Annotated in this window: 60 protein-coding genes and 4 pseudogenes; 35 read left to right on the forward strand and 29 right to left on the reverse strand. The window is 62.4% G+C overall.

The annotated features are described in order from the left end of the window. Positions 1-576 precede the first annotated feature (576 nt). From AC5RWA_RS11080 to AC5RWA_RS11120, 9 genes and pseudogenes are all read right to left on the reverse strand, one after another. Positions 577-780 carry a hypothetical protein gene (locus AC5RWA_RS11080; protein ID WP_494057638.1) on the reverse strand — a complete coding sequence of 68 codons (204 nt, stop codon included), beginning with the start codon at positions 778-780 and terminating at the stop codon, positions 577-579. Between the two features lie 130 nt (positions 781-910). Continuing rightward, a complete protein-coding gene (locus tag AC5RWA_RS11085) occupies positions 911-2,185 on the reverse strand; it encodes an MFS transporter (protein ID WP_494057639.1) in 1,275 nt (424 codons plus the stop codon). A gap of 111 nt (positions 2,186-2,296) precedes the next feature. Next, positions 2,297-3,709 carry an MBL fold metallo-hydrolase gene (locus AC5RWA_RS11090; protein WP_494057640.1) on the reverse strand — a complete coding sequence of 471 codons (1,413 nt, stop codon included), beginning with the start codon at positions 3,707-3,709 and terminating at the stop codon, positions 2,297-2,299. A 90-nt stretch (positions 3,710-3,799) separates the two neighbouring features. After that, entirely contained in the window at positions 3,800-4,210 is a 411-nt protein-coding gene (locus AC5RWA_RS11095) for a rhodanese-like domain-containing protein (protein WP_494057641.1), read from the reverse strand. A 4-nt stretch (positions 4,211-4,214) separates the two neighbouring features. After that, positions 4,215-4,577 carry a thioredoxin gene (trxA, locus tag AC5RWA_RS11100; RefSeq protein ID WP_494057642.1) on the reverse strand — a complete coding sequence of 121 codons (363 nt, stop codon included), beginning with the start codon at positions 4,575-4,577 and terminating at the stop codon, positions 4,215-4,217. 59 nt (positions 4,578-4,636) lie between these two features. After that, positions 4,637-4,933 carry a rhodanese-like domain-containing protein gene (locus tag AC5RWA_RS11105; protein WP_494057643.1) on the reverse strand — a complete coding sequence of 99 codons (297 nt, stop codon included), beginning with the start codon at positions 4,931-4,933 and terminating at the stop codon, positions 4,637-4,639. A 49-nt stretch (positions 4,934-4,982) separates the two neighbouring features. After that, the gene (locus AC5RWA_RS11110; RefSeq protein WP_494057644.1) at positions 4,983-5,324 is read right to left on the reverse strand and encodes a rhodanese-like domain-containing protein; all 342 of its coding nucleotides are present in this window, start codon (positions 5,322-5,324) and stop codon (positions 4,983-4,985) included. 26 nt (positions 5,325-5,350) lie between these two features. After that, positions 5,351-6,254, reverse strand: a pseudogene (locus tag AC5RWA_RS11115) (sulfite exporter TauE/SafE family protein). Then, the gene (locus tag AC5RWA_RS11120) at positions 6,251-6,874 is read right to left on the reverse strand and encodes a rhodanese-like domain-containing protein (protein WP_494057645.1); all 624 of its coding nucleotides are present in this window, start codon (positions 6,872-6,874) and stop codon (positions 6,251-6,253) included. The pseudogene AC5RWA_RS11115 and the gene AC5RWA_RS11120 overlap by 4 nt, the downstream one beginning before the upstream one ends. Before the next feature lie 121 nt (positions 6,875-6,995). On the opposite strand from AC5RWA_RS11120, the gene AC5RWA_RS11125 reads away from it, so the two are divergent. From AC5RWA_RS11125 to AC5RWA_RS11135, 3 genes are read left to right on the forward strand one after another with little or no spacing between them, the layout of a single operon-like run. Continuing rightward, positions 6,996-7,253: a metal-sensitive transcriptional regulator gene (locus AC5RWA_RS11125; protein WP_014920545.1), complete on the forward strand. Its 258-nt coding sequence runs from the start codon at positions 6,996-6,998 to the stop codon at positions 7,251-7,253. A 33-nt stretch (positions 7,254-7,286) separates the two neighbouring features. Continuing rightward, entirely contained in the window at positions 7,287-7,703 is a 417-nt protein-coding gene (locus tag AC5RWA_RS11130) for a DUF302 domain-containing protein (RefSeq protein ID WP_494057646.1), read from the forward strand. 2 nt (positions 7,704-7,705) lie between these two features. After that, complete coding sequence (locus AC5RWA_RS11135) at positions 7,706-8,095, forward strand: hypothetical protein (RefSeq protein WP_494057647.1); 390 nt, start codon at positions 7,706-7,708, stop codon at positions 8,093-8,095. Between the two features lie 494 nt (positions 8,096-8,589). On the opposite strand, the gene AC5RWA_RS11140 is transcribed toward AC5RWA_RS11135, so the two are convergent. Then, positions 8,590-9,879 (reverse strand): ISL3 family transposase, encoded by a 1,290-nt coding sequence (locus tag AC5RWA_RS11140; RefSeq protein WP_494057648.1) that lies wholly within the window; start codon positions 9,877-9,879, stop codon positions 8,590-8,592. A 191-nt stretch (positions 9,880-10,070) separates the two neighbouring features. Between AC5RWA_RS11140 and AC5RWA_RS11145 the strand changes: the two genes are divergently transcribed. The 6 genes and pseudogenes from AC5RWA_RS11145 (at position 10,071) to AC5RWA_RS11170 (ending at position 14,757) form a co-directional block, all read left to right on the forward strand. After that, positions 10,071-10,379 carry a hypothetical protein gene (locus AC5RWA_RS11145; protein ID WP_494057649.1) on the forward strand — a complete coding sequence of 103 codons (309 nt, stop codon included), beginning with the start codon at positions 10,071-10,073 and terminating at the stop codon, positions 10,377-10,379. 2 nt (positions 10,380-10,381) lie between these two features. Then, the gene (locus AC5RWA_RS11150; protein ID WP_494057650.1) at positions 10,382-10,690 is read left to right on the forward strand and encodes a hypothetical protein; all 309 of its coding nucleotides are present in this window, start codon (positions 10,382-10,384) and stop codon (positions 10,688-10,690) included. A 943-nt stretch (positions 10,691-11,633) separates the two neighbouring features. Further along, the gene (locus tag AC5RWA_RS11155; protein WP_494057651.1) at positions 11,634-12,668 is read left to right on the forward strand and encodes a serine hydrolase domain-containing protein; all 1,035 of its coding nucleotides are present in this window, start codon (positions 11,634-11,636) and stop codon (positions 12,666-12,668) included. A gap of 1,067 nt (positions 12,669-13,735) precedes the next feature. Beyond that, entirely contained in the window at positions 13,736-13,984 is a 249-nt protein-coding gene (locus AC5RWA_RS11160) for a hypothetical protein (protein WP_494057652.1), read from the forward strand. 275 nt (positions 13,985-14,259) lie between these two features. After that, a pseudogene (locus tag AC5RWA_RS11165) lies at positions 14,260-14,346 on the forward strand (helix-turn-helix domain-containing protein); the annotation flags it as partial. Beyond that, a complete protein-coding gene (locus AC5RWA_RS11170; protein ID WP_494057653.1) occupies positions 14,347-14,757 on the forward strand; it encodes a TetR/AcrR family transcriptional regulator in 411 nt (136 codons plus the stop codon). A 186-nt stretch (positions 14,758-14,943) separates the two neighbouring features. On the opposite strand, the gene AC5RWA_RS11175 is transcribed toward AC5RWA_RS11170, so the two are convergent. Further along, positions 14,944-15,171 (reverse strand): hypothetical protein, encoded by a 228-nt coding sequence (locus AC5RWA_RS11175; RefSeq protein ID WP_494057654.1) that lies wholly within the window; start codon positions 15,169-15,171, stop codon positions 14,944-14,946. Positions 15,172-15,655: 484 nt separating this feature from the next. Here AC5RWA_RS11175 and AC5RWA_RS11180 point away from each other — a divergent pair, with 484 nt between their 5' ends. After that, the gene (locus tag AC5RWA_RS11180) at positions 15,656-16,228 is read left to right on the forward strand and encodes a LysE/ArgO family amino acid transporter (RefSeq protein WP_494057655.1); all 573 of its coding nucleotides are present in this window, start codon (positions 15,656-15,658) and stop codon (positions 16,226-16,228) included. Positions 16,229-16,351: 123 nt separating this feature from the next. On the opposite strand, the gene AC5RWA_RS11185 is transcribed toward AC5RWA_RS11180, so the two are convergent. Beyond that, positions 16,352-16,543: a YegP family protein gene (locus tag AC5RWA_RS11185; RefSeq protein WP_115524523.1), complete on the reverse strand. Its 192-nt coding sequence runs from the start codon at positions 16,541-16,543 to the stop codon at positions 16,352-16,354. 598 nt (positions 16,544-17,141) lie between these two features. Between AC5RWA_RS11185 and AC5RWA_RS11190 the strand changes: the two genes are divergently transcribed. Further along, complete coding sequence (locus tag AC5RWA_RS11190) at positions 17,142-17,534, forward strand: hypothetical protein (protein ID WP_494057656.1); 393 nt, start codon at positions 17,142-17,144, stop codon at positions 17,532-17,534. 820 nt (positions 17,535-18,354) lie between these two features. Here the strand turns inward: AC5RWA_RS11190 and AC5RWA_RS11195 are convergent. Together AC5RWA_RS11195 and AC5RWA_RS11200 are read right to left on the reverse strand one after the other, a co-directional pair. After that, positions 18,355-18,693: a DUF7793 family protein gene (locus tag AC5RWA_RS11195; RefSeq protein WP_494057657.1), complete on the reverse strand. Its 339-nt coding sequence runs from the start codon at positions 18,691-18,693 to the stop codon at positions 18,355-18,357. A 491-nt stretch (positions 18,694-19,184) separates the two neighbouring features. Continuing rightward, the gene (locus AC5RWA_RS11200) at positions 19,185-20,798 is read right to left on the reverse strand and encodes a multicopper oxidase family protein (RefSeq protein WP_494057658.1); all 1,614 of its coding nucleotides are present in this window, start codon (positions 20,796-20,798) and stop codon (positions 19,185-19,187) included. 1,416 nt (positions 20,799-22,214) lie between these two features. Here AC5RWA_RS11200 and AC5RWA_RS11205 point away from each other — a divergent pair. Continuing rightward, entirely contained in the window at positions 22,215-22,460 is a 246-nt protein-coding gene (locus AC5RWA_RS11205; protein WP_494057659.1) for a hypothetical protein, read from the forward strand. A 394-nt stretch (positions 22,461-22,854) separates the two neighbouring features. Here the strand turns inward: AC5RWA_RS11205 and AC5RWA_RS11210 are convergent, their stop codons facing one another. Further along, positions 22,855-23,100: a putative antibiotic biosynthesis monooxygenase gene (locus AC5RWA_RS11210; RefSeq protein ID WP_494057660.1), complete on the reverse strand. Its 246-nt coding sequence runs from the start codon at positions 23,098-23,100 to the stop codon at positions 22,855-22,857. Between the two features lie 58 nt (positions 23,101-23,158). Continuing rightward, positions 23,159-23,551 (reverse strand): FAD-dependent oxidoreductase, encoded by a 393-nt coding sequence (locus AC5RWA_RS11215; RefSeq protein ID WP_494057874.1) that lies wholly within the window; start codon positions 23,549-23,551, stop codon positions 23,159-23,161. Between AC5RWA_RS11215 and AC5RWA_RS11220 the strand changes: the two genes are divergently transcribed. Beyond that, positions 23,471-23,638 carry a hypothetical protein gene (locus AC5RWA_RS11220; RefSeq protein ID WP_494057661.1) on the forward strand — a complete coding sequence of 56 codons (168 nt, stop codon included), beginning with the start codon at positions 23,471-23,473 and terminating at the stop codon, positions 23,636-23,638. The genes AC5RWA_RS11215 and AC5RWA_RS11220 overlap by 81 nt on opposite strands. Positions 23,639-23,686: 48 nt before the next feature. On the opposite strand, the gene AC5RWA_RS11225 is transcribed toward AC5RWA_RS11220, so the two are convergent. Beyond that, positions 23,687-24,088 carry an FAD-dependent oxidoreductase gene (locus AC5RWA_RS11225; protein WP_494057662.1) on the reverse strand — a complete coding sequence of 134 codons (402 nt, stop codon included), beginning with the start codon at positions 24,086-24,088 and terminating at the stop codon, positions 23,687-23,689. Between the two features lie 125 nt (positions 24,089-24,213). Between AC5RWA_RS11225 and AC5RWA_RS11230 the strand changes: the two genes are divergently transcribed. Next, a complete protein-coding gene (locus tag AC5RWA_RS11230; RefSeq protein ID WP_494057875.1) occupies positions 24,214-24,780 on the forward strand; it encodes a helix-turn-helix domain-containing protein in 567 nt (188 codons plus the stop codon). Positions 24,781-24,819: 39 nt separating this feature from the next. On the opposite strand, the gene AC5RWA_RS11235 is transcribed toward AC5RWA_RS11230, so the two are convergent. Continuing rightward, a complete protein-coding gene (locus AC5RWA_RS11235; RefSeq protein ID WP_494057663.1) occupies positions 24,820-25,536 on the reverse strand; it encodes a DUF4386 domain-containing protein in 717 nt (238 codons plus the stop codon). A 140-nt stretch (positions 25,537-25,676) separates the two neighbouring features. On the opposite strand from AC5RWA_RS11235, the gene AC5RWA_RS11240 reads away from it, so the two are divergent. After that, positions 25,677-26,318 carry a TetR/AcrR family transcriptional regulator gene (locus AC5RWA_RS11240; protein WP_494057664.1) on the forward strand — a complete coding sequence of 214 codons (642 nt, stop codon included), beginning with the start codon at positions 25,677-25,679 and terminating at the stop codon, positions 26,316-26,318. 238 nt (positions 26,319-26,556) lie between these two features. On the opposite strand, the pseudogene AC5RWA_RS11245 reads toward AC5RWA_RS11240, so the two are convergent. Together AC5RWA_RS11245 and AC5RWA_RS11250 are read right to left on the reverse strand one after the other, a co-directional pair. Further along, positions 26,557-27,600 (reverse strand): annotated as a pseudogene (locus AC5RWA_RS11245) (NAD(P)-dependent alcohol dehydrogenase). A gap of 136 nt (positions 27,601-27,736) precedes the next feature. Then, complete coding sequence (locus AC5RWA_RS11250) at positions 27,737-28,483, reverse strand: DUF4386 domain-containing protein (protein WP_494057665.1); 747 nt, start codon at positions 28,481-28,483, stop codon at positions 27,737-27,739. Positions 28,484-28,661: 178 nt separating this feature from the next. Here AC5RWA_RS11250 and AC5RWA_RS11255 point away from each other — a divergent pair, with 178 nt between their 5' ends. Continuing rightward, positions 28,662-28,988 (forward strand): hypothetical protein, encoded by a 327-nt coding sequence (locus AC5RWA_RS11255; protein WP_494057666.1) that lies wholly within the window; start codon positions 28,662-28,664, stop codon positions 28,986-28,988. Here AC5RWA_RS11255 and AC5RWA_RS11260 read toward each other — a convergent pair. From AC5RWA_RS11260 to AC5RWA_RS11270, 3 genes and pseudogenes are all read right to left on the reverse strand, one after another. Then, positions 28,944-31,001 (reverse strand): LuxR C-terminal-related transcriptional regulator, encoded by a 2,058-nt coding sequence (locus tag AC5RWA_RS11260; RefSeq protein WP_494057876.1) that lies wholly within the window; start codon positions 30,999-31,001, stop codon positions 28,944-28,946. The genes AC5RWA_RS11255 and AC5RWA_RS11260 overlap by 45 nt on opposite strands. Positions 31,002-31,268: 267 nt before the next feature. Further along, a pseudogene (locus AC5RWA_RS11265) lies at positions 31,269-32,099 on the reverse strand (serine/threonine-protein kinase); the annotation flags it as partial. Between the two features lie 883 nt (positions 32,100-32,982). Then, positions 32,983-33,648 (reverse strand): hypothetical protein, encoded by a 666-nt coding sequence (locus AC5RWA_RS11270; protein WP_494057667.1) that lies wholly within the window; start codon positions 33,646-33,648, stop codon positions 32,983-32,985. A gap of 281 nt (positions 33,649-33,929) precedes the next feature. Here AC5RWA_RS11270 and AC5RWA_RS11275 point away from each other — a divergent pair, with 281 nt between their 5' ends. Genes AC5RWA_RS11275 through AC5RWA_RS11285 form a run of 3 tightly spaced genes read left to right on the forward strand, consistent with a single transcriptional unit; the run spans position 33,930 to position 34,599 of the window. Continuing rightward, positions 33,930-34,196, forward strand: a complete 267-nt coding sequence (locus AC5RWA_RS11275) for a TetR family transcriptional regulator (RefSeq protein ID WP_494057668.1) — start codon at positions 33,930-33,932, stop codon at positions 34,194-34,196. A 53-nt stretch (positions 34,197-34,249) separates the two neighbouring features. Beyond that, positions 34,250-34,486: a TetR/AcrR family transcriptional regulator C-terminal domain-containing protein gene (locus tag AC5RWA_RS11280; RefSeq protein WP_494057669.1), complete on the forward strand. Its 237-nt coding sequence runs from the start codon at positions 34,250-34,252 to the stop codon at positions 34,484-34,486. Next, on the forward strand, positions 34,438-34,599 hold the full coding sequence (locus AC5RWA_RS11285; protein ID WP_494057885.1) for a hypothetical protein: 162 nt from the start codon (positions 34,438-34,440) through the stop codon (positions 34,597-34,599). The genes AC5RWA_RS11280 and AC5RWA_RS11285 overlap by 49 nt, the downstream gene beginning before the upstream one ends. A 350-nt stretch (positions 34,600-34,949) precedes the next feature. Here the strand turns inward: AC5RWA_RS11285 and AC5RWA_RS11290 are convergent, their stop codons facing one another. Further along, on the reverse strand, positions 34,950-35,456 hold the full coding sequence (locus AC5RWA_RS11290) for a DoxX family protein (RefSeq protein ID WP_494057670.1): 507 nt from the start codon (positions 35,454-35,456) through the stop codon (positions 34,950-34,952). 99 nt (positions 35,457-35,555) lie between these two features. On the opposite strand from AC5RWA_RS11290, the gene AC5RWA_RS11295 reads away from it, so the two are divergent. The 9 genes from AC5RWA_RS11295 to AC5RWA_RS11335 all read left to right on the forward strand — a co-directional run bounded on the left by AC5RWA_RS11295 (position 35,556) and on the right by AC5RWA_RS11335 (position 44,197). Next, positions 35,556-36,131 carry a TetR/AcrR family transcriptional regulator gene (locus tag AC5RWA_RS11295; RefSeq protein ID WP_494057671.1) on the forward strand — a complete coding sequence of 192 codons (576 nt, stop codon included), beginning with the start codon at positions 35,556-35,558 and terminating at the stop codon, positions 36,129-36,131. A gap of 626 nt (positions 36,132-36,757) precedes the next feature. Beyond that, complete coding sequence (locus AC5RWA_RS11300) at positions 36,758-39,295, forward strand: winged helix-turn-helix domain-containing protein (protein ID WP_494057672.1); 2,538 nt, start codon at positions 36,758-36,760, stop codon at positions 39,293-39,295. Between the two features lie 133 nt (positions 39,296-39,428). Then, entirely contained in the window at positions 39,429-40,115 is a 687-nt protein-coding gene (locus AC5RWA_RS11305) for a hypothetical protein (protein ID WP_494057673.1), read from the forward strand. Positions 40,116-40,136: 21 nt separating this feature from the next. Next, complete coding sequence (locus AC5RWA_RS11310; RefSeq protein WP_494057674.1) at positions 40,137-40,853, forward strand: DUF2306 domain-containing protein; 717 nt, start codon at positions 40,137-40,139, stop codon at positions 40,851-40,853. Further along, positions 40,850-41,098 (forward strand): DUF8691 family protein, encoded by a 249-nt coding sequence (locus tag AC5RWA_RS11315; protein ID WP_115524514.1) that lies wholly within the window; start codon positions 40,850-40,852, stop codon positions 41,096-41,098. The genes AC5RWA_RS11310 and AC5RWA_RS11315 overlap by 4 nt, the downstream gene beginning before the upstream one ends. Before the next feature lie 111 nt (positions 41,099-41,209). Next, the gene (locus AC5RWA_RS11320; protein WP_115524513.1) at positions 41,210-41,674 is read left to right on the forward strand and encodes a hypothetical protein; all 465 of its coding nucleotides are present in this window, start codon (positions 41,210-41,212) and stop codon (positions 41,672-41,674) included. Positions 41,675-41,713: 39 nt separating this feature from the next. Then, on the forward strand, positions 41,714-42,454 hold the full coding sequence (locus AC5RWA_RS11325) for a DUF4386 domain-containing protein (RefSeq protein WP_494057675.1): 741 nt from the start codon (positions 41,714-41,716) through the stop codon (positions 42,452-42,454). Next, positions 42,451-43,458: an NAD(P)-dependent alcohol dehydrogenase gene (locus AC5RWA_RS11330; RefSeq protein ID WP_494057676.1), complete on the forward strand. Its 1,008-nt coding sequence runs from the start codon at positions 42,451-42,453 to the stop codon at positions 43,456-43,458. The genes AC5RWA_RS11325 and AC5RWA_RS11330 overlap by 4 nt, the downstream gene beginning before the upstream one ends. Before the next feature lie 142 nt (positions 43,459-43,600). After that, positions 43,601-44,197 carry an LURP-one-related family protein gene (locus AC5RWA_RS11335; protein ID WP_494057677.1) on the forward strand — a complete coding sequence of 199 codons (597 nt, stop codon included), beginning with the start codon at positions 43,601-43,603 and terminating at the stop codon, positions 44,195-44,197. Positions 44,198-44,302: 105 nt separating this feature from the next. Here AC5RWA_RS11335 and AC5RWA_RS11340 read toward each other — a convergent pair whose 3' ends face one another. The 5 genes from AC5RWA_RS11340 to AC5RWA_RS11360 all read right to left on the reverse strand — a co-directional run bounded on the left by AC5RWA_RS11340 (position 44,303) and on the right by AC5RWA_RS11360 (position 47,712). Further along, the gene (locus AC5RWA_RS11340) at positions 44,303-44,764 is read right to left on the reverse strand and encodes a Rossmann-fold NAD(P)-binding domain-containing protein (protein ID WP_494057678.1); all 462 of its coding nucleotides are present in this window, start codon (positions 44,762-44,764) and stop codon (positions 44,303-44,305) included. 68 nt (positions 44,765-44,832) lie between these two features. Then, complete coding sequence (locus tag AC5RWA_RS11345) at positions 44,833-45,369, reverse strand: SDR family NAD(P)-dependent oxidoreductase (RefSeq protein ID WP_494057679.1); 537 nt, start codon at positions 45,367-45,369, stop codon at positions 44,833-44,835. Further along, positions 45,366-46,337 (reverse strand): NAD-dependent epimerase/dehydratase family protein, encoded by a 972-nt coding sequence (locus AC5RWA_RS11350; RefSeq protein WP_494057680.1) that lies wholly within the window; start codon positions 46,335-46,337, stop codon positions 45,366-45,368. Before AC5RWA_RS11350 ends, AC5RWA_RS11345 begins: the two co-directional genes overlap by 4 nt. Beyond that, positions 46,334-46,933, reverse strand: a complete 600-nt coding sequence (locus tag AC5RWA_RS11355; protein ID WP_494057681.1) for a hypothetical protein — start codon at positions 46,931-46,933, stop codon at positions 46,334-46,336. Before AC5RWA_RS11355 ends, AC5RWA_RS11350 begins: the two co-directional genes overlap by 4 nt. After that, positions 46,930-47,712, reverse strand: coding sequence for a DUF4386 domain-containing protein (locus tag AC5RWA_RS11360; protein ID WP_115524507.1), 783 nt, complete (start codon positions 47,710-47,712; stop codon positions 46,930-46,932). The genes AC5RWA_RS11355 and AC5RWA_RS11360 overlap by 4 nt, the downstream gene beginning before the upstream one ends. A gap of 150 nt (positions 47,713-47,862) precedes the next feature. Between AC5RWA_RS11360 and AC5RWA_RS11365 the strand changes: the two genes are divergently transcribed. The 7 genes from AC5RWA_RS11365 (at position 47,863) to AC5RWA_RS11395 (ending at position 54,164) form a co-directional block, all read left to right on the forward strand. Further along, a complete protein-coding gene (locus tag AC5RWA_RS11365; protein WP_494057682.1) occupies positions 47,863-48,480 on the forward strand; it encodes a TetR/AcrR family transcriptional regulator in 618 nt (205 codons plus the stop codon). 342 nt (positions 48,481-48,822) lie between these two features. After that, a complete protein-coding gene (locus AC5RWA_RS11370) occupies positions 48,823-49,461 on the forward strand; it encodes a hypothetical protein (protein ID WP_494057683.1) in 639 nt (212 codons plus the stop codon). Between the two features lie 34 nt (positions 49,462-49,495). Then, positions 49,496-50,527 (forward strand): SDR family oxidoreductase, encoded by a 1,032-nt coding sequence (locus AC5RWA_RS11375; protein ID WP_494057684.1) that lies wholly within the window; start codon positions 49,496-49,498, stop codon positions 50,525-50,527. Between the two features lie 341 nt (positions 50,528-50,868). After that, positions 50,869-51,543, forward strand: a complete 675-nt coding sequence (locus AC5RWA_RS11380) for a DUF4386 domain-containing protein (RefSeq protein ID WP_494057685.1) — start codon at positions 50,869-50,871, stop codon at positions 51,541-51,543. Beyond that, positions 51,540-52,301, forward strand: a complete 762-nt coding sequence (locus AC5RWA_RS11385; RefSeq protein ID WP_494057686.1) for a hypothetical protein — start codon at positions 51,540-51,542, stop codon at positions 52,299-52,301. The genes AC5RWA_RS11380 and AC5RWA_RS11385 overlap by 4 nt, the downstream gene beginning before the upstream one ends. 797 nt (positions 52,302-53,098) lie before the next feature. Continuing rightward, positions 53,099-53,260, forward strand: a complete 162-nt coding sequence (locus AC5RWA_RS11390) for a hypothetical protein (RefSeq protein ID WP_494057886.1) — start codon at positions 53,099-53,101, stop codon at positions 53,258-53,260. Between the two features lie 448 nt (positions 53,261-53,708). Then, positions 53,709-54,164 (forward strand): prevent-host-death protein, encoded by a 456-nt coding sequence (locus AC5RWA_RS11395; RefSeq protein ID WP_494057687.1) that lies wholly within the window; start codon positions 53,709-53,711, stop codon positions 54,162-54,164. Positions 54,165-54,286: the final 122 nt, after the last annotated feature.

The raw sequence follows: 54,286 nt of genomic DNA on the forward strand, positions 1-54,286 counted from the left end.
CCCGGCACGCGCCTTGGCCAATTATCAAAACACGGTCAACCCAGTAGCGGCGTAAGAAGAAAATCAATCAAGCTGTCTCAGAAACTTGACGGGCGCACTGCTCGAGAAGCAGGCGGGCGGGCAAGTGTCCTGGCGCGGGGGCGTCAACAATTACTCCCTGCGAGTTCCCCCGATTGTCTTCGGCTAAAAGCGTCACACGGACATCGATGCCTTCCACCGCCGGTAGACCGTCAGGATGAGATCTTTGCCATTCGCACTGGCGTACCCAGAAATGCGAACGGCGACCCTATTCTGACGCCATTCCCGCGAGTACCTGACGTCAGTTTTGGGTGTGCCTTTACTGGACCGGCAGGCTGGAAAGACCACCACTCGGCGGCGTAGGCAGTTGCTGTGGATTTGTTCGTTTGGTGGCGGCATTTTGTGGTCGCTAGTTTGCGCAGACGTGCGGTACCCGATTTCTCCGTTGCACCGGTGGCGTTATTCGTTGGCAGTCATGGTGCCTGCTGCGAAGTGATGGCGGCCCTGCTAGTCATGGAAGCGTGACCGAGTCGGTGTCGAACCGGTAGGTGTAGGGCTTTAGAGTCGTCGGTGGAGGTCTTGCAGTGCCCAGGTAAGGATCTGCAGGTCAAAGAGGTCCAGTTCGCAAAGCTGGTGGATGTAGGCGTCAAAGTTGAATTTGTCTGCGTTCCCGCCATTCGCCCAGTACTGAAGCCAGAGGTCTTCAAACCAGCTGGGGTCCTGCTGCAACAGTGTTTGAGCTGCAGTTCGTGGATCGTTCATGGGTTCCTCAGTTCCATGGCCCTGCGACGGGCGTGATCGGCGGCTGGTGTGCGCCGTCCTGCTGCTGAAGACTCTTTGACCATCCCAGATCAGGAAACCGGATACAACGCCTGATGTACCGGATCAATTTCTAGCCCGTTGTGTGGTCATTGCCGCGCATGCGCACGGCGACCACCAGGCCGGAGGCTGCGGTGAGTGCAGCGACGGTGGCGATGGCTGCGGGAATCCCATATAGGTCTGCGAGAAGACCTGACAGGAGTGCACCAATGGCAAAGCCGCCGTCACGCCAGAGGCGGTAGACCCCGACGGAACGGGCCCGCCAGGTGGGGTGTGCGACGTCCCCGATGGCGGCCAGGAGGGCGGGGTAGACCATGGCCGTTCCGAGACCGAGGAGGACTGCGGCGATGAGCCAGGGTCCGAAACTGTGGGCTGCGGTGACGATCGCGAGTCCCGCGGCTTGGACGATCATGCCGGTGACAATGAACCATTTGCGGCCCCACCGGTCTGAGGCGGCACCGGTGAAGAGCTGCCCGGCGCCCCAGACCGCGGGGTAAACGGCGGCCAGGATCCCTACCTGGTTCAGGTTTAGCCCGGAGCTGACGAAGAGGACCGGAAAAAGGCCCCAGGCGAGGCCGTCGTTGAGGTTGTTCACCAGTCCTGCCTGGCTGGCTGCGGAGAGTGAGCGGTCTTTGAAGCTGGTGAGGGTGAAAACCTGACCCGTGGTGAGGCCGGCGTCGGCACTCTTGTGTGCACTTACGTGCTGGGAGGCTTCGGTCTTGGCATGGTGGTGGGTCTCGCGGATGGTCAGGACTGACAGGCCTAACCCGAGGGCGATGTAGGCGGCGCCGAGGAGGAACGGGCCGGGCCGGAGGCCATAGGCGGAGGCGATGTAGCCGGTCGCGAGGGCAGTGACGGCGACTCCGAGGTAGCCTGCTGCTTCGTTCAGGCCCATGGCGAGGCCGCGCTGTTTCGGGCCGGTCAAGTCCATTTTCATGATGATGGCGGTGGACCAGGTCAGGCCTTGGCTGATGCCGAGGAACACGTTTGCGGCAACGATCCATTCCCATGACGGGCCGAAGATGAGCATGAGCGGGACGGGGATCGCTACCAGCCATCCTGTGATGAGGACGGGTTTGCGGCCGTACCGGTCAGAGAGTGTTCCCGCGAAGTAGTTTGTCGCGGCCTTGGACAGGCCGAAGGCGAGGATGTAAGTCAGGGCGCTTGTGTGCAGGTCCAGGTGGAATGTCTGGGAAGCGAGCAGGGGCAGCACGGTGCGTTCCTGGCCGAGTGTCCCGCCCACCAGGGCGTTGACTGCCACCAGCAGCATGAACTGCGCCAGGTTCTGCCGCAGGCCCAGTGCGACCCGGGTGGATTCCAGGGTGCTCCCTGCCTTTGTTCTGGCCATTCCTGGGTGCTCGCTTTCGTGCCGGGGGGCATAAAGGTGCCCGGACGCGTGGGGGAACGCGTCCGGGCGGGCCCGGGCAGGAGGGGGGTCCTGCCCGGGCGGTATAGGGGTTTACTTTGCTGAGACGGCGTTCTGTCGGCTTTGCTGGAAGACGTCCCAGGCTGCGTAGCTGCCGTCGAGCTCGACGACGTCGTAGCCGGCCCGGCGCAGGGCGCTGGCTGCCACGGAGTTCCGCACGCCTGACTGGCAGTAGGTCACGATGGTGCCCTCGGCGGGAAGCTTGTCCAAGTGCCACATGATCCGGCCGCCGCTGAGCTGGTACGAGCCGGGGATGTTCCCGGCGATATGTTCGCTGCGGTTGCGGACGTCCACGACCATGGCCGCGTCAAAGCCCTGCAGCTCTTCCGGTTGGATCAGCTTCGGGGTGGTGGCGGGGAGCCCTCCGATACTGGTGACGTAGCCGGAGACGTTGTCGATGCCGACCCGGACCAGGTGGTCCCACATGTCCATGGCCTGCTCCTGGTCTGCTGCGAGCAGTACCAGGGGGTTGTTGTCCGTCTCCGGGTTCACTACCCAGGCGCCGTAACTGGCAACGGACTTCCCGGCGGGAACGTTCAGGGAACGGGCCACCGTGCTTTCGTGGACTTCGCTGTTGGGGCGGGTGTCGATGAACGTGACTTTGTCCGCCGCGAGGTCCTTTGCGACGTCAGCGGTGTCCAGTTCCTCAAGCGGTGCGCGTTCTCCCATGACGGCGGGGCCTTCACGGTTTTCCCGCTTCATCCGGCCAAAGTAGGCGTGCGCGTCGGGCTGGCCGTCCAGGAGTTCGTCGATGAAGCCCTGCTCGTCATTGGCTGCGAGGTAGGGCCCCCACCAGGAGTAGAGCCGCTCGTAACCCACCGTGGAGGACGGGATGGCGCCCAGAGCCTTGCCGCAGGCACTGCCGGCGCCGTGGGCCGGGTGGACCTGGACGTAGTCCGGCAGGGTCAGGAACTTGTCCCGCAGGCTGGCGAAGAGCTGCTTGGCGCCTTCGAAGCGGGTGTCGATGCCGCCGGCTGCCTCGTCCAGCAGGTCGGGACGGCCCAGGTCTCCGGAGAAGACGAAGTCACCCGAGAGCAGGTAGCCGGGCTGGTCGCTGAACGCGCCGTCGGTGACCAAAAAGGACAGGTGCTCGGGGGTGTGGCCCGGGGTGTGCACGGCCTGGATGCTGATGTTGCCGATGGTGATCTTGTCGCCGTCGTAGAGGCGTTCGGCGTCGAATTCGTACTGCCAGTCCGGTCCGCCTTCCCCGGAGACGTAGATCTTCGCGCCGGTGGCGGCGGCGAGTTCCCTAGTGCCGGAAAGGTAGTCGGCGTGGATGTGGGTTTCGGTGACGGCGATGATCTTCATGCCGTTTTTTTCAGCCAGTTCCTGGTAGACCGCGATGTCGCGGCGGCCGTCGACAACAACGGCCGTGCCGTTGGCCTGGCAGCCAATCAGGTAGCTGGCCTGGGCGAGGTCTTCATCGTAAATGCGCTCGATAAGCATCTAGGGATCTCCTTCGGTTGAAAGGGGGTTGGGGTTTGTTCTGAGTCCAGTATAGATACCCCCGGGGGTATCCTGCAAGCAGGCTGCGGCCTAGGCGTTTTTTCTGCGGAACAGCCTGTGCAGGAGACTGCGCAGGCCTGATGGGGCCTGGCCCGGTTGTTGGTGTGACGGGTTGTTCCGGGCTTGTTGATAGATGACGGGGTGGCCTGCCCGGTACCACTCGGTGATCCCGCCGGCTACGTTGACCGTCTGGTATCCGCGGTCGGCAAGGATCCGTACGGCCTGGCTGCTGCGTTTTCCTGACCCGCACAGCACATAGATGGTGCTGTTGGGCAGGTCGGCGAGCCGGGAGGGCAATTCCTCGAGCGGGATGTTCAGGCTCCCGGGTATATGCGCGGTGGCATGCTCTTCACGGCTGCGCACGTCCACGAGTGTGGCGCGGGGCCACACCGTGGCGAGTTCGTCTGCGGTGACAGTGCGGTACGCATGGTCGCCCGGCATCGCATCAGGCGTTCTGGGGACCGGTCTGGGCGCGGAGTTCGTTCATGTCGGCGTTCTTGACGGCCTGGATGACTTCTTCGAGGCCGGTGGCGTTGAGGGCTCCGGGCTGTGAGAAAACCAGGGTCTTGTCCTTGAAGGCCATCAGTGTGGGGATGGAGGTGATGTTCGCGGCTGCGGCGAGGGCCTGTTCTGCTTCGGTGTCGACTTTGGCGAAGGTGATGTCCGGGTGCCGTTCTGCCGCGGCTCCGTAGGTGGGTGCGAACATGCGGCAGGGGCCGCACCAGGCTGCCCAGAAGTCAACGAAGACGATCTCGTTGCTCTCCAGGGTCTGGGCGAAGCTTTGCTCGGTGATGTCGATGGTTGCCATCGTCTTTCGTGTCCTTTCGGGCGTTGTAGGTAGAAGGCGTCTTGGGGGTGGCGGAGGGGTCAGGTGGTGGGGAGGCCGGCGCGGGTCCAGGCGATCATGCCGCCGGCCATGGTGTCCGCCGAAAAGCCTGCGCCGTTGAGGGCGTCGGCCACGGCGGCACTGCGGTTGCCGCTGCGGCAGACCGCAATGACGGGCACTGCCGGGTCCAGTTCTGACAGTCGTGCCTGCAGCTGGCCCATTGGGATGTGCAGGGCCCCGGGGACCATGCCTTCGGCGACTTCGAAGTCCTCGCGGACATCGAGGATGCGGGCGCTGGTGCGCCGCTGGTCGGTTTCGGTGATGGTGGTTTCAGCCATGGGTTTCTCCTTCGAAATAGTGCGGGCTGTAATTAGCGGAAAGGTTCAGCTAGCGGATGGGTTCGCCGGCTGCGCGCCAGGCGTCCATGCCGCCGCGCAGGGAGTAGGCCTGGTACCCCTGGGAGGCGAGGAGCCGGGCCGCTGATGCGGAGCGGACCCCGGATGCGCAGACGGCGATCACTGGCTTGTTCTTGTTGATTCCGGCGGTGCTGGTCTGCAGCCGGTCCAGGGGGATGTGCTTGGCCTGGGGAGCCCGTCCGGAGCGCCATTCCTGTGCGGAGCGGACATCGATCAGGGCGGCGCCTGAGGACAGGAGGTCCTTGGCCTCAGCGACTGAGACTGTTGTGTAGGGCTTGCTGAAGGCTTTTTTCAGGGAGCTGATGAGGCCCATGGTGTTCTCCTTGGTTGATGGTTGGTTCAGGCCGGTGAGGGTATGCCGCTGCGGCGGCGGCTGGTGCGGTTGCGCAGCGGGCAGGAGCTGATGAAGAACCAGCAGATGCCGGCGGTGGCTGCGGTGAGGGCTGCGATTCCGGCGGCGATGAACCACCTAAGGTCGGCCGGGGCCTGCTGGATGAGGACGAAGGTTCCCATGGCCAGGACGAACCAGCCGAAGGCCTTCCGCAGGGCGGCTTCGGGGATCCGGCCAGCGAGTTTGGAACCGATCAGGCTGCCGACGATGGCGGCGGCGGTCACCCCAAGGGTGAGGCCCCAGTCGAGCTGGACGGTGGTGAGGTATCCGGCGAGGCCTGCGAAGGATTTCATGGCGATGACCACCAGGGAGGTGCCTACGGCTACGGACATGGGGAGTCCGCCCAGGATTGCCAGGGCCGGGACCACGAGGAATCCGCCTCCTGCGCCGACCAGCCCGGTGATCAGCCCGACAACTGCCCCGTCCAGCAGGACCCTGCCCAGCGGCAGTTCGTGCTTGACCGGGGCGCCGCCGTCGTCGTTCTTTTTCTTCCGACCGTGGAGCATCGCCACGGAGGTGGCCACCATCATGACGGCGAAGGCGATGAGGAGGATTTGGCCGGGGATGTGCCCGCCGAGGAGGCCGCCGACGAACGCGCCGGCCATCCCGGCCGCGCCGAAGATCAGGCCGGTCCGCCACATCACCCTTCCCCCGCGTGCGTGGCTTAACACGCTCACCGGCGGAGGTGACGCCGACAACGAACAGCGAGGCTGCGATGGCTTCTTTGGCCTCGAACCCGGCCACGTAGACCAGGATCGGGACCGTCAGGATGGAGCCGCCGCCGCCCAGGACGCCGAGCGAGAGTCCGATGACTACCGACAGGGCGAGAACCAGGATGAGGGTGAGGGTCATGATGCTTTGGCCTCGGCGTTCACCTCGGTGGTGACGGGCAGGGCAAGGATGGCGCTTTCGCGGGTGGGTTCCTTGGCGGCCTTGTTCCACGGCATGGCTGAGATGGCCTGGCCCATGGCGCAGGTGTTGGTGGCCGCGGAGAACGTCAGGCCGGTGCCGATGACCCCGGCAAGTGTCCGGATCTTCGGGGAGATGAATTTGCCGCCTGCCAGGCCCAGGACCACGAGGGATCCGGCCACAAGGCGGACCTGCCGCTCAAGGTCCCAGCGGTCCTTGCCCTTGACCACGTCACCGCCGGCAGCGGCGAAGCCGGGTGCGCCACCGGTCAGGACGTAGGCGGTGTCGATTCCGGCCTTGGCCAGGCGCTGGCGGGCCTGCTCGGCGCGCACGCCGGACTGGCAGACCAGGACGACGCGGGAACCCAGCCGGGCGGCGAGCTCATCGGTGTGCTCTGAGAGAAGCGGCAGGGGCACGTTGTAGGAGCCGCGGATATGCAGGGACTCAAACTCAGCGGCGGAGCGGACATCGATAACGACGAGGTCCTGGTGCTCTGTGAACCAGGACTGGAGGGTCTCAGGGGCGAGTGCGGTAACGGCCGGTGCCGTGGAAGGGGAAGTCATTGGTTGGCCTCTCGGAAGGGGTCAGGTGGATACCCCGCCGAGTATTTCAGATACCCCCGGGGGTAGTCAAACACCCTAGGGGGTATAGGCTGGATGCAAGCCCTCACTATTGGAGAAACCCGTGGAACTCAATCCTTCAGAACTCACTCCTGTCATCAACCGCCTGAAGCGTGCGCAGGGCCAGCTGTCCGCTGTTACCCGCATGCTTGAAGAAGGACGGGACTGCAAGGACGTCGTTACCCAGCTCGCTGCTGTATCGAAGGCGCTGGACCGGGCCGGGTTCGCCATCATCGCTACGGGCCTGGAGCAGTGCATTGTCCAGAAGGACGCAACGATGGACAAGAAAGACCTGGAAAAGCTCTTCCTCTCCCTCGCCTAACCGGACCAGCTGTCGAGCAGCCCAAGGAGAACCATGACGTACACCCTTACCGCCACCGTTGACCTTCCGTGGGCCGAAGCCCTGGACCGCACCCGGGACGCCCTGTCAGCCCAGGGATTCGGGATCCTCACCGAAATCAACGTCCGTTCCACCTTTGAAGCCAAGCTTGGTGCTGAAGCCGCCGATGCCGTCGGCGACTACGTGATTCTTGGTGCCTGCAACCCGGGCCTGGCCAGCCGCGCCCTCGCCGCCGAACCCGAAATCGGCGCGCTGCTGCCGTGCAATGTCGTCGTGCGCCGGAACAAGGACGCAGACGCGACCACGGTGGAAGCCATCGACCCCCAGACCATGGTCCAGCTCAGCGCCGCCCCATCAGTCAAAGAAGTAGCCGACGACGCCGGCACCCGCCTCCGAAAGGCCCTCGCCGACCTAAGCGACGCGGCGAAGTAGGCATGTCCGCGCAAACAACGATTCCAGAGACCGTGCAGGCCGGACCCGGCCTGCTCATTCACTCCCCCGGCCCGCTCGAACACGCCCTGGCCGGCATCCTGCGCAGTGCTGCCAACGCCCGTGCCGCGCTCGGCCAGGAAGCCGACATTGAAGTCGTAGTCCAGGGGCCCGGCGTCACGCTCCTCGCCACAAATTCACTCGTCACCGAAGCCATCACAAACGCCGGGCAACTCCAGGTGGACATCCTCGCCTGTGGCAACAGCATGCGCTCAGCAGGCATGGAAGACAAAGACCCACCCCCGGCGTCGGAACCGTGCCCGCAGCCATCGCCCACCTCGCCCGGCGCCAATGGGACGGCTGGGCCTACGCCAGGCTGTAGCGCCGCCCTTTGATGATGCAGACCCATCCTGATGCAGGTCCTCCTAGAAGTGCCTCGGAAAATCAAAGCGTTTTAAGACGAGTAAGAGTCGAGGGTGACATGACTGTCGGCGTGGGCAGCCTTTTGTACCTCGAGAGGGGCACCGAGGGCCCGACACGGAGCGGTGCAAAACACCGCCAGTTTTCGCCGAAAACTAAGGAACCGTAGTCTCACGCTTTTCCATTCTGCCTACTGTCAGGTTCGGGTGTTCCCTGACTGAGATTCGCTCGGCACGAGCCAAGGTTTCCCTGCTTAATGATTCCTGCTGCTCACGAGGCCTACGCCACAACTTTTGACAAGACTCGTCCTACAGCGTTGTTCAAACGGCTCGAATTGTTCGGAATCGAATATGCTCGCGCACCAGTAGAAAGCCGCGACTAGGAGAGTTGCTGCCTTTCCTGACTCCCAAAAGCGACAGGAAAACCGGCTCTTCACGGTTCGTGGGGAAGTGGATCCCTGGAATGAGCGTCATGCCGCCGTCCGGACGGCACTTCTCAAGAGAATAACCGATTTGTAGTTGGCGACATTGCGGTACCCGCGCGCGGTCCGTTTGATATTTTTGATGGCGGTGTTGTTGGCCTCGACCTTGCCGGTCGTAGCGCCGGTGATGATCAGGACCTCGATCTCTTTCCACCATCTGCAGACGGTGCGGTAGAGCCTGTTTGTTTCCGGCCGGGCGGCAGCCTTAACCAGTTCCTCCAGCTCTGTTTTTGCTGCCGTAGCCTCCTCCAGGGAGCCGGCGCGGAGCAGGGCCCGGAGTTGTTCCTTCACCTGCCAGACGGCCTGGAGGGTGCCGGTTGGATCGTCCAGGGCGAACACTTCCTTGAGTCGGAGGGCGGCCCGGCATCTGAGGTTGTCGCCGCCGCGCAGCAGGAGCATGCGGTGGGCCCAGGCTTTGTCGATGGCCCTGCCGCGGCGGCCCTTGACCTGTTGGGAGAGGTTCTGCCGGGTCTCTGTCACGGCCTGGTTGGCCAGCGAGATCAGGTGGAAATGATCAACAGCGACCGCGGTGCGTGGAAGCCACATCCGCAGTGCCTTCCTGAACGCCGCGGAGGGGTCGATCGCGACGACCTGCACGGCCAGCCGCCATTCCAGCGGGCGGGCGAACAGCCAGTCCCCGACGCCCCTGTGGTCACGGCCGTCGACCACACCAAGGACCTGACCGGTGTCCAGGTCCACGATGGTTGTCATCCACGGTTCGAACCGGGTCCACGCCTTTGTTGACGGGTCCTGAAAGTAGCGCACGGACCGGAACCGGTGTTCATCGATGCCGAGCATTCGCGGGCTGAGCTTGTCCACGTCGGGCAGCCGCAGCAGGCAGGCCTCATTCAGCGCGGCGCGGACCATCCACCAGGACACGGCGAACCCGGCGGCTGTCTCCGAGACGGCCCTGCCTGAGCGGATGACTGCGTCCACGAGCTGGTCCCGGAGCCGGCTGGTGGAACGGGCACGGCGCGGGACCTGAGGCGTGGATTCAAAGAACGACAGCCGGTCGCAGTTCGTCTCTTCGCAGTACCACCGGTACTTCGACCAGAGCACCTCCACTGGCCCGGCGACAGGAATATCCCGGAGCCGCTGGAAGCGCCGTTCCTTCCGCCGGGACGAGATGACGCCGCAGCTCGGGCAGCCGGGCGGCTGGTTGGTTTCAACGATGACTTGCCGACTGCCGGCCGTGATGGTGGTGGAGACGACGTGGTAGTCGGGCAGGTTGAAGAGGATGGTGGCAGCGTCGGCTGCGACCCCGGTAGGCTCGTTCAAGGGCTCGTGGTCCTGTTCCAGGTTGAATGCTAGACACACTCATCCCAGCAGGGCCACGGGCCCCTTTGTCTTCAACGACACGAACTCAATTCCCCACCAACCACGAAGAGCCGGAAAACCGTGAACGTTTGAAGCCGACCCGTAACGCACGAGTAACGGTCAGCTGGTTCAAATCTTCCTATGGATGCTGAGTGCGATCCGAGAACGATATGGAAGTGAGTGTCTCCATTCTCAAAGATGTGGCCGAGCTGGTCACCACCACCAGTGATGCCCTCAAGAGTTTGCTTGAGGCGCTCACAGAAGCCTTGGGCAAGGGGGCAACAGGTGTAAACAATGTTGCCCCCCGACGGGAGCGAAGACGTCTAGTCGACTTGAGTGCCCGCCTGACAGACCTGCCACTAATTCTAATGTTCGCGTTGTACGCAGTCTGGATGAATACCTGGCAACTGCAAAACCAACCTATTACGACTGGCTCGCTGTACTCGAGTCATTTGATGTAGCCGTGGTCGCTGTTCAGAGTGTTCTCAATCGACTTTCTGAAGAACGGGGTGCATTTGTCCTCAAAGACACTTATCTCGCGGTGAACGAAGGACTTCATGCTCGTGCCCTTCTCCTTGAGCAACTTCGTAAGATGGAACAGCCCACTGCTGGAGAGGCAATCGATGAATTGCGTCGCATCCACGCGGAGTATAAAAAATTGACTACTCGGATGCGTAAGGCCGTTCGTGCACTTAACACCTTTGTTGGCGAGGAGTATTTCAACCAACTCAATGACGAAGAGATGCACCAGCACGTACCGTTCACCAATTGAGAACGCAATTTTCGCGGTCCAGTTAGGGCTTTCTTTTGAAGCCCGGACCTGGTGGCGGCCTAATCTGTCCATAGTTGGGATTGGGAGCCGTTGGGGTAGTTCCCTGGCAGCAGTAGCGGTGGATAACCTGTGGGAATTGTCCCGGCTGCGGGCGAGGGAAGATGTGCTCGTAAAGGTTCCACCTCTTCGTTTATGGTTGCGAGCCGGCCGGGGCCAGCCGAGGTCCCTCTCGGGTTCGTGGAGTTCTTGTGTTGTGTTGGCAGAAGGCCTCTGAAAGCTGCCGGGCTCCGACGATCTGAAGAGCTTCTACGGTGGTTTCTGGGCAGGAGACGGGCAGCTGGTTGTCCGTTAGCTTGGTCCACTAACTTCCGTCTTCTTCTGCGGCGGCCTGAAAGCCATTATTGAAACTCTAGAGTGCTGCCTATCGAATCGGAGTTCGCCCATGATCCAGGCCCTGCTGTGCAAGCTGAATCTCCGGCACCATTGGCATGTTGAACATGCCGAGGACGGAGGCTTGTATACCGCGCTCGGCGATCTTCTTGACGTCCGCCCCGTTGCCTGCGCTGCGGTAAGGATGGCGACGGGGGAGACGGCGCCCAAAATGGCTGGGCGCTGACGAAGTGGTGGTAAGCCTGCCGTCTTCGCCTTCCTTTTGGAGACAGCCCAGGAATGGCACTCGACCGGGCAAGGGCACGGTCCTTAAACTTGAAAGTGCTGGGGCTAATGCGCCGGGGAGCCCTTGACCGGGGGCGGCGTAGTGCGCGGCCCGCCCCCTTCAGCCCTTTCCTTATCTGGCGGCGTCATGAAAACGTCCTTCATTCCTTTTCTTAGCGCAGTGGCCGCAACGGCCCTAGCACTGGGTGCGTGTACTTACTCCGAACCCGCACCCGCGCCGGCATCCTTTGGCACCGCGCCACCGCCCACAAGATCAATCGACAACACCATGCGCGCTTTTGTGGACCAGGGCTCCGTCGCCGTGGTGGCGGAAGTCAGGTGGCCGGGAGGAACATGGTCCCGGGCCTATGGCGTCCGGAACCTGGAGTCGAAGGAAGCGGCAACGCCGGACGATCAGGTGTTCATCGCGAGTATCACCAAGTCCATGACCGCCGTCTCGGTAATGAAGCTGGTGGAAGACGGCCTCATCGGTCTACACGATCCGGTGAACGGCATCCTGGACAGTTTCACCACTGTCCTCAAACCGCCTGGCCCTATTACGGTCCGGCAGCTTCTGGGACACACCTCGGGGATGCGCTCCTTCCAGGAGGTCACCGAGAAAACCGCCGACGACGTCCCACGCGTTATCACGGAAGACATTACGACCCAGCGGGCTCTGGAACTGACGGCTCAGCTGCCGTGGGAGGCCCGGGACGTGGGCTCTTTCCGCTATTCCGATTCCGCTTACATGGCCTTGGGCCAGCTCGTGGAGAAGCTGCGGGGCCGCCCGTTTACCGAGGTGCTGCGCCAGGACGTTATTGATCCGTTGAAGCTGGAGGACACGTCCCTTGATCAGGCGGCAGCCGCTGAACCCCGAGTCATCCGGGGCTACATCACCTACCGCGGGGAACGCCTCGATATCACCGAAGCGCCGGGGGGTCTTGGGTCACCTGCTTACGGAGCAATTTCCACAATGTCCGATATCAACGACTTCTACGCAGCATTATTCCGCGGGGACCTGCTGTCCAACGACTCACTCCGGGAAATGACCAGGACCGAGGCCTTCCCGCTGTACGGCCTCGGGCTCTGGAAATGGAACCAGGACTGCGACGATAACCACCGGTTCGGCGGTACCGGCGGGTTCTGGACCTACCGCACCGCGGCAGTCGCGAGCACCGATGGCCAGTACCAGGCCACCATGACGTTGGTCCCGCCGCCGATGCCCACACCCCTCGAAGATCCGCAGACGGATCACAAATACAACCTGTGGGATGACCAGATGGTCTCCGCCCTCCAAGAGACTCTGGACCGGCTCTGCCCGTAAGCCGCGCCAATCGACGGGCAGGATCGCCTGTTCGCGGCGGACTTCTCGTCTTGGTGCCCCGTCCGCCTATCAGTGATCTGTTTGACGGTTCTCTTGGCGGCCAAAATTGAGGGCTTCATCGTCCTGCGGACGATGTTGTCCTTCTCGGGCTTGCCGTTCTTGAGCTTAGCGGAGCATTCTTGAACGGCGGAGACGCTGGCAGGGTCCTGCCCTGGCGCTTCAGTTTCAACCGGTGGCGGGACGCTCCTGCGCACGCTCATCCGGCGTGGTTACCGGGGCGCCCGGCTTGGGTCTGGTTCGTTTTCGCCGATGATTTCTCTGACTCCCGGTGCGGCGCCGGATCATTGCCCTCCGAGTAACGCACGCCCACAGTGCCGGTGAGCTGCATCAGTATGTCCGTCGAGAGTTGGTCCCGGGGCCACCTGCTCCTGGTGGGATGGTCGTAATTTGTTGTTGGAAGCATGTGTTTTGGCGGATGATGTGCAGCGGCGAGTGTTCTCTGTCCTTGTTGGGGGAGGTCCTCGTGTCTTCACCCTGGAGTACTTGCCGTGGGGGTGGGGCTGGCTCCCGGTCTCAGCACGTCTGGAGTCAGCCCCGCTTAGCGGTCTGGCGGGGTGGACAAGGTCGTCCGGCCTTTTGCCCGCAGCGGCATGCTTGGTTCCTGGCGAGGTGCTCATGACAGGGTGCCGGGTGGAATGACAGACTACGAGGGTGCGTGTCGGGCTGTTGAATGACGTCTCCGTCCGGCACGCACCTGGTATCTCTGGCGGGCGAGCCCTCTGTAAGCGATTTAGCTAACTCCTAGGCTTCCGGCACGGCCCGTCACCGGTCCATCCTCAGTTGTGAACGGGTGCCGTGGGGCTAGCTCTATTGCTGTGCTCCTCTTGGGACAGTCTTGACCAAGTATTGGGGCTAAGAAGTGTTCATGGAGGACATCGGAGCGGTTCACGCGCCTACCCGGTGGGATGAATTGGCCGTGGTGCGACTTCTCCTTGCCGCGGTGACAGGGATGCTCTAGCGTGTGGGTCCAGGCCAATGCAGGCCTGGACTATTGGGGAGGGTGCTCTATGGCTGATATCGATGCAGTGTTGGCAGGGCTTACGGCCGAGGAACTCAATGAGATGGAGTCGATTGGGCCGAAGGGTCATCTGGGGCGACACCTTCTGGATGCCCTTGACCGGGCGGCCGGAGGCCCGGGCGCCGCACGAGGCTTTTATGTGCTCGACGGGACGGTCAATGGTAACGGTGGCCAGTTCTATGTTCTCCGTGACGACCTCAGTGACCGAATCCTCAAGAGGCGGGCTCCTCAACACTAAGCCGCTTCCTGCAGGGTCCCATCAGCGGTCCAGAGGGATACAAGCTTGATTGGCAAGACTCCGTTGCTAGCCAGGGTCCAGTGGCTGGGTGTCACGCTGCTGGCGCGTGATCGGGTATATCCAGGCCCGCAGCCGAAATACGTGAGCGGCGGGAATCTGGTATCTGGTAGGTAGAATTGTCAGGCATGAGGACGATCGCAGACGAACTTGAAGCTCCTGATGATGTCCGTACCCGTATTGTCGTGGCTCCCTACGCATTGTTTTCCCAGCGTTGAATCCGCGATGTCGGAGTTGATGAACTGATCAGGGAATCAGGGGTTGCCAAGGCGACGTTCTATCGGCATTTTCCTTCCAAGAATGATGTGGCACTGGCATTTTTGAAGCGCCGCGACGAGTTATGGATGATGGGGTCCGTCGTCCCGGAGGCCAGAGGCAGGGCGACGAACCCCGAGGATCAGCTCCTGGCCATTTTCGATGTGTACGACCAGTGGTTCCGTGACGATGATTTCGAAGCGTGTTCCTTTGTGAAGGTACTGCTGGAGATGGGAGCGGACCACCCTCTAGGGCGGGCGAGTATTGAATACCTGGGTAGGATCCGCGAACAGGTCCAGATTTTGGCCAGGGAGGCCGGTCTTGAGGATCCTGAAGCGTTCGCGCTTTCGTGGCACATTCTTATGACGGGCTCGATCGTCGCCGCCGCCGAAGGTGACAAGCTGGCGGCCCGGCGGGCACAGCGAATGGCCCGGGCACTGATTGCCGATTACCGGGAGTAGAGACTTCCGCCGTTGGTGGGCGAAGGAATACCAATTCCCTGACGGCTGGGTGCGTTAGCCACTGCCTTGCTCACCCTTTGATGGGATAAGTCCCCAAACCTATCGAGGGCGTCCGCAACTCAAATGGAAGTCGGGCTCCCGACACGAGGATCCTCTTGTCGAGGACGGAATGAGGCGCTTTAGGCGTTAGGCCGACGTCGGGGAGGCGTGGTAGGTGACAGCCTCGGCCGCGTCCACGACTTCCAGCGCCGTCATATGCGCGACGGCGGCGACTTGTTCAACGGGCCTGCCGTGCATGACTGCAGCCGCGATCGCCAGCTGCAGCTCGGCCGGCGGGCCGTCCGGTTCGATACTGAGCGGCGGGCGCCCCGCAGCTGCCTTTGCCACTGCCAAGATGTCGTCATCGTCATCCATCGGAGCTCCCCTGTTCCGTTAACGTGTCGCTTCACTACCAGCGGTGATCCCGGGTTGGGCCATCGCCCGCTGCCAGGATGTGTAGACAGACTTATCTGAAGACAGACAAGTCTGTCTAGAAAACGCGTAAAAATCTGGTGATTCGGAGTAATCCGCCCACTATCGCGATTCTGAGTACGGGTGCGCGCGGTCTTGGCACCTATCACCCCGCTGGCCATAACGCTGTAGTAATGCCCGTCAAGGCAAGGTGCTCAAAGTGGCAGTACAACGGCAGAGCGGAGCAACAATGACAGGCGACACAGACGACGGTTCTCCTGGTGCATCACGCGCTTTCGCCTCAAGCTCAGGGGAGGGGGTTGTTCCGCCAGCGCCCAGGGATGCTTACCGATCTGCTTCGGCGTGGTGCCCTGCCCATAGGCATCACGAAGCATCATGCCGCCCCTGGCCCGGTGTGTAGCTTGTGCTAAGCATTTGGGTTGCGGGGTTGATTACCGGCCTGGCACTGATTGTCGCCATCGGTGCACAGAACGCGTTTGTGTTGCACCAAGGCATTCGTCGTGAACACGTAGGTGTGGTGGTAGCACTTTGTACAGTCAGCGACGCGATGCTGATCACCGCTGGGACCTTGGGTGTCGGGGTTGTGGTTACCCAGGCTCCCGCTGCATTGATTGTCCTGAAATGGGTCGGCGCGATATACCTGCTTTGTTGGGCGGCACGGTCTTTCGCGGCCTCCGTTACACCCTCAACTTTAGCCGGCTACGCTGCCCGCTCCCGAGGTTCAGTCGTAAGCACCACACTGGCGGTGACATACCTCAACCCGCACGTCTACCTTGATACGGTCGTGTTGCTGGGCGGACTGGCCAACCAGCACGGCATTGAGGCTCGATGGGTGTTCGTCGCAGGGGCTGTCGCAGCAAGCGCTGCCTGGTTCCCAGCTTTAGGCTATGGAGCACAAGCGCTATCTGCAGTCCTCAGCAGTCCGCGTTCGTGGCAGGTAATAGAAGCAGTCACAGGCGTCGTTATGCTCGGCATAGCCGTTAAGTTAATGCTCCACTAATTCTCCCGGCGGCGAGGCCTGACAGATAGGCTTCGACAGCCAGCGCGGAACTGGCCTCTCGTCAAGGCAATGGTCTTCGAAATGATGTCGCGCAAGTGCGGCAGGTGTCCTGGCTCAGTACACTTAGGCGCCAAGGGTGCAGTGGTCACTGATAAGCCCGGTCGCCGCGCACTCGCGCACTGTCCGGATTCCCTGAACTGCGGATTCCTTATCCGGGTAGCGACCAGACACGGCAATAACGGAGCCGTCGGCCGCCTTGAGCCTGAACCCGTAATAGGTGCGATCGACGTTATAAAGCTCGAATGATCCGGTCATGGATTCCCCTTATGCTGCCCAAAGCGCGGGGCCCCGGGTTTGCGTCACCTGATGAAAGCGCTTCTCTGCGCTCCGGCCCCCCAGCCGCCCGACAGATCAACCGTACCGGAGAAATCGTTTACTCACGAGTACGACTGCCGGGAGGGGACATTTCCGGACCCAGGGGCGGGGCGGGTTCTTCACGCAGGCAAAATGCTCACCACGTCCGCAAGTTTCACTCGGCTCCCGCAGCGTCGGGCGCTCGGTCGGCGGGCTCAAAAAAGAGCTAACAATGCCAGGCCGGGGTCGTGAGCACGAGGTGCGACGACTTATCAGAGATCTTGAAGCTCTGGCGACCACGAACGAGCCAACGGGGAACTAGCCGGTCGAGGGCCGCGGCCTTTGTCTCAAGATTCACACAATTTGTCGTATTGATGGAGTAATTCTATTTTCTGCCGGGCCAGTGCGCACTATCGTTTTTCCCGGGGGCGGATCGTGCCCTTGTTTCACAGGGGCGGGGGCACTGGCAATGTACACAGCATCACCCAGAGTAAAGAGCTTCGGAAGCCGGTTTACTGTCGGGATAGAAGGCTCTTTCGGTACACTGCACTACGCGGTGGTGGCACTCAATCCATTGGACATCGCAGCCGCGGGGAATGCGGACGCCCAGCAGTGCCTGCTGGCGCCGCCTGAACTTCTGGGACGCGGTTTCAAACCTGCCCGCACTACAGACCTTGAAGATATCGTGCTCAAAGCACAGCTGGGCGACGGCAGCGTCCGGTGCCGCGCCTCTACCGAGGGACCGATCCTGTTGCTGGTCGACGACAACCTGGTGTGGTCGCGGCAATTCGACCCCGAGGACCCCGATATTGCCCCGTGGCTTGAAGCTGCCCGAACAAGGGACGTGACCATCCTCAGCGGCGGCCTTCATGCACGGCATGCCGGGGACGATTACAGCGCAAACCACGAACCGCTAATGATGGCAAAAGTTCCTATGGAGTGGACACACTAACTGCAGGGCGCTTCACTCCGCCCCCGCTGGGGCCAGTACCTCCGCATTCACGGTTCTCTTGGGCCGGATGATCCGCCGAGGATGACCGGGGACCTGCTGGCCGGGATGTGGGAGCTGATCGGGTCCCCGCGTGCGGTGTCGCGGCGGCTGACGCGGGACAACGAAACCGGCATCGGCGGGCCGAACAGCTACGCCGCCAGAGTCACGGCGACTCTCCGGTGTCGGTGTCAAGGCTTACTGGAGATCCCGTCTCATTTCAACCATCGGTCCTCAAACAACCCTTGACCAGGAAGTGGATTCACAAAATCTTCTCAATTTTTGATATTCTCGTGCCCCGGTTAAGCAGCAGCCTCCAGTGCTTTTGAGGACACCTTCTTTTACCGGCAAGCCTGATGTTGACAGGGACGGAACCTCCGTCTGGCCTCGTCCTGCCCCACGGGCTCCTTTACATACAGAACGCCAGCTGCACGTGCGCGTAGTCCTCAAGCAGAACAGCCTTCTCCCGCAGAGTGGGAGGGCTACTGACTGGCGAGGATAGGGCCCTGGACAACCTGTTGGGGGCTGGGCCATATCCTTCGCCCCTGGATTCTTCTGATCTGTATTGGGGGTTGCAGATGCGCCGCACCTGGCCAGGTAGTCAGACCTGAGCGGCCACCGTTTGGCCCAATCGCATCGGGGCGCTCCCTACGTTTCTGTCCGTCCTGTGCTTTGAGCGCTGGGAAGCCCCATCGGTTCACCACGTCGCGGGGCGTCTCGTTTGGAAATTCTTCGTCGGTTTCTGGACAGACGTCCTTAAAGATTTTCTCGGTGAGGTGATAAGTCAGGCAGTGGTGCTTTTCATTAGCCATTCCATGGCTTCTGTCCTTGAGGTGAAGAAGCGTTTGGGACGGGTCGTCTTGTTCATGGCCAGGACGAAGTTAGCGACGACCTTGTCTACGGGTGAAGCGCCCAGCAACGCGACGTGTGACGCCTGGCAAGGCCGGGCAAAAACAGCCCGGGCCCCGCGACTGACCGCGGACGTTGTGGCCATGTCCACCAGCAGTCGGCGTTCAGTCGGTCCGCATAGGTTATTGACCATGTGCAAGGCTGTTTCGGCGTCACTTGCCTCGATGGTGGCGTTGCGGGCCCATTTAAGCTGGAGAATCCCATGCTCGTCCATGAACAGTTCCGCTTTGCCTGACCCAACAGACGCCATTACCTGTACCCCCATTACGCTTTGTTCAAAGCCTAATGTAATTCGACTGGCTAAGGCTCCACCCCCTGCGGGGGCGGTTTGTAGTGCCCGTTGGGTGGATCCCCGCGAAGTAGGCGCCGGTCGTTCCCCATGAGGAGGGAAAGCTCTTGTGGTCTACCCCAGGGGTGATGTCGGCTTAGTGCGTGGTGTCCTGCAGCGCCGAGGTGACCTTGAGCTGTCCATGACTGGGTCAATTCCGGTACTCCACTTTGGAATTTTGCGAGCCGTGGGGTAGCTCCCTCGGCGGTGGATAACGTCTAAGACGTTCAGGCTCTGCGGCGGCTGCCACTTCTCCTTCACCTGCAGGCCGAGACTTTACTCCTACTTTCCGGTTGGGTACACATTCTCGACCCTTATTAGCGGGGGAGAAGGATGAAAGGCACCGCGCACGTAGCTGTGGGGCTTCATTTGTGCCGTCATGAGTCCTTCTCGTCGTCCCATTGAGCTTTGGCCGCTGTCATGGGATCGTTGTCGTCCGCGTCGGTCTCTTTGAGGCCCACCCGGAATTGGACCATCATGTCGTGGTCCTCGTGCGGCAGGTTGTGGCAGTGCATCATGTAGACGCCCTTGTGGGGGGTGAACTTCATCAGGAGCCTGACTGTCTCGTCTTCACCGATGTACACCACGTCCTTCGGGCCACGCTCGTAGGCGAAGGGCGCCCTTCCGTTGCGGCTGAGGATCTGGAAGTCCACCAAATGGATGTGCAGCGGGTGGAACCAGCCGCCCGACTTGTTCTCGAATTCCCAGATTTCCACGGAGTTCAGCGCTGGATCGGCCACCGCTTTCTTGTATCCGCTGGCGATGACGTCCTGCCAACTGTCATCGTTGATGGTCCAGAGGTTGGTGGTGTCGTTCCGCTTGACCCGGAAGGTGCGTGTTTTCACGGATTGCGCTGTGGTCAGCGACATCGTTTCGCTGCCGGTCAGGGTCGTCGGGATCCGGTTCCAGGTGGGGTCAGAGGTATCCACCGGCTCGTCCGTGACGTCGAATGCCATGATTTTGTTGGTGTAGTCGTAGTCCACGTTGTTCTTGTTGGACAGGTTCCGGAGCTCGATCCGCTGCCCCGTCTTGTATTTCCGGAAATCGATCAGCACCTCATACCGCTCGGCCCCGGCGTGACGGTAGCTGGCCACGCTTTGGGCTGCCGGCATCAAGCCACCGTCCGTGGCCACCACTACCAAGGGATCCCCGGTGCTGAGCGCAGGCCGCAGGGAGCGGGAGATGGAGCAGTTCAGGATCCGGAAGCGGTACACCCGTTTCTGCACCTTCATGACCGGCCAGGGCTTTCCGTTGACCAGAATGACGTCGCCCCATAGGCCCGAGTGGCTGTTGTCGTCGTAACCCAGGGACCCGTTGGCGGCAAACATTGCATCGTTGACGGTCAACGCAACATCGTAGCGGCCCTGCGGGAGCAGCTGTCGTTCGATGGGATCATGCATGTGGTACTGCGCCGCGAGGCCGGAGTAAGCGTTCAGGGCAGTGAAGTGGACTCCGTGGTCGTGGTACCACAGGGTGCGGGCGGGCTGGAAGTTGGGGAAGTGATAGTCCTTGTAGAACCCCGGGGGCGTGATGTCGCTGGCGTAGCCGTCATACTGCGGCAGCGACGCTGACCCATGCAAGTGGGTGGACGTGGCCAGGGCGTGACCGTCCAGGGCGTGCAGCGCCGGGAGCTGGTTACGGACCCTTAATACAGCTTTTGTGCCCTGGTCCAGGCTGATAGTCGGACCCGGGAACAAGCCGTTGTACCCGAGAATGGGCGTGGTCAGCCGTGGCAGGATATTAGCCGTAGCGGCCTTCTCCGTGACCCGGTAGTAATTGACGGGCTGCCCGTCCGCGGGATCGATGCCAGTGGAATACGGCTCAAGGATTGGAGCCTGGACAAAGGGTGCCTGGAATGGACGCGGCATATCCCTGTCACTCAGCCGGCTGGCCGACTTGGCCTCTACCGATCCGGTGGGCACCATGGCGCTGCCTGCTCCAAGGACTCCGAGTCCCCCAATCAACAGAACCTGACGGCGAGAAATTGTCATGGCGGGCCTTCCTTAGTTCACTGCCTCGACCTTGCCCCGCCCAGCTTGGAGTTTTACTGCACCGTATTACCCAGCCCTTGGAGAAACCATGAAGGCCAATGCGGTCACTATCGGTCGACACACTGAGTCCCTCCTGCCAAGGCACCCCCGACGCTGCACGTTCTCGCTGCCGCTGTCATGGCCGGCGGACGGCCCGCAGACTTCGAGGTCATCTTCGACTTCTGATAAGTTCCGTCCCGGTTTCGGAAAACCTAGTCTTTGCTCTCAGCCCGGTCCAGGCTTTCGAGTTGGATGCTGTTCGGTTGGCTGGACGGGGCGAGGTGGACAGCCGCGGGACGGTCCGTGCCAATCCGATCAGGCCCGTAGGCGTGCAGCCCGGCCGGGTTCAGGGTGTCCGTGCGCCTTGGCCCGGTAAAGCGCCTCATAAGCTGCGAGGAGGAGAGCATCGAGGGTGACCGCTTGCTCACCGTAGGTCGAAATGCCGTAGCTGGAGGTTGGCAGGGGCAGTGCCCGTCGCAGCAGCAGCGTCCCTGGCACAGGTAGGGATTGCAGTAGCCGCAACGCGGAACACCACCACCACTACCGGCCAGCAGAGCCTGACCCCCTGTTCCACGCCATCAACTATGCCGACAGCATCAAAATCGTTCTGCCCGCCGTCCTCGTCACCACAGCCAAACGTTCAGTCCCGAACCCCACCCGCCCAACTGCACGGCGGCTCCGGATTCAAACGCTGCTCCTTGCGCCCCTGCTACTGGCAGGTGCCGCGGCCTTCCTGCTGCCCGGAACAGCCGTCCTCGACACGCTGCTGGCAATATTTTCTGATCATGCTCCTCATCTGGGCCGCAAGCCTCGCCTGGAACCTCAGAACACCACGCCCCACTTCTGCACCCGCCGGACAAAACAACCTGACCCCAACAGCTGGCGCAATAGGCCAGAACAGATAAACAAAGGACAGCTGGCCTCCTGCGCCCTGGAAGAGATACTGGGCCGCACAACGGCACGGCCTACTCGCCGCCCCTCTGACCGCTTGCCGGCGATACGGCTGGTTCGAACACTAAAGTCATAGCAGCCGCGGCAGCCGAACGCTCCACCGACGAAAGGAATGGTATCGAGATACTGTTCTGGCGAACGGAAAATTCAGCCGGGCTGTATCGATCGAACAGCCCGGTGCCCGCTGGGCAGGTCTTCACACCCGGCTCCTGACAATACGCATGTGAAGACATGCGGTTGGGCCTCCAAGGCCCACCGGCAACCCGACAGTAACGTCAGGACCTCCAGCTCCTGACGTCCCGGAAACCGAAATCTAGGAACCCAATTTCGTATGGAAGAAGTCATCCATCAGAAACGTGGGCGCAAACTACGGCCCCTACCATGAGTTCACGGGCTCAGCCCCGTCAGCAAAAAAGAGGAGGGGCGATGACCGAAGAACAGGCAATCGAAATCATACGGTGTCTGGAGGACCTCGTCGTCGGGGACAGGATTGAAGCCTGGCACAACGGGCGACGCTACAACCGGGGAAAGGTACTGCAGACAGTGCCGTCCATGGGGATGTTCTGGATTCTGGACACCGGCAGCGGCACCCGGAAGCTCGTTGATTTCGAATCCCTGCTCATCCGCCGTCTCCCTGAAAAAGAACGCCGAGACAACGCTTCTGTGGCCTAACTGGTGGGCCCCCGCGTCTTCGGGGCCAAACAAAGCATCGGGAAATTTTGTCTGCCTCGGCAGCGGTGATCTGCGCGGGTCGCCTCCGCCAGAAGTGCCAGATCGGCGGCCAGAACCTGCCCTTCGACGGTAGCCTCGGTGGCCGTCGAAACGCCAAGACCAGTATCAGTCCAGGGAGCGACCATCGGATCGAGTTGACCCAGCTGCTGGTTCTTCTTCGCGGTTTCGTGCCTGAACCTGGCGATCCCGTTGAGCCGCCCACACTGCAAGCTCAACAACCGCTACGTCCCGCATCGTCACCGGGTGCGGCGGCCGGCTGTCACGCAGTAGGTTCCGGTATGCCGTTACCAATGGTTCTGCCAATGGATATGGAGTGGTTTTTCCAAGCGGTCATCTATGTCGTGCGGTTGGCGATTCGGGTGCGTAGCCGGTGAAGTTGGGGCATGATGCCATAGACAACGATGGGCACGGCAACGGTTGCCAGGACAAAGGTCCGTAGCACGGGGTGCAGGGTGGCGAGCCAGTTTCCGAAGATGAGGTTGATGGCTGTCAGTGTGGGGAAGACAGCGATCCAGATCATCAGTGCCAGTTGGTGTTTCGTCGGTGGTACGGGGCGGGTGGTTGTCTGTGTGCCGGACATCGGGTTTCCTTCAGTTTCTAATTAGGTTGCGGAGTTGCTGAGATCCGGGAGGCGGCAGTTAGAAGCCGCTGTTGAAAGCCCGGACGGCGTTCCTGACGTCCTGGTCGACGAGGTCGGCGTTGATGGCGATGGCGGTTGCGGAGCCTTCGCCGGCCGCGGTGATGACTTGGGCCCGCGGGTTCGCTACGTTGCCTGCGATCCACACTCCCGGGACGGTTGTTTGGCCGGTGCCGTCTTTGACGGCCCATCCGGTCTCGTCGATTTCGCAGCCAAGGCCGATGAGCAGGTCATTGGTGGGAACCAACCGGGGTGGAACGAACAGCACGTCCCGGGCGACGGTGGTGCCGTCCTCCATCTCGACGGCTCGGAGGTGGTCGTCTTCGCTCAGGATCCGGGTGACGCCGGCTTCGACGACTCCGATGGCACGGGCGAGCAGTTCTGTGCGCTGAATGGGCGTCAGGAACCCGGCTGGGACGAACAGTACGACGTCTTTTGCCCACTGACGGACGATTTGTGTGTAACGGACGGTTTCTGGTGAACCGCCCAGTACGCCGAACTGCCGGTCGCGGACTTCATAGCCATGGCATTAGGGGCAGTGGAGGACATCCCGCGCCCACCGGGCGGCAAGACCCGGGATAGGAGGCAGTTCATCACGAAGCCCTGTGGCAACGAGGAGCCGGCGGGTGGAAATGCGCCTGCCGTCGGACAGCAGCACCCAAAATCCAGAGCTTCCGGCCGGGACCAGTTCAGTGACGACACCTCCGGTGATTTCGCCGCCGTAGCTTTCCACCTCGTCCCGTCCCAGGGACAGGAGTTCTGCAGGTGGCAGGCCGTCGCGGGAAAGGAAGCCATGCATGTGCTTGGCCGGGGCGTTCCGGGGTGCGCCGGAATCGATGACAAGGACTTTGCGGCGGGCCCTGGTCAGCACCAGGGCAGCTGATAATCCGGCGGCTCCGCCGCCTACTATCACTACGTCGTATTCGTTCATGGCTTCAGGTTCATCCGGGATTCCAGTCTGGACAACAATCGTTGCTGTTTCCGGGAATCGGGGGTTTGATAAGCGGTGTGACTGACCAGCCAGCTGTTATTGCCGCCGCTCTTGATCAGGTGGGGGTGCGGCTGAAGCGTCTTCGTATGCAGCGCGGCGTGACGTTGACGAGTCTTGCAGCTGCCACTGGTATTTCGAAGAGCACGTTGTCGCGGTTGGAGTCCGGGCAGCGGCGCCCGAGCTTGGAGCTGCTCCTGCCGTTGGCCCAGGCTTACAGGGTGCCTTTGGATGAGCTGGTGGGGGCACCTGAAGTTGGTGATCCCCGTATCCGTCTGAAGCCCCGCAATGCGAACGGGCGTACGGTGATCCCGCTGACCCGCCAGCCCGGGGGCATGCAGGCCTGGAAGATCGTCATCCCGACGTCCAAGATCGAACCGGTCCTGAAGACTCACGAGGGCTATGAGTGGCTGTATGTCCTTTCGGGGCGGATGCGCCTTGTGCTCGGTGACCATGACCTGGTCCTCGGGCCGGGGGAGGTGGCCGAATTCGATACCCACGTTCCCCATTGGTTCGGGAGCACCGGGGATCAGCAGGCAGAAGTGCTCAGTGTCTTTGGCGGCCAGGGTGAGAGGATGCATGTCCGCGCGAAGGCGAACAAGCAGCGGAACGACCAGCATGGCCGGCCCGTCTGAGACGGGTCGGCCGTGAGGCTTCTGTCGGGGGTTGTGGGTTTAGCAGATGGTGAGCTTGCGGCCTTTGATCAGGAGCCAGAAGATCGCGGCTGTTTCGCCGATGATGGCGAACAGTCCGTACATCGGGGTGAATCCGTCGACAAACGCGACGCCGATGGCGTCGATGATGTACCCGGTGCCGGAGATGAACAGAAGTACGCCGAAGACCTTGGGTACGAAGGCTGAGCGGAATTCCAGGTAGCCGATCAGGATCAGGTACAGGCCGAAAAGGCCGAGGCTGATGAGCCAGATTGTCCGGAATGATTCGATGGCGTGCAGAGCCAGTTCGGGCTGATCGAGAACGGTGTAGGCGTAGGCCAGCTGGCTGGTTGCCACTGCAAACAACCCTGCGAAGGTGACACGCATCCACGCGGCAACGGCGGACAGTTTCGGGTTTACGTTCTTGAAGAGTGCGAACCAGGCAACTGCGGCCAGGACGTCGATGAGCGTGACCAGGAAGATGGCGAGAACGCCGGCCAGATACACCATGCCGGACTGTGAGATGTCGGCGGCTGTCTTGGCTGCATCACCTGGGGTGATGAGGGGTACGACGGCGCCGAAGTAGCCGACCGTCATCAGGACCACCATGGCCAGCAGGCCGAGGCCGGAGACGAGGCTGGCGGTGGCGGGGGACCAGGTCCGGAAGTCCAGGCGCGGCGATTGGCTCGAAGCGGGTGTAGCGGTGGGGGTGGTGGGGGTGGTGGCCAGGTTGCTCATCATTCTTCCTTACGCTGTAAGCTTATGATGTAAGTAAGCTACGCCTACGGTGTAAGCTTGTCAATGGGGCAACATAAACCACGCGGAAAGGTAATGAGATGCCGGCGAAGAGTGTTCAGCGGACTGAGGGGCGGGCCCGGTTGAACAGAGAACGGGTCCTGCAGTCAGCGATCGGACTCGCGGATGAGGACGGCCTGGAGAAGCTCTCCATGCGGCGGCTGGGGGAGGGGCTGGGGGTGGAAGCGATGTCGCTCTATAACCATGTCTCGAACAAGGAGGACCTGCTCAACGGGATGATCGATACCCTGCATGGTGAGATCGAGCTGCCCTCCCACGATGATGACTGGAAGACTGCCCTGCGTAAAAGGTCCGTCTCAGTCCGGGAGGTCCTGCTGCGCCACCCGTGGGCCAACGGGCTGATGGACTCCGCAACCAGCCCCGGTCCCGGGACACTCAGACATCACGACAGGGTGCTCGGAACCTTCCGGAACGGGGGCTTCTCCCTGGCGATGACGGCGCACGCCATTTCGGCGCTGGACAGCTACGTTTACGGTTACACCAAGCAGGAAAAGGCCCTGCCCTTTGACACCGAGGAACAGGCCGCCGCCATGGCCAACGCCATGCTCGCACAACTGCCAGCCAGCGAATACCCCTACCTCCATGAGCTGATGGCCAAGCATGTGCTGCAGCCCGGGTACAACTACGCCGACGAATTCAGCTTCGGCCTGGACCTGGTGCTCGACGCATTGGAACGGGCACGCGACGAGGAGGGCGCGGACTAAGCAACGACAGGGGGACGGCCCTACACAGCACCGGCTGGCCGTATAGTTCACACATTGCATAGGTGGGGGTCACTCGGCAGGTCCAGAGCCGTGTTCGCTAGTAAGGGACCCCGGTCGGCGGCCACCGGGGACCGGACCAAACATGACAGGTGCCGGGAAGGGTCGGCCATGCCCGTTATTCAGAATCTCGTCAATTCACTGTGTCCCGTGTGTCGGGTTGCCCTTTCGCGTCCAACCTTTAGGCCTGCTCCTCTATTGTGATGACAATCTTCCCGCGGGCGTGTTCTTCGGCGAAGTAGCGGATGGCCTCAGGGGCATCGGGGAGTGCGTAGGTACGGTCGATCGCCGGAGTGACCTGGCCGGATTCGATGAGATGGCGCAGCTCTTCCAGAACCTCGGTGCCTAACGTCGGCTAGAAGATGCGCAGGTTCTGGCTCACGAACGGTGACAGCGCCAGTGCGCTGATGATGCGTCTCATGGGACCAAATACGGCGCTGCCAGTGCCGCTGGACAGGACGAGTGTGCCGTTGTGGGTCAAGGCGCGTCGTAGCTGGGTCAGTGTATGGTTCCCGATCAGATCGAGGATGACATCGTAGCGGCGCCCGCTCGCGGTGAAATCCTCCTTGGTGTAGTCAATGACATCGAGGGCTCCGAGGGACCGGACCAGTTCTGTATTTCTCGTGCTGGATACGGCGGTGACCTCGGCCCCGAGGGCCTTGGCAATCTGCACCGCATAAGTCCCGACACCGCCAGAGGCTCCGTTGATGAGTACGGTTTGTCCGGACCGGAGATTTCCTCCATCACGAAGCGCTTGCAGGGCCGTTCTCGCCGCCAGTGGCACGGTCGCCGCCTGCTCGAACGTGAGATTCGCCGGCTTCATCGCCAGAAGGGTCGCGGGGACTATTGCGTATTCGGCGAAAGCACCAGCCTCAACTTCCGCGAACACGTGGTCTCCCAGGCGGAACTGTGTCACGTTCTTGCCTACTGCCTCGACCTGCCCGGCCAGATCCTTACCTCTGATGCTCTGCTTCGGGAAGCGCCATCCGAAGGCCAGGCGTGCGATCAGCGGGCGGCCGGAGGTGTGAACCCAGTCCGCGTGGTTCACTCCAGCAGCACGCACTCGGATGAGCACCTCGTCGCCGCCGATTGTTGGCGTCGGGACGTCCGCGAGGCGCAGCACATCGGCCGAGCCGTAGCGGGTCTGCAGAATCGCTTTCATCGTTGTCGCTGCCGGTGCGATCGCCTGCCGAAGTGTGGTCGTCGGAGGGGTGGTGATTTTCATGATCTGGTGCCTTTCGGTCGGTTAGTTGTGCGGTTGGGGGGTAGCGGGAACGCCGGCCAGTTTCTGTGTAGCTGGCCAAAGGCGGGCGGCCATGGCGGATTCGGATGCCACGCTCGCTGGAGGGGGCAACCAAAGGTCAGACGGTCGTCAGTACGGGGCTGCGCCCCTCGAACGCTTCTCTTTGGAAGCCCTTGATGAGCAGCCACAGGGGCAGTGCAAGCTCGAAAAAGAAGCCGGGCATCGTGAGATAGAAGCCGATCTCGACCCCGAACAGCTCGGCGATTGTTCCTGCGACGTGGCTTGTGTACCCGATCAGGCCCGAAACGGCGAGCCATCGTGGGACCAGCCGGGTCTTGAACAGCAGCGTGCATAGGAAGATGGCGCCGACGCCGAGCGTCATCTGGCCGACTTGGTAGGCCATGCCGTTCAACTCGACCAGGATCGTGCCTAGGGTGTCGGCGCCGGGCTCACCGGCGTGTTCGGACAGCGGGATGAGCATGAGGATCGCGAGGGCGCCGATGCTCAGAAAAGCTACCTGTGTGATCAGGGCGGCGAAATACGTCAAGGCCGTCCGTTTGCTGTGGCGCTCCAGGATCGGAAAGAAGAGAACCGCCTTGGCGATATCAACTGCTGTGTTGAGGAGCATGAGGAAGGCGCCAAGGGCGAGCAGCGTTTGAAGCGGTGCAATCGTGTTCAGGAAGTCCGGGCCCTGGACCAGGGAAGCGACGACGGACAAGCCACTTCCGTAGACGAGGAAGCCAGCCAAGAACAGTCCTCCGAGAATCCGTGACTGCTTCATGCGGGAGCCCGGTAGCTCGCCTGGAGGCGGATCTGCTGGACGGGAGGCTGGAATCGCAGTGGGGGAAGATGTTGCCTGGTTCATCAGATGTCCTTGCAGGTTGGAAGTAATGGTGTTTCCAGCGTGCCCGTCATGCATTGCCCGTCGAATCCGGGTAAGTACGTAGCCGGTACTGAAAACCTGGGGCAGTCACGCCCGATTTGCGTACCCGCTCGGTGTTTCCCGGGATACGGTGCCGTTGCTTAGGGGTGAGTCTGGGACTATGAGTTACTTTCTGGTCGAGATTCCGGTCCCCGAGTCCGACAGGGTAGACGTTGGCCGTGCCCTGCGGACCCTCCGGGCGGCTCAGTCGAGGCTGGGGGAGAGAGCGGTCGCCGTTCGCCCTCTTTTAGCCGGAGTGATAGATCAGGAGGGTTGGATGGTCTTCCTGATGGAGGCGGTGACCATCGAAGCGGCGCGCAGTCTCGTCTCGCTGGCCTTGCTCCCTGCTGGGCGGATCCGCGAGGTTCTTTACTTGGCGTTGCCGGGCGACAGCTGCAGCCTTTCAGACGACCGGGTGCCGAAGCCAGGCACCGATCTTGGTCCTTGAGCTGATGCCGTACTTGTTGAGGATGTTGTAGATATGCGTTTCCACAGTTCGCTCGGAGACGAATAGGCGGCTGGCGATCTCTTTGTTGCTTAGTCCCTCCGCCGCGAGTTCGGCGATTTGCCGCTCTCGCTTACTGAGAGGATCGGCAGTCTTGGGCCGGGGGCCGGCGGCGCGGACCGCCTTTGTTCCAAGCGCGAGTGCCAGCGCGGCGTCATTGTCGAGTTGGGTGCCTTCGCGCAAAGCTCGCGAGTATCGTTCATTGCCGAGCTGAGCTTTTGCAAGCTGCGTGGCCTGCTCTACAAGGGGACGGATGAAGGGGCTGACGCGGTATCCGCCTTGCATTCGCAGCATGTCAGTGGCCCCTAGAAGCTTGGCGGCGCGTTCTAATTGGCCCGCCATCGCGGCGTTGCCTGCCAGTGCCTGCAACCTGAGCACCAGACCGGGACGATCGTCGAGGAGGATGGTGGCTTTCAGTGCCTCGATCAGGGCGGATTCCGCCTGGGCATAGTCCCCGAGCATCATCGAGGCCACTCCTGCACTGGTGAGGTGGGTGCTGAGCATGTAGATCTCATGTACGCGCCTGCATCGCTCTGCCGCGGCCAGTCCCACCTCACGCATCCGCACGAAGTCACCGTCCATTGACGCGATCAGCGCCTCGGACTGGGCTGCGGCGATGTGCGCGATGTCGTTGCCCAGCGCGTCGGCGAGCTCGTGTGCCTCAACTGAGGCACCCCGGGCTGAGGGCAGGTCGGAGTCCATGACATGCAACGCCGCCTCCATCGCCAGAATCCGCACGAGCAGAACATCGTCGCCTCCAGCGCGTGCGATTCGGGCGGCTTCAGCCGCCGCCTCCAGGCCCGCCGGGTGGTCACTCTGCGCCACGGCGAGGTAGCTTCGGACGAACAAAGCGCGGCCCCTTGCGCTCTCGTCGCTGGTGGGCCGATCAAGGAGGACGTCGATCCAGTGGACGCCCTCGCTTAGCGCTCGGTTCGTCCAGTACCGGCCGAGGCCGGTCGCCATCTTGAGGCCAACTTCGGTATAGGTGGGCTCTGCCAAGCACAACCCCAGTGCCCCGCGGATGTTCTCCGCCTCGGCGTCGAGTGCCTCGAGGAACGCAAGCTTGGACTCGTCATCCACTTCCCGGCCGTCCGAGTCTGCTCGGCGGCACATCTCGGCAAAAAACGAGAGGTGCGCGTGGCGGGCGAGGCGCTCCTCGCCCGCCGCGCGGAGCCGCATTATGGCAAAATGGCGCATTGTCTCGTGGAGACGGTAGCGGACTTGTCTGCCCGTTCGTTCGATGTTGATGAAGGAACGGTCGACGAGAGCGGTGAGAGCATCTAGAACATCTGGCGAGGGGGGCGGCCCGGCAACGCACACGCGCTCGGCGGCGTCCAACGTGAACGAAGCCGGGAAGACTGACAGGCGTCGCAGCACCCTTCGCTCCTCGGATCCGAGGAGGTCGTGGCTCCAGGCTATCGTTGCCTCAAGCGTTTGCTGACGGGCTGGCGCCGCGGCACTGCCGCCGCTGAGCAGACGGAAGGGGTCGCTTAGCCGTCCGACCAGTTGCTCCAGGCCCAGTGTGCGAAGCCGCACCGCGGCAAGCTCGATGGCCAGCGGGATGCCGTCGAGCTGCCGGGCGAGTTCGACGACGTCCGCAACGTTGTTCTCGGTCAGTCTGAGGTCCGCGCCCGACGCGCCCGCTCGCTCGATAAGAAGGGCAACCGCCTCAGACTGTGCCACGCGTTCAGGGACTAGGGGTCCGTCGGATCTCGGTAGAGACAGCGGGTCGATGGTCACGACCCGTTCCCCGGCGATTCTTAGAGGTTGCCTGCTGGTCGCAAGAATTCTCAGCTTCGGCGCTTCACGGAGTAGAGAATCCGCAAGCACGGCGCACGCGTCTACCAAGTGTTCACAGTTGTCTAAAACTAGGAGCATCTCCTTATCCGCGATGTGGTCGCTGAGCCGTGACAGTGGCCAACGGTCCGATTCATCGCGAAGCCCCACCGAGGTCATCACCGCCTGAGGGACGAGGTTCCCATCGTGAAGTCCAGCAAGTTCGGCGAGCCAAACCCCATCGGCGACTCCCCGCTCCAGGTCGGCCGCTGTTCGCAATGCGGTGCGTGTCTTGCCCACACCACCCGGTCCGACGAGGGTAACCAGGCGGGAAGAGGCAAGGTTGGTTTTGACGTCCTGGAGTTGGCGCCGCCTTCCGACGAAGCTGCTGATCTCTGCCGGCAGGTTGCCTCGGTGGCGCTGTCGGGCGTCACGGCCGGCTCGTTTTGAACCTGCCACATTCCCCGGCCGGAGCCCTTGGGCCACCTGAGCCAGATCCCCCGCTGAGGCGGGGCGGTCCGATTGATTCTTCGCCATGCAGGAGAGCACGAGGTTGCGCACCGCTGCCGGTACATGCGAGGGCAGATCAGGCGGGGTCTCGTTGATGTGCGCCAGCGCGATCGCGACTTGCGATTCGCCGGTGAACGGGCGCCGCCCGGCAAGGGCCTCGTAGGCAACGATGCCGAGAGAATAGATGTCCGTCGCCGGCGAAGCAGGACGGCCACTCACCTGCTCCGGGGAGATGTATTCCACGGCCCCCATCACTTGTCCGGCAGATGTCAGAGACACCTGGTCGGTGAGGCGAGCGATCCCGAAGTCGGTGATCTTCACTCGACCGCCAGGAGTCATGAGGAGGTTTTCCGGTTTGATATCACGGTGTGTGAGCCCTGCTTCGTGCACGGCCTGCAAGGCGGACGCGGTTTGCGCGACGATGTCGAGCACCCGGCCAGTAGGGAGGGATGACTCACGCTTGAGAACCGCGGACAGCGTCTCGCCAGGCACCAGCTCCATGACGAGGTACGCGGTGTTCTCCAGCTCGCCGTAGTCATGGACGATGGCTATACCCTCATGATTCACCGAGGCGGCGTTCCGCGCCTCCGCACGGAAACGCTCAAGGAAGCCTGGGGCGCCGGCGTATTCGTCTTTGAGGATTTTGACCGCAACCGTGCGGCCGATGAATAAATCAGACGCCTCCCAGACATCTCCCATGCCCCCAACCGCGACATGCTTCGAGAGCTCGTAGCGATCACTCAAGATAAGGCCAGCAGACGGTCTCACCGACTCAACACCGACTTAACCAAGCCACGCAGGGGGAGCACCAATCATAGGATGTCTGCTGACCATCGCTGTCGGACACCGGTCTCCCTGCAGATTCGTCGGAGCTAGTCCCTTCTGAGCCGATGGAAGCATCATCAACAGCTTGACTGGCGAAGTTCACAGCCTTTGCCTCCAAGCCCAATGTTCCCGCTACACGACTGGAAAGACAACAGCCAGAACAAGCGACGGAATGAGCTGCCCCTCGGAGGCCGACGCACTCTCTACGGAAACGACATAATCCATATGAATTCGGAGTTCTCGCAGGTACTTCTACTCCCGTGCTTTGAAGGTCGATAATTGTGATTCCGTCAATCTGTCTAGGCCGGGCGGACCTGTGCTTGCTAATCACGTGGCCGGAATTCGTGGCTACTTTGATCCGTCCATGTTGGGTTCAATTCGGGTTATCCACGGCTGCAATTAGGAGCCGATGGGGCAGCTCCCTGGCCGCAGTAGCGGTAGATAAGCTGTGAGAATTGTCCCCGGCCGTGGGCGGGCAGAGCGGACTTCTCGTTGAGAACGTAGATCAATTCCGGTTGATCCGAGAACCAGGCAAAGAGCGATGTACGAGCTTTGGGCGTAGTTCAGCCTGAAGCTCATGCCTCGTACCGCAAGGGCAAAACCAACGGGATTTTGTGGCATGCTTCTGCTTCCGGTAGCGAGGCGATGAGCTTTTGCGGTGGCTCGTTCCCGGGGGGACGACGCCGCTGGCGCCAGGACGGTGACCAGCAAGGGGGGTGCAGCAAGGAGTTCTTCAATTCGGAGATGCACCCTCCGTACTTCGCGAAGCTGTAGCAGGGTGGGGTGCACGAACTGGCATGAGAGGGTGAGCCCTCCGTTCAGTCCCTCAATTTTTAGCTGGCTCGGGCGCTGAGTTGTGCGACTGCGTTTCCCGTTTGGTCAGTAACGCATATCCCAGCCAAGCCATAGCGATTCCCGTCGGTATGGCGATTTTTGGCTGAGCTTCTAAGGGGAGGAGGGCGGCGGCGGGAGCCAATGCTGTGCCGACGATAAGCAGGAGTGCAGCAGCGCGTGGCAGAATGCCGGCCCTGAAGGTTGCAATGCCAAACAACAGGCCACCGAGGATGTAGAGCGGGCCTGTGAGCGTCCACAGTGTTGACAGAATTCCCAGCTCTGGACTGCTGGTTGTGCCGTTCAGCATCCCCATCCATCCTTCCACGAATGAGGGCGTGGTAGTGGCAACTTGTGGCAGGACGAAGGCTTCGACGAAGCTGAACCCCATGATGAGGGTGAACCAGAGGCTCAGCATGGCAAAGCCGGCGAAGCCGAGCCAGCCGGACTTCACGGCTTGTCTCGCATATAGTCCCACAATGCCGAGCACTCCGAAGAAGGACATGGCGCAGGCCAGGACATGGACGGTTACCCAGTTCGTTGTTGTGACAGTTGAAGGTGCGTTTTCTGCGTGGAACAGGCCAAGGATGACGTAACACGTCCCTGCAAGCAGTGCGGCTAAACCGGCTAAACGGGTGAGGCGAGCGTTTGTTGTGTTCATTCTGAGGCTCCTCTTTTGACTCCCCCAAGAGCAGACATGCTGGCTCATGAAGCAGTTGGGTTCACCAAGTATTCGCATGATTTCGCGGAAATAAACAGGCCTGATTGCTACCCGGGTCGAGAGCGGCTAAGCCGGGGGACATCAGTGCCACGATTTCCCAATGGCTCATTCGGTAAGCGTGCCTATTTCTTTAGGGTTGTGGGTGCTCTCAACTGCAAGGCAAAACGGTCTCGGGCGGCGTGTCAATGGGGCAACGTCAACCACACGGAAAGGGTTATAAGATGCCGGCGAAGAGTGCCCAGCAATTTGAAGGGCGGGCCCGGTTGAACAGGGAACGGGTCCTGCAGACAGCGATCGGACTCGCCGATGAGGACGGCCTGGAGAAGCTCTCCATGCGGCGGTTGGGGGAGGGGCTGGGTGTGGAAGCGATGTCGCTTTATAACCATGTCTCCAATAAGGAGGACCTGCTCAACGGGATGATCGATACCCTGTATGGCGAGATCGAGCTGCCCTCCCATGATGATGACTGGAAGACTGCCCTGCGTTAAAGGTCCGTCCCACTCCGGGGGTCCTGCTGCGCCACCCGTGGGCCAACGGGCTAATGGACTCCGCAACCAGCCCCGGTCCCGGGACACTGAGGCATCACGATAGGGTGCTCGGGACCTTCAGGAACGGGGGCTTCTTGCTGGCGATGACGGCGCACGCCTTCTCAGCGCTGGACAGCTACGTTTACGGTTACGCCGAGCAGAAAAAGGCCCTGCCCTTTGACACTGAGGAACTGGCCGCCGCATGCTCGCACAACTGCCAGCCAGCGAATACCCCTACCTTTATGAGCTGATGGCCAAGCATGTGCTCCAGCCTGGGTACAACTACGCCGACGAATTTAGCTTGGGCCTGGACCTGGTGCTCGACGCCCTGGAACGGGCACTCGACCTGGGGTATGCAGGGTAAGCGGAACCGGGGATTTCGCCGTACCCGGCACGAGTCGGCCGCCGTATAGTTCAGCTCTAATGCAGCCGGTCCGGGCGTAGATGAGCGTGAGCTTGCGATCTGCACGTTGCTTCCGAGAGCAGAGGATCGACAAGCCTGGTGCGCGCGGTTGTGTAGCGCCGCGGGGAGGGGATATGGAACTTCGTGTCAGGGATGCTCATTGTCTGGGAGGCGGAGGAGCCCTCCCCACCCGCAGGTCGTCCCACTGCAGGCGTAATGCCGTGGCGGGGCTCAGTATCGTGGGGCTGCACCGCCGGAGAGTTTTTCAGGGGGTTGCCGGGCCTTCTTCGATTTTCTTACCTCGTGGAGCTTTACAGGTTGCTGGTAGGCAGAGCTGAACGGGGAGGCGTCAAGCGGCGGTGGATTAGAGTCCTGGCATAGGGGAGCACTACGGCGATTGTGGCAGCAATAAATACCAGCTGTATCAGCGTCCGAGGCAGGAGGTCCGTGGCCAGAGCGCCGTTGACAATGAGTCCGGTTTGCGCCGCGTAGACATTCGCTGGGAAGATGGCCATCAGCAGCAAGCCGAGCCCGCCGGCCGCCCAGGGCGCCGTCCGGCGGTGGACGATGCCGCCGGCTCCAAGCAGTTCCAGCACGCCTGTAATTGTGACCAGCAGTTCGGCATTGGGAAGAGCCGGCGGCACCAGTGCCACGAGTTCCCCGCGCATGCTGTTGAAGTGGGCCAATCCGGTGAGGATGAACATGCCCGCCAAGCCACCGCGCAAGCTGGTGTGCCAGGACCGGAGCGGTTTGATGCCCATAGCCCCGGCGGCACGAAGCAGGAGGGTTAAGGACACGAGTGTAATAAGGGGTGCCATGGCGGGTTCCTTTCAAGTACATCGACATATCTTGTCACCGCCTAGATTACTCGGCAGCAGTAACTTGTCAATGACTAGATTCTGGGTAGTCTATAGGGCATGAGCACATCGGCGTACCATCACAAGAACCTTCCGGACACCATCATCAGCGCCGCTCTCGACGTCATAGCGGAGTCGGGCCCGTCAGCACTGAGTTTGCGGGATCTGGCCAGACAGGCGGGGGTCTCCCATGCCGCGCCCGCCCACCACTTCGGGGACAAGGCAGGCCTCCTGACCGCCGTCGCGGTACAAGGATTCTGTCTCCTGGCGGACGCGCTGGTGGAGGCGCGGCGGCAAACCGGTGACTTCTTGGAGGTGGGGGTGGCTTATGTCGGCTTCGCCGTCGAGCACCCAGCCCATTTTGCCGTGATGTTCCGGCCGGAGCTGTACCGTACAAATGATCCGGAACTGGTCGCGGCGAAGGCCCGGGCGGGCGAGTCCCTCTACCGGGGGGTTGCACCGTTCACATCCTCGGAACCAGGCACGGTGTCACAGGACGCGGCGCTGGCCGCCTGGTCCCTGGTCCACGGGTTTTCTACCCTTTGGCTCAGCGGCAGTCTGCCTGAGGGACTGTCGGCAGATCCGCGGCAGGCTGCCCGGGGGATTGCTTCCGTTCTCTTTTCCGGGTCGCAATAGCGCACGCCGCCCTCCAGGAATCTCGTTGGCTTGGTGATCGGCGCGTTGTTCGCACACGGGGACGAACCACCCGATGTGTTTCAGCGTGAGCAGCAATTGCATCTGAGCGCAGGGTGGTGGTCCCAGTCCCGGCTCAGGAGTTGCTCGCCTTGGCGATGACGGCCCACGCCCCTTGACGCCGGGGAACGGGCCGCCGTCATCGCCAACGTCATGCTCGCACAATCCTGCCAGCGAATACCCCTACCTTTACGAGCTGATGGCTAAGCATATGCTGCAGCCCGGGTACAACTACGCCGACGAATTCAGCTTCGGCCTGGACCTGGTGCTCGGCGTCCTGGAACGAGCACCCGCGGAGGGGGCAGGGTAAGCGGAACAGGGGGATTTTGCCCTACACAGCACCAGTTGGCCGCCGTATAGTTCACCCAATGGCGATGAGCATGCTTGCCACGAAGTTCCATGTCCCGGCCCCGCGGCGCCGAGCCGTCGCCCGCCCGAGGCTTGTCGAGCCTCTGTTTTCGGACTCGCATGAGGGTCGGAAGCTCACGTTGGTTTGCGCCCCCGCCGGCTTCGGCAAAACGACTTTGCTGAGCCAGTGGGTACTGCAAGTCCGGGCAGCGGAGCCCGGGGTGCGGGTTGCCTGGTTGTCACTGGACGCGGGCGACAACGACCCTGCCCGTTTCCTAACCCATCTCATTGCCGGAATGCATGGCGCGGATGCAGGACTCGGGTCAGGTGCTCAAGCGCTGCTCGACGCTACCCCGGCCGCGGCGGTGGAACCGGTCCTGGTTACACTCATCAACGACCTTTCTCGGGCGGGAACGTCCTTCATCCTCGTCCTCGATGACTACCACGCGATCGAAGCGCACGCTGTTCATGACGCGGTAACGTTCCTTCTCAATCATTCCCCGCCCCAGCTGCACCTGGCCATCACAAGCCGCTCCGACCCTCCGCTTCCCCTGTCCCGCTTAAGGGCTCGGGATCAGATCACTGAACTGCGCGCGGCTGACCTCCGCTTTTCGACCAAGGAAACGGCGGCATTCCTCAACGAGTGCATGGGGCTGCGCCTTTCCGCCGAGGACATCTCCGCCCTCCAGGCCCGGACGGAAGGCTGGGCGGCCGGCCTGCAGCTCGCCGCGTTGTCCCTGCGCGGGCACGAGGACGCGCCAGGCTTCATCAACGCCTTCGCCGGCAGCAACCGCTTCATCCTGGATTACCTAGTTGAGGAGGTACTTCAGCGCCAGCCTGACCATGTGCGAAGCTTCCTGATGCACACGGCCATCCTCGACCGCCTCTCGGGTCCACTGTGTGACACGGTCACGGGGCAGGGCGGCAGCAGTGCTGTGTTGGAGCAGCTGGAGAGGGCAAATCTGTTTGTTGTCCCCCTGGATGACCGGAGGCAGTGGTATCGCTACCACCACCTCTTTGCCGAAGTGCTCCGGGCCAGTGCCGTGCACGAGGAACCTGAGCTTCAGCAGTCGCTGCACCGGCGCGCCAGTGAGTGGTATCAGCACCACGACCTGCTGGAGGATGCCCTGAAGCATGCGCTGGCGGCTGGGGACTTCGAACGGGCGGGGGCTCTGTTGGAGGCGGCGCTGCCGGCCATCCGAAGGAGCCGGCATGATGCAACCCTGCGCGGCTGGTTGACCGCGCTTCCCGACCATGTCGTGCGGGCGAACCCTGTGTTGAGCGTGTTTTTTGCGTGGATGATGCTCACAGCCGGTGACCTGGACGCCGTCGAACAACGTCTCCAGGACGCTGAACGGGGACTCGCGGAGGCTTCCCGCGATGGGGAACCGACGCGTGATCGAGCCACCGGGCTGAATGCCGGGAGCGAGGAGTTCCGTGCCCTGCCGGTGACCATTGCCGTGTATCGGGCAGCGCTGGCGCAGGCAGTGGGGGATGTGGCAGGGACCGCCGCCCATGCCCGGCGCGCGCTGGAGCTATGCGGGCCGGGTGATCATCTGTCGCGGGCAGCGGCTGCAGGGTTCCTCGGGTTGGCCGCGTGGGCCCGCGGTGATCTCGACACGGCAGTGCCGACCTTCGCCGACGTGGGCCCGAACCTGCATGCTGCAGGAAACATCGCCGACGAGCTCGCCAGCACCATGGTCCTGGCGGACATGTGGATGGCAAGGGGCAGCCTGCACCAGCCCCGGCGTCTTCTGGAACAAGCCCTTACAGCCGCTGACACAGCAGGAATAGCTTCTGGTCCGCCGACGGCCGACCTCCACGTGGGAATCAGCGCCCTGCACTGTGAGTCCGGGGCGGTGGCTGCTGCAAAGGAACATTTGGAGGCGGGGATCGCGCTCGGCGAGGCGGCGTCGCTGCCGGAGAACCTGTACCGCCGATTCGTGGTGATGGCACGTCTTGAGCACCTGTCCGGAGATCCCGGCCGTGCCATCGGGCTGCTCGAGGAGGCCGAGCGGCGTTACCTGCGGGGGTTCTTTCCCGACGTCTGGCCGATATCTGCGATGAAGGCGCGGATCTTGATCGGGCAAGGGGCGCTGCGGGAAGCCGCCGACTGGGTCCGGGCACGGGACCTCACCGCCGATGATGAGCTGAGCTACCTGAGGGAATTCGAGCACCTCACCCTCACCCGTTTGCTCATCGCCCAACACGAAGCAGACCCGCCCAACGGCTCCCTCGATGACGCCTTCAACCTACTGGAGCGGTTGCTCCAAGCCGCCCAAACGGCCGGGCGTGGTGGCAGCGTCAACGAGATCCTCGTCCTGAAGGCAAGGGCTTACCAGGCAGAAGGCCGTATGGATTCCGCGCTCGAGGCCCTGGAACTGGCACTGAAGCGCACCCAAGCCGAAGGTCACGTTCGGTTGTTCCTGGATGAAGGCGCACCCATGATCGCCCTGCTGCACAGGGCCGCCGTCGAGCGTATCTGTCCCGGATATGTCAGCCAACTGCTCCACATTAACCCCGGGGAAACTTCCGGTCCCACCACCCCCGGGACGGATGCCCGCAGCGTCCCGCTTAGTGAGCGGGAAGTCCAGGTGCTCCGTCTGCTCGACTCGTCCCTGTCCGGTCCGGAAGTTGCCCGGCAGCTGTATGTCTCGCTCAACACACTTAGGACCCATACCCGGCACATCTTCGAAAAGCTCCAGGTGAGCAACCGGGCCGAGGCGGTCCGCCGCGCCCGCGAGCACGGGCTCCTCTAAAACGAACCAATCCCCGTCGAAAATCACCACCCCGGTCACCACATGTGGTGATGCTGTGACACCACACGCGTCCGTAGCTTTGGAACCGTACACGGCACCTGCCTCGGACCACCCAGCAGAAGGGAGCGCGGAAATGACCATCACCCCGTCCAAACTCAGCGGAGCTGCCGGCGTCGCCGCCATAGCCGCCGGGCTGCTGTACGGATCGATACAGTTCGTCCACCCGGCGGAGGAAGTCGCGAACGTCACCGGCAGCACCTGGGCCATCGTGCATTACCTGACGGTGGCGATGGGCGTCCTCGGCCTGGCAGGAATCACCGGAATATACCTTCGGCAGGTGAAGGAAACAGGCCTGCTTGGGCTGTCCGGCTTCCTCCTGCTCGCCCTGTTCTACCTGGCCACCACAGCGCACACCTATTTGGAAGCGTTCGTCCTGCCGCCCCTGGCCGAGCAGGCTCCGCACGTTGCAACGGACATCCTCGGTATTTTCAGCGGCGCCGCAGCGGACGGGAGCCTGGGCCCTCTGGAGGGGATCAGCACCTTCGCCTTCGCGGTTTACTTCCTCGGCGGGGTGACCTTTGGCATCGCCGTCTTCCGCGCCCGGATCCTCGCCCGCTGGGCGGGGATCCTGCTTGCCGTTGGATCAGTGTCTACCGCCTTGCTTCCGCTGTTTCCCCACGCGCTCGGACGCTTCGCCGCCCTCCCCGTAGGTATAGCCGTGGCCTGGCTCGGGTACTCACTGATCAGCACCCGCCAAGCAGCTTCTGAGCCGGCTACCGGGACGCCCGTCCCGGGTCGTGGCCGCGCTGTAGCCAAGTGAGAATCAGAAACGGGATATGTGATGGACGGCAAGCAAAGGGCAGGGGCAACCCCTGTACCAGGGCGCAGGCCGGAACAACGTCCAACAGCACGTGCCGGGCTCCTCATCACTTGCCTGATCGCCCTGGGTCTCGTTCCCATCCTGGCGAACACGCTACGGCGCATCGCGCTTTCCCTGGGCCCGGTCGAGGGGTTCACCGATAACGGAAGCCCTGATGTGCCTCTCCCGGTGGCCGTGCACGTCCTTACTGCGACCATTTTTGTGATTCTCGGGTCGTTCCAGTTCTCGCCGGGTTTCCGGCGTCGCAAGCCGGTCTGGCATCGGATAGCCGGGCGGGTTCTGGTCGTGGTGGGGATGCTGGTGGCCCTGTCGGGTCTTTGGCTGAACCAGTTCGTTTCCTTCCCTGCCGGGTCGGGGGAACTGCTGTACGTGTTCCGTTGGCTGGCCGGTCTGGGTATGGCGTTCTGCATCGTCATTGGTTTCGCCGCAGTCCGCCGCCGGGACATCCCGCGGCACCGGCAGTGGATGATCCGGGCCTACGCCTTGGGGCTGGGGGCTGGCACCCAGGTATTCACCCTGGGCTTCGGTGAGGCGATCCTTGGGAAAACCACGCTCAACGTGGCGCTTCTCAACGGGGCCGGCTGGGTGATTAATCTTGCCGTGGCCGAATGGGCTATCCGCCGACAAAGGCCGCGGGACCCGGCTGCCCGTGAATCAACGCAGGTCCGCGTACCATGACCGGCTACACGGCCGCGGGGCAGGAAACCGGCCACTATGAGCTCCGGGTCGAAGGGCACCTCGATGATCACTGGGTGGAATGGTTCGAGCACCTCGAACTCACCCGGGCAACTGACGGCACGACATCCCTCCGCGGTCCGGTAGCGGACCAGGCCGCACTGCACAGTCTCCTCACCAAGGTCCGTGACCTGGGCCTGGTCCTCATCTCCGTACGAATGATCACCGCCTCAGCCGGTGATCGCTAACAGCCGCCGTGTACCAGTTTTGGCAACAAAACTTTGCCGCCGCCGCACAGCGGCGCACCCTCAGGAATGAACGTCCCCAGTTTTCGGGACAAATGAACAAGGAGCCTGAAAATGCCATCACCCGCAACGTCCAAGCCCGTCCCAAAGACCGTGTCGGAAGCGGCGGAGGAGCTGTCCCTGCTGCGTCTGTATCTGTTGCGCGCCGGTTACCTGTTGATGGCGCTCGGCCTGGTGATCACGCGATGGCCACTGCTGATTGGGCATGATGCGTCCTGGCCGCTGATGGACGGGGTGGTGGTGTGCATGCTCGTCGCGCAGTCCCTGCTGTTCTTCCTCGGTGTCCGTTACCCGGTGAGAATGATCCCGATCCTGCTGTTCGAAATGACCTGGAAGGTGATCTGGCTCAGCACAGTGGCGCTGCCGCTGTGGCTCGCCGGTGAGCTCAACGGCGCCACCGCCACTGTCGCGGCCAATTGCTCCCTTGTCGTGATCGTCCTGATCATCCTTCCCTGGCCGTACCTGGTCCGCCGCTACGTGACCGGACCCGGTGACCGCTGGCTGCCCCAGCCCCGCTGACACCCGAACCCGCCTCTTTTCACCAGGAGAAATTTCACCATGATTACCGTTGATCCCGGGACCGCGAAGGCACCGTTGGTGTCCCACCGGTCGACCTCGCTGGCCGCCGGTGTGCTGTACCTCCTCACATTTGTGTCCATTCCTACGCTCTTCCTTTATGACCGTGTGAAAACAGACCCGGCTTACATCACTGGTCCTGGCCCTGACACTTCTGTCGTCGTCGGCGGGCTGTTGGAGGTCATTGTTGCCCTGGCCTGCATCGGAACCGGCGTCGTGCTGTACCCGGTGGTGAAGCAACAGAACCAAGGGGGCGCGCTCGGGTTCGTCGGGACGCGGATCCTGGAGGCAGGGGCCATTTTCGCCGGGGTCGTGGCGCTCATGTCGATCGTCACCCTCCGCCAGGCAGGCGCCGGAGAGGACACGCTGATCACCGGTCAGGCGCTGCTGGCCCAGCACGCCTGGACCACGCTGCTGGGACAAGGTTTGATCCCTGCGTTCAACGCACTGCTGCTCGGCTCACTCATGTACAAGTCCCGTCTGCTGCCCAGGATACTTCCGGTCTTCGGGTTCATCGGGGCGCCGCTGCTCATCGCCGGGGCCGTCGGCGTGCTCTTTGGCCTCTGGGGTCCGGTATCGCCGCTGACCGGATTCGGTGCCCTGTTCCTGGCCATCTGGGAATTCGGAATGGGCATCTGGCTGGTCGCCAAGGGATTCAACCCCGACGCCGTCACCATGCTCACCGCAAAAGGTACCAGCACGGGAGGGGGGACGGTGCGATGAAAGCTGCCGTGTACCGCCGTTTCGGCGGCCCGGACGTGGTCCGGCTCGAGGAACAGCCCAAACCCACACCCGGGCGCGGCGAGCTGCTGGTCAAGGTCCAGGCAACCACTGTCAGCGCCGGTGACTACCGGGCCCGGACCAAACACGTTCCGAAAGGGCTGAAGCTTCTCAGCTCGCTCACCCTCGGGTTTATCACCCCGCGCATCCCGGTGCTGGGCATGGACATCGCCGGCATCGTAGAATCAGTCGGTCCCGACGTCACCCGCTTCAATCCCGGTGACGAGGTGATCGCGATGCTGGGCGGGACGTTCGGCGGCCACGCCGAATACGTCACCATCCCCCAGGACGGGGCCGTCACAGCAAAGCCGGCGAACCTGACGTTCGAGGAAGCCGCGGCGCTGGTCTTCGGCGGGATCACCGCCCAGGCGTTCCTCGGCAGGACCAGCCTGGGTCCGGGAACGGCGGTGCTTGTCAACGGGGCCTCGGGCGCCGTCGGGACCGCGGTCGTGCAGCTCGCCAACCTCGCAGGTGCCCACGTAACGGCGGTGTGCAGCGGCGCCAACGCCGACCTGGCCCGTTCCCTCGGCGCAGGGACGGTGATCGACTACACCAGGGAAGACTTCACCCAGGCAGCGGCTGCCCACGACGTCATCGTGGACTGTGTCGGCAACGTCCCGTTCCGGCAATTGCAGCCACTGATCAAACCCGGGGGAGCCCTGCTGTTCGTCATAGCCGACCTCACCGGACTTCTGGCCGCGGGTCTGCGCTCACGCCGGACCGGCACGCACATCACCGCCGGCAACGTCCCGTTCACCGCCGCTGACCTCGCCCGAATCGCACAGCTGGCAGAGACAGGACAGTTCCGCCCCGTCATCGACCGCGCATTCGACTTCACGGACATCGCGCAGGCACATCGGTACGTGAGCACAGGCCGGAAAAGAGGCAACGTCGTCGTGCGGATCGCTGTTCCGTCCACGCACCAGCCGACGGGCGAAAGCAGGTGACGCCTTTCCATCCTGTCAGCCCTCAAAGTGCCGTGAACCTATACTGGGCTCGCACGGCCAGGAGCCAGTCAAGCAAGGCAGAGTACATGGCAACACGCGGACCCCACACTGTTCGGGACCGCCCTAAGCACCGAGGACGCACATGACACAACTTGCAGCGGGAATCGAGCAGTTCACCGTGACTCAGAAGCTCACCCTGATGGTGAACCGGTATGACATACGTTCCGTGACCGGAGACGGACAACCCGGGCACTTGCTTGCCGTCGCTCAGCAGAAGCGGGCCGCTTTCAAGGAGCAGGTGACGTTTTACCAGGACGAGTCAAGGACCTTGCCGCTTTTCTCCTTCAAGGCCCGTCAACGACTTGACCTCGGGGCGACGTACGACGTGCTGGACGCCAATGGACAATTGCTTGGCAGCTTCCGGAAAGACTTTGGCAAGTCGCTGCTGCGGTCGACGTGGCACCTGGAAGCGTCCGGGCTCAAAGTCACCGGGCGTGAACGCAGCCTCGGGGTCGCCATCGTCCGGCGCATATGGGAAGCGACGCCGATTGGTGATGCGATCCCTTCGCCCTTCCGTTTCCACTTCGACTTTGTCGACCCGAACGGAGAAGTGCTTATGACATCAGAACGGGGGCGGTCCCTGCGCGACCGCTACCTCGTCACCCTTCCAGGCGCACGACTCGATGGGCGGGTTGCGGCGGCGATGGCAGTCGCGCTGGATGCTCTCCAGTCCCGATAGAGCCGTCAAAACGATGGGAAGACGCTATGCCGCCCCCAGCGGGCATGTGGTTTCACCGGGCCGGGAGATTTGGTCGGCTGAAGCTTCGAGGGGGAGGTTGTCGCCTTACGGAGGCCAATTGGTCTTAGGCATGCCGGTCATTTCGGCGCTGATATTCCATAGCTGTGCTGCCGTTGCCTGGTCGTAGCTGGCGTTGGAGGAGCGGCGGGGCCCGCGCCGGGCGAAGAACCGCCCGCTGACGTCCGTGAGGCCAGGAGCGGAGGCCAGATGGATTGTGGTTCTAGCGCCTTGGTCTGCTGTGAGCATGAAGGGCCGCAGTAGCGGGACGAGCAGCCGCTGGGCACGTCCGGGGTCCTCCGCGCCGAACCCTGTGCTCACCAATCCCGGGTGGAGGGCATTGGCTGTTACTGGGGTGCCTTGCAGCCTTCTGGCCAGTTCGTCGGTGAACAGGAGGTTCGCGAGTTTGGACTGGTTGTAAGCCGTGGCCCCGGAATAGGAGTGCGCGCCCTGAAGGTCATCAAAGTTGATGCGCCTCATGGCCTCCGCATTGGAGGACACGGTGATCACCCGTGCTTTCCCACTGAGGTGCAGCCGCTCCAAGAGCAGGTTGGTGAGGAGGAACGGTGCGAGATGATTCAGGGCAAGGGTGTGCTCGATTCCGTCTGCTGTCGTGTGGCGGGTGTTCCAGCGCCCTGAAGGTCATCAAAGTTGATGCGCCTCATGGCCTCCGCATTGGAGGACACGGTGATCACCCGTGCTTTCCCACTGAGGTGCAGCCGCTCCAAGAGCAGGTTGGTGAGGAGGAACGGTGCGAGATGATTCAGGGCAAGGGTGTGCTCGATTCCGTCTGCTGTCGTGTGGCGGGTGTTCCAGTACCCTCCGGCGTTGTTGATCAGGACATCGATGCGGGGGAGGGCGGTCAGTAGTTCATTTGCGAGCCGACGTACGCGGGCTTGGGAGGACAGGTCGGCAACGACGGCGTCTACATTTCCGCCGGCTGCTTCGCGGATCGTTTCGGCGGCTTCTTCGGTGCGTTCCGGGTCGCGCCCAACGATGATGACGTGCGCTCCCATCAGGGCCAGGCCATGGCCGGTCGCCCTGCCGATCCCTCCGGTGGCGCCGGTGACGACCACTGTTTTGCCGTGCATTGCGCGGCTTCGACGCTGCTTCATGATTGTGCTCGTTCCGGGCGGGGCTGACTGGGGCTGGTGTAGCTCAGGAGTGTTTCTGCGATGGTCTGGTCCAGGGGAGTGGCGGTGACGCCCAGCCTTGTGGTGATTTTGCTGCTGTCAACGATGAAGGGTTCTTCGAACTGGTACTGCATTTCGAGCAGTTCACGAACGACCGGGCTGGTGAGGGCCATGGCGCGCAGGATAAATGGTGGGACAGTCCGGATCCTGGTGCTGGGCTGTCCGGCCTTGCGGTAGATGGTGTCAACCAGTGCCTGGGTGCTGCGGGTTTGGGGGTCGTTGGGCAGGTGCCAGATGTCGCCGGGCGCGTCCGGGTGTTCGCCCAGGACTGCGAGGCCTTCACCAATGTCAGGGATGTACGTATAGGTGTGCGGCTGGTGCCGGTCGCCCAGAACTGAGCTGGTTTTCCCGGCCAGGGCTGCGGGGAAGACGCGGTCGCCAAGGTTGGACTGCGCTCCGCCGCGGGGTCCGAAGTAATCCGAGGCGCGGCCGATGGCAACCTCGAGGCGGCCAGCCTGGTGGGCGCGCAGGAGTTCATCCGCCATGTCGGCGCCAAGCCGGCCCTTGCCCGTGTGCGCATTGTTGGGTCGGTCTTCGGTCAGTGGACGTCCTGCGGGACGCCCGTACATGTAGACGTTCTCCATGCTGACCAGCCGGGCGCCTGTGGCTTCAGCGGCCGCCAGCACGCCCGCCTGCAGTGCCGGAAAACGCCCGCTCCACTGGTGGTAGGGCGGGTTCATCGTCTGATAGACGACGGCGGCACCCCGGGCTGCGTGGGCGGCGAAGACGGGGTCGGCGGCGTCTCCGGCGACAACTTCGACGTCGTTGGGTACCTGCGCTGTGCCGGAGCGGTTGACCATCCGGACGGTGCTGCCCCGGCGCCGGAGGGAGTCCAAGGTGGCCAGTCCAATGGCACCGGTGCCGAAGATGACATGCAGGCCGGGAGTCATGAGTGAACCTTTGCCGTGGTTGGGGTAATGTTGGCCTGCCTGGGCGCTGCGACGGGCAGCAGGCGGTTCAGGAGGAGGCCGGTGATGGCGGTGACGAGGACGGCGCCGCTGGCGGCGAACACGATGAACTGCTGATCGACGGCGATTTTGGCTAGGGTGGTGACGGTCCATCCGAGGCTCCACAGGGCAGGCATGGCCGCTGCCCAGACCCAGCGGAGCTGACCCAGTTGCCGGGGCAGGGCAAGTGCCTGGGCGACACCCAGGATGAGGCCGTTGAGCGCTCCCATCAGGGCAAGGTCAGGAAGGGCGGTGCGGTAGCCGATTGTCGCGGAGCCCAGGGCCAGCCCCGCACTCATGCCCAGGACGCTCGCCGTGATCCAGCTGACTGGCCGGACCCTGTGGCTGCTGGTCAGTGCCTGCCCCGAGCCGATGATGAGTCCGGCGATGGCCGCGCCGATGACCGCGGAGAGCGGGTCATCGATGCGGCCGGTGATGAGGGTGCCGGCGTAGCCTCCCACCGGCAGTGCCAGGAAGCTCGTCGTCCATAACAGCCAGGCCCGGACAGCGATTGCCTGTGGAGTCTTCATGCGGGTCATGGTGTCAGTTCCTTAGGCAACGCCGTGAAGGGCCGGGAAGACCGCGCGGCGGTAGCGGGGCTTCCCGCCGCTGATCGCTTGATCAAGATGGTGATGCCCAGGGCGGCGATCCAGAGGCCCCAGCCGGTGCTGCCGAGCAGGCCGGCGAGGTCCCAAACGGGAAATCCGGGCACGGCGGTGGCAAGGATGTCGCCCTGGTTAAGCAGATAGATGCTGCTGGTGGCCAGGCCGGCGGCGCCGATCCACCGGGGAAGAATGCCGCTGCGCAGGATCATGATGCTGACAACGACCGACCAGCCGATCATCAGCAGTTGACCCAGGTGCTCACCCAGCAGCGCCCCGCCAAACTGGTGCTGCGCCGTCCAGGCAGCGGACACCGCCGCCCGTGTTTGCCCGTCACCTGTCGGGTAGGTGCTTGCCAGTGCCGGGACGACGAACACCCAGCGCAGGAACCCAATGAGGGACAGGAGCACAGAGGCAGCTCCGGCATAGGTGGCCACCTTCAACGCCGGGTTCCCTTGCAGGCCGAGTGCTGCCGGCAGGAGCAGGACCGGTATGGCAAGGAGCCCGTAGGTCCAGGCCGCGGCGAACCAGGCCCAGATGAGGGCGGGGCCGCCGGCGGTAAAGGCAGGCAGCACCACCTCGGCCGGCTCCCGGAGAACGTCCGGCCAATCGAACATCATCGACAGGGCTGTCGCCGCTGCCGCGAACGCCAGGGCACTGAGGGCAAAAAGCCCGCCGGTAGCGATACGGAGTTGTGTGCTGGCGCTGGTCTTCATGGCGGTCTCCCTGCCTATTCTGTACGGCGTACAAATTGGACGCTGTACAAATAGTGTACGCTGTACAGAAGGAAGTCAAGAGAGGAATTAATGACGCAGGCACGCACATCTAAACCGGGGCCACGCAGAACCCTGACAGAGGGCGCCATCATGGAAGCGGCCCTTGATCTCCTTGACGAAGGGGGTGTTAGTGCAGCTTCGGTGCGGGGGATCGCTGCCCGGGTTGGCGTCGCCCCGAACGCCGTCTATACGTACTTCCCCGACAAGGCGGCCGTGGTGAAGGCCATTGTTGAGCACCTGCTGGGCCAGGTGGACCTGGCAGTATTCTCGAACCGCAACGTTCCGTGGCGCCAGCGCATTGAATCCCTTGCGCTGGAACTGCGGGAGCGGCTGACCGCCCACCCGGGAGCGGTGAACCTGATGATCGGGGGACCTATGGACGGCCCGCGGGCTCTTGCCCTGAACGAGCACCTGATGGAAACTCTTCGGGATTCCGGGCTCGACGCCGGCGAGGCTGCGAAGGCGTCCTACCTGCTGATCGTCTACGTCTTCGGCGCAATAGCCCTTGAGACGGCCGAACAGGGTGATAGGCCCAGGGAAACGCCGGAGGACGAAAGGATTGCCTCCCGCCTGGCGGGGTTCTCGGCGATACCTGTCAGCAGTTATCCTCTCTCCGCCGGAGCAGCAGGAATCATGGCCGAGTACGTCTCGACCCGGCAATACACCTGGGGACTACACAAGATTTTGGACGGGGTCACTCGGGAATGAGACGGAGGCTTCGCTACCTCCACGTACAGCGGATTGGCCGGAAGGGTTGCACTCACCGCCCTGCCTGTCCGCGCCGGGCTGACACCGGAGCAAGGGTAGGAAAGTGCGGGGTGCTCTCACTTCCGATGCGAAGCATCAACCCCGCGCCGCATCGGTGCCCCTGAGTCATGCATGGGCATGTCAAGGACCCCAACAACGGCCAGATTCACCATGTGAGTCATCACATGTGGTGATGGCCCGTCACCAAGCCACTCGGTAGCTTCAAAGCGTCCCGACACCATTGGGGCACAACGATTCTCCTAAGACTCGTTGTTGTTGATAGCCAACAGACAAGAGCCTCAAATGTCCTCGAATTTCCAGGTGCTGCTACCAGCAGCACTGATCAAGGTCTTCGCAGTTGCCGGTTTCCTCTCCGCGACCATCCTTGTATTGAACGCAGCCAAGCGTTCCGGGATCATTCCCACAACACCCTTCACCCAGCTGGCGGCACCGGTCGCCCAACTTGCCGCCATTGGCCTGGTCATCGGAATCTATCTCGTCATTTCACCGAAGGCCGACATTCTTGGAATTGTCGGGGCCACACTGTCCGTCGCCGCCCTCGCAGGCCTCGTCGGCGTAGAATTTGTCCTCAATCTTGTCTTTCCCTACCTTGACCAAGACATCATTGCCGTGCTGCGACAGGGCCCGCTTGCAATAGCCCTAACCGCAGTCTCACTACTTTTCCTGGTCGGCACGGTGATCTTCATGCTCACGCTCCGGCGAACCTCAACCGCGCCAAGAGGCGCAATTCTCCTCTACACCGCCGGCACCATACCCATCGCCTTGCGTGCATTGTTCCCCGAAACTGTCCTTCAAATCGGGCTGATCGCGCTGGCCGCAGCCATCTCGTGGCTCACCATATGGATGCTTCGGAACATTCCCAAGGAAACGGAAAGTGAAGCTGCCGAACGAAATCCAGTGGCAGACGCTAATGCGAGCTGATCGAGAGCCGGACGAGAACCACGAGGAGCCAACTATGAAGACCAACCGCCACGCTCTCGTCTTCGGTGCAACCGGCTTCATCGGCAGATGGCTCACCAAGGAGTTGCTCGACCAGGGGATTCCCACAACCGCCGCACTCCGCAACATCAACCGCCTCCCGTCACTTCGCGAGTGGCTGACCGACCGGAGCACTAACGTTGACTTGCTGGACGTTGAACACGCCGATCTGGCATCCGAAGACATAGGGCTGACCGGCCTCGACTTCAGCCATGTCAGCGAAATATACAACGTCGCCGGCGCCTACGCCTTTGGGATGAGCCCGGACACCGCCCACGCCGCAAACGTTGAGACATCACGACGCGTCGTTGAATTCGCCGCCACAATTCCCAACGTGCGGCTCATCCACCTATCCGGATACCGGGTCGGGGGACAAGACCCCGCATCCGTCCCCTGGTCCGAACAGAAGCGCAAGCAACAGTACAAGCGCTTGGGCGCCTACGAGGCATCAAAAGTCGAAAGTGACGCCGTAGTGAAATCCAGAGCAGGGGAACTTGGCGTGTCGCTGACGATCGCCAACCCGGCCTCCGTTATCGGGCACTCCAACACGGGCGAGTCCGACCAGACCCTAGGCCTTGCCACAACTGTCCTCGACCTTATAGCAGGCAAACTGCCCGCCCTGCCCGGCAATTCCCGTACTTTCGTGCCGGTTGTCACCGTGGACTACCTGGCCCGGTTCATGGTGCTGCTTCCCCCGCAGGACGAAACTCATGGGAACTCCTACTGGATCCTGGACGACAACACCCCCGCACTACCGGAACTGCTGCACCTGATTGCCCGGCACCATGGGGTGAAACCCCCACGTCTCCGCATCCCGATAAGCATCGTGAAGCTGCTACCCCGCGCCATCAGCAAAGCAGACCCTGAGACGTTGAGCTTCCTCTCACCACAGAGGTACCCAACCGGTCCCGCGAACCGGTTCGCGGAACACCACCGACTCATGCAGCCCGAGATCAAAACCGTGTTGACGCGATGGAGCGAATACCTGACCGCAGGCAAGGCTGGATAGGCGGGCCACCCTTCGCATCGCTACCGCATGATGAGGAGGTCTCTGGAAGTCCTCGACGCCCCCTCACTCGTCCGAGCCTGGCCTCGAGCCCGTGGCCGCAGCGTGGAAAGCCGGGGGAAGGTCAGGGACGTCCCCGTGGGCTTGCTGGTTGGAGTGCATGCCGCCGCGTTAAACCCGGCCGACCGGCACACCCTGCGAGGGGACCCGCGCGTCGCGCGGCTTACGTGCGAAGTCGGGCTCAGGAGGCACCGGCGCCCGATCAGAGAGAAGGCTCCGTGTCCGTTGCCTGTGGGCGAATGTTTCCCTAGACTCCACTGACAGGGATGGCAGCGGAGGGCGGAATGACTGACGACCAGAGGACCGCGCGGATCTTCGGAGTGCTGTTCATCATCACGTTCCTCACCTCGATTCCTGCGGCGCTTCTGTTTGTGCCGGTTCTCGAAGACCCTGCTGGCTACCTCGCGGGTGGCGGGAGTGACACGCAGATCTATCTGGCCGCCTTTCTGGAGTTTCTGCTGATCATCTCAAACGTCGGAACAGCCGTCGTGCTCTACCCGATCGTGAGGCGCCGCTACCAGACGCTCGCGATATCCTTTGTCGCCGCTCGAATCATGGAGAGTGTTTTCATAGCATCTGGGATCATGTTCGTGCTCGCCATCGTCGCCCTGCGCCACGAGGCTCCCGAGGCAGCCGACGTCGCTGTCTCATTAGCAGCACTGAAGGACCTGTCCTTCTTATTCGGCCCAGGACTTGTCGTCCCCATCGGGAACGGCCTGATACTCGGCTACCTGATGTACCGCTCTGGCCTCGTCCCGCGGCGCATGGCCTGGTTCGGTCTCGTCGGAGGGCCGCTGCTCCTGATTGGGCAGCTTGGCGTGCTCTTCGACTTGTGGGAGGCAGGAAGCGTGGCGCGCGTTCTTGTCGTGCCGGAGGCCCTCTGGGAGCTATTCGTCGGCTTCTACTGCGCTTTCCGGGGGTTCAGGCGGGATAGTCCGATCCTTGCCCGCGAGCCATGACTCCCGAGCCCACACCGGGTTCACGCAACCCGTCGGCCCGGTCGACCGATGCCCTCCCCAGGCGGTGGCAACAGCTGCTCGCTCTGTCCGGCTTCGCGTTCGCAGTACTCCTCCTCCTCGGTTGGTTCCTGAGCGGTGGCAACACGCCGGACTACACGGCCACCGACGAGGACTGGAGGACCTGGGCGGGCGAGGTTGGGCCCAGGAGCGGCATCGGTGCGTCCCTCATCCTTTTTGGAGGCGTCGCGTTCTTGCACTTCGCGGCGACCATTCGAAGCACACTGGGGAGCGCGGAGCCGACGGTTCGCGGGTCCGGGACGCTGGGTTACGCGGCGTTCGGGGGCGCTCTCGTTGGCATCGCGGGCATCGGGATGGCCCTCGTTAACGTCGCTTCCGCGACCAGTGCCGGTGCCGACGCGGATCCGGTCGCCATTAGAGCGGTGGCAACCGCGTCCGCTGGCCCGTATCTGGTTGCCGCGATGGGCTTTGCCACCTTCCTAGGCGCCGTCGGATTGGCGACACTGCGAAGCGGTTCCTTCCCCCGTTGGACCGGAGTCGTGGCACTAGTCGGGGCGGTTTCCTTCCTCATTACGTTCTTGACGGCCGTCGTAGGCCTCGGTGAAGACAGCGTTTTCGGGTACGGCTTTCTTCCTGGCATCCTGGCGCTGGTGGTCTGGTCGATGGCCACAAGTATTACTGAATACCGTGCAGTGCCGACCTCTACAGCCGGGCCCGCCCCGCCAGAAACCGAGGGGTAGACACCCCCAATACGAAAGAGCGCGCGTCATGTCAGCGCCCGGCGTCGGAGGAGCCGCTCTGCACAAGGTGCTCCTCCACGACAGGAACAATTCCGTAGGGCAACCCGCGCCGAGGACTTCGGCGGCGGCAGTGCACTCAAAACGCTCGTGATCGAAGCCATCAACCAGGGCCTGCGCACACACCGAGAGCGACATCAGCGCATGGCGGAGGACCTTCCCAGGCGCTGCACATCCTCAGTGCCCGGCAACGCCAGGGCTCCGATGCGCCTTTAACCCTGCCTTTCTGGACATCCCCGCCGTAAACCGGGTCCTGGCTGAACAATTCTGACCCAAGGAGTCCGGGGCGAAAACGCCATGAAATGAGGGCGGGAGACAGCCCCTTTCCAGGCACTCCCCCGCCTGTTATAAAGAGCCGATATTAGCGATTCCGTCAAGCTAGGGCGAGGAGCGGCTTCTTTACCCTTCGCGGGTAGGCACAAGTTGGTCTAAGCGTTACCGATTGCCTCTTCTCCTGGTGCTTCCAAAAGGGCCATGATTAGCCTTACAGCCACGTTATGCGGACAAACCAAGAGACAGCTGGGCAAGCCCCAGAAAAGACATCACCATGATCCGGAAACTGTTTTGCAGATGGGGCATCGGCCATCACTGGCTGGCCCGAATGAACGACGGCGAGTTTCGACGCCAATGCAGTCACTGCGGGAAGGAAGATTCCCACAGTGCCCGATGGTCGGGAAGGCTCGCTAGCGGTGATCACCCCGAAGATCCCCACACCCGCGACTACTACTAGGCGCTAGATTGTGATGCTCACAGACATGCTGTGCAAGCTCAATCTCCATCACCGCTGGCACGTCGAACACAACGACGACGGTGGCCTGTACAAACGCTGCCTGCATTGCGGCAAGGACGGCGCCGACGGGGACGGGGCAGCCAACGACTGGGCTCTAAGGCGGTGGTGGTAGGTGACCACCATGAGTGGTATGGACCATTTCGATTTGTTTCGGAGGATGCCATGATCCAGGCCCTGCTGTGCAAATTTAACATCCGACACGAATGGCATGTCGAACATGCCGAAGACGGCAGTGTGTACAAGCGCTGTCGGCGGTGCGGCAAAGACGATGATGAATACACTAGGGGAGGCGGCAACTTTAGTGCTTGGTGAGGCGGGTAAAACGAGGCAGTGCGGTTCGGGTCATCGCCTAGGCTGCCCGCGCAAGGTTGGGGTGTGCGTTAAGTGGACGCACTGAAGATGCAGGATTCACTTTTCTGCTGATGACAAGGACCCAACGCCGATAATGGTGAGGGCTCCGCTCACCACGCTACTGTCAGCGCCGGAGCGGCACCACAACATGGGCGTCTGCAGGGACAGCTGGCTATACTTCAGAACAGGATCTGAAGTAGAGTAAGTGTATGAGCGCATTAGTCACTTCCCGAACGACGTTCCAGTCTTCCGAACTAAGCCGCGCCTCCGCTGAGGCCTTTGCCGCTGCAGCGGATCACCCGATTCAAATCACTCGACGCGACGGCGAGCATCTGGTGCTCATGTCCGAGAGCGCAGACCGGGCACGTGCGTCACTGCTGGAACTGGCCGCGCAGCTAATCGCTGTCACCACCAGTACAGAGGGGACGCTCGCGAACCGCATGAGTGATCGATTTCCCTGGATGCTTGCCCTGAGCCAGATCGACCGGGAAACATGCGCCTCGGAGATCGTGTCGGCAGCACGAGCCTCTTTCGCAACCAACCAGCCTCATCTGGCCATCGCGGAACTCAATGCCTGGCGTGAGACTGCAACTGCCATCGCCGCCGGCCTCGGCAAGGAAACGATCGAATGGCTTGATGACGCCGAAACTGTTGAGCGTCCTTAAGGGATGGCCAAGAGCGAAAAGGTCGAGCGGCCGACAAAGAAGAGTGAGTACGAGCTACGTTTCGCATCGGTGCAGGCTAAACGCGGTTGGACGGATCTGAAAGCCACGATCAGGAACTCACT

This window comes from Arthrobacter sp. 210 2 (assembly GCF_059093025.1).

Bases quoted from the DNA above. Each gene is read 5' to 3' on its own strand.
- AC5RWA_RS11080 (WP_494057638.1), bottom strand. From the start codon at position 780: ATGAACGATCCACGAACTGCAGCTCAAACACTGTTGCAGCAGGACCCC.
- AC5RWA_RS11085 (WP_494057639.1), bottom strand. From the start codon at position 2,185: ATGGCCAGAACAAAGGCAGGGAGCACCCTGGAATCCACCCGGGTCGCA.
- AC5RWA_RS11090 (WP_494057640.1), bottom strand. From the start codon at position 3,709: ATGCTTATCGAGCGCATTTACGATGAAGACCTCGCCCAGGCCAGCTAC.
- AC5RWA_RS11095 (WP_494057641.1), bottom strand. From the start codon at position 4,210: ATGCCGGGCGACCATGCGTACCGCACTGTCACCGCAGACGAACTCGCC.
- trxA (WP_494057642.1), bottom strand. From the start codon at position 4,577: ATGGCAACCATCGACATCACCGAGCAAAGCTTCGCCCAGACCCTGGAG.
- AC5RWA_RS11105 (WP_494057643.1), bottom strand. From the start codon at position 4,933: ATGGCTGAAACCACCATCACCGAAACCGACCAGCGGCGCACCAGCGCC.
- AC5RWA_RS11110 (WP_494057644.1), bottom strand. From the start codon at position 5,324: ATGGGCCTCATCAGCTCCCTGAAAAAAGCCTTCAGCAAGCCCTACACA.
- AC5RWA_RS11120 (WP_494057645.1), bottom strand. From the start codon at position 6,874: ATGACTTCCCCTTCCACGGCACCGGCCGTTACCGCACTCGCCCCTGAG.
- AC5RWA_RS11130 (WP_494057646.1), top strand. From the start codon at position 7,287: ATGACGTACACCCTTACCGCCACCGTTGACCTTCCGTGGGCCGAAGCC.
- AC5RWA_RS11135 (WP_494057647.1), top strand. From the start codon at position 7,706: ATGTCCGCGCAAACAACGATTCCAGAGACCGTGCAGGCCGGACCCGGC.
- AC5RWA_RS11155 (WP_494057651.1), top strand. From the start codon at position 11,634: ATGCGCGCTTTTGTGGACCAGGGCTCCGTCGCCGTGGTGGCGGAAGTC.
- AC5RWA_RS11160 (WP_494057652.1), top strand. From the start codon at position 13,736: ATGGCTGATATCGATGCAGTGTTGGCAGGGCTTACGGCCGAGGAACTC.
- AC5RWA_RS11175 (WP_494057654.1), bottom strand. From the start codon at position 15,171: ATGGATGACGATGACGACATCTTGGCAGTGGCAAAGGCAGCTGCGGGG.
- AC5RWA_RS11185 (WP_115524523.1), bottom strand. From the start codon at position 16,543: ATGACCGGATCATTCGAGCTTTATAACGTCGATCGCACCTATTACGGG.
- AC5RWA_RS11195 (WP_494057657.1), bottom strand. From the start codon at position 18,693: ATGGACGAGCATGGGATTCTCCAGCTTAAATGGGCCCGCAACGCCACC.
- AC5RWA_RS11200 (WP_494057658.1), bottom strand. From the start codon at position 20,798: ATGACAATTTCTCGCCGTCAGGTTCTGTTGATTGGGGGACTCGGAGTC.
- AC5RWA_RS11205 (WP_494057659.1), top strand. From the start codon at position 22,215: ATGACCGAAGAACAGGCAATCGAAATCATACGGTGTCTGGAGGACCTC.
- AC5RWA_RS11210 (WP_494057660.1), bottom strand. From the start codon at position 23,100: ATGTCCGGCACACAGACAACCACCCGCCCCGTACCACCGACGAAACAC.
- AC5RWA_RS11225 (WP_494057662.1), bottom strand. From the start codon at position 24,088: ATGAACGAATACGACGTAGTGATAGTAGGCGGCGGAGCCGCCGGATTA.
- AC5RWA_RS11235 (WP_494057663.1), bottom strand. From the start codon at position 25,536: ATGAGCAACCTGGCCACCACCCCCACCACCCCCACCGCTACACCCGCT.
- AC5RWA_RS11250 (WP_494057665.1), bottom strand. From the start codon at position 28,483: ATGAACCAGGCAACATCTTCCCCCACTGCGATTCCAGCCTCCCGTCCA.
- AC5RWA_RS11255 (WP_494057666.1), top strand. From the start codon at position 28,662: ATGAGTTACTTTCTGGTCGAGATTCCGGTCCCCGAGTCCGACAGGGTA.
- AC5RWA_RS11260 (WP_494057876.1), bottom strand. From the start codon at position 31,001: ATGACCTCGGTGGGGCTTCGCGATGAATCGGACCGTTGGCCACTGTCA.
- AC5RWA_RS11270 (WP_494057667.1), bottom strand. From the start codon at position 33,648: ATGAACACAACAAACGCTCGCCTCACCCGTTTAGCCGGTTTAGCCGCA.
- AC5RWA_RS11275 (WP_494057668.1), top strand. From the start codon at position 33,930: ATGCCGGCGAAGAGTGCCCAGCAATTTGAAGGGCGGGCCCGGTTGAAC.
- AC5RWA_RS11280 (WP_494057669.1), top strand. From the start codon at position 34,250: ATGGACTCCGCAACCAGCCCCGGTCCCGGGACACTGAGGCATCACGAT.
- AC5RWA_RS11285 (WP_494057885.1), top strand. From the start codon at position 34,438: ATGCTCGCACAACTGCCAGCCAGCGAATACCCCTACCTTTATGAGCTG.
- AC5RWA_RS11290 (WP_494057670.1), bottom strand. From the start codon at position 35,456: ATGGCACCCCTTATTACACTCGTGTCCTTAACCCTCCTGCTTCGTGCC.
- AC5RWA_RS11295 (WP_494057671.1), top strand. From the start codon at position 35,556: ATGAGCACATCGGCGTACCATCACAAGAACCTTCCGGACACCATCATC.
- AC5RWA_RS11305 (WP_494057673.1), top strand. From the start codon at position 39,429: ATGACCATCACCCCGTCCAAACTCAGCGGAGCTGCCGGCGTCGCCGCC.
- AC5RWA_RS11310 (WP_494057674.1), top strand. From the start codon at position 40,137: ATGGACGGCAAGCAAAGGGCAGGGGCAACCCCTGTACCAGGGCGCAGG.
- AC5RWA_RS11315 (WP_115524514.1), top strand. From the start codon at position 40,850: ATGACCGGCTACACGGCCGCGGGGCAGGAAACCGGCCACTATGAGCTC.
- AC5RWA_RS11320 (WP_115524513.1), top strand. From the start codon at position 41,210: ATGCCATCACCCGCAACGTCCAAGCCCGTCCCAAAGACCGTGTCGGAA.
- AC5RWA_RS11325 (WP_494057675.1), top strand. From the start codon at position 41,714: ATGATTACCGTTGATCCCGGGACCGCGAAGGCACCGTTGGTGTCCCAC.
- AC5RWA_RS11330 (WP_494057676.1), top strand. From the start codon at position 42,451: ATGAAAGCTGCCGTGTACCGCCGTTTCGGCGGCCCGGACGTGGTCCGG.
- AC5RWA_RS11335 (WP_494057677.1), top strand. From the start codon at position 43,601: ATGACACAACTTGCAGCGGGAATCGAGCAGTTCACCGTGACTCAGAAG.
- AC5RWA_RS11345 (WP_494057679.1), bottom strand. From the start codon at position 45,369: ATGAAGCAGCGTCGAAGCCGCGCAATGCACGGCAAAACAGTGGTCGTC.
- AC5RWA_RS11350 (WP_494057680.1), bottom strand. From the start codon at position 46,337: ATGACTCCCGGCCTGCATGTCATCTTCGGCACCGGTGCCATTGGACTG.
- AC5RWA_RS11355 (WP_494057681.1), bottom strand. From the start codon at position 46,933: ATGACCCGCATGAAGACTCCACAGGCAATCGCTGTCCGGGCCTGGCTG.
- AC5RWA_RS11360 (WP_115524507.1), bottom strand. From the start codon at position 47,712: ATGAAGACCAGCGCCAGCACACAACTCCGTATCGCTACCGGCGGGCTT.
- AC5RWA_RS11365 (WP_494057682.1), top strand. From the start codon at position 47,863: ATGGAAGCGGCCCTTGATCTCCTTGACGAAGGGGGTGTTAGTGCAGCT.
- AC5RWA_RS11370 (WP_494057683.1), top strand. From the start codon at position 48,823: ATGTCCTCGAATTTCCAGGTGCTGCTACCAGCAGCACTGATCAAGGTC.
- AC5RWA_RS11375 (WP_494057684.1), top strand. From the start codon at position 49,496: ATGAAGACCAACCGCCACGCTCTCGTCTTCGGTGCAACCGGCTTCATC.
- AC5RWA_RS11380 (WP_494057685.1), top strand. From the start codon at position 50,869: ATGACTGACGACCAGAGGACCGCGCGGATCTTCGGAGTGCTGTTCATC.
- AC5RWA_RS11385 (WP_494057686.1), top strand. From the start codon at position 51,540: ATGACTCCCGAGCCCACACCGGGTTCACGCAACCCGTCGGCCCGGTCG.
- AC5RWA_RS11395 (WP_494057687.1), top strand. From the start codon at position 53,709: ATGAGCGCATTAGTCACTTCCCGAACGACGTTCCAGTCTTCCGAACTA.